At 52.6% G+C, this 57,671-nt stretch carries 50 protein-coding genes and 1 pseudogene (1 of these 51 running past the window's edge); 23 read left to right on the top strand and 28 right to left on the bottom strand.

Annotated elements, in window-relative coordinates:
- The 4 genes in view from F4Y39_22670 to F4Y39_22655 are tightly spaced (at most 14 nt apart) and all read left to right on the top strand, a layout consistent with a single transcriptional unit that may run on beyond the window.
- On the top strand, positions 1 to 702 hold the end of the coding sequence (locus tag F4Y39_22670; protein ID MYC16543.1) for a GWxTD domain-containing protein. The gene continues 1,725 nt to the left of window position 1, outside the view; 702 of the gene's 2,427 nt are visible here — the last part of the coding sequence; the start codon falls outside the window, past its left edge; it ends in the stop codon at positions 700 to 702.
- On the top strand, positions 699 to 1,580 hold the full coding sequence (locus F4Y39_22665) for a hypothetical protein (protein ID MYC16542.1): 882 nt from the start codon (positions 699 to 701) through the stop codon (positions 1,578 to 1,580). Before F4Y39_22670 ends, F4Y39_22665 begins: the two co-directional genes overlap by 4 nt.
- 14 nt (positions 1,581 to 1,594) lie before the next feature.
- A complete protein-coding gene (locus F4Y39_22660; protein ID MYC16541.1) occupies positions 1,595 to 2,554 on the top strand; it encodes a hypothetical protein in 960 nt (319 codons plus the stop codon).
- A 13-nt stretch (positions 2,555 to 2,567) separates the two neighbouring features.
- Positions 2,568 to 4,118: a tetratricopeptide repeat protein gene (locus tag F4Y39_22655; protein ID MYC16540.1), complete on the top strand. Its 1,551-nt coding sequence runs from the start codon at positions 2,568 to 2,570 to the stop codon at positions 4,116 to 4,118.
- Between the two features lies 1 nt (position 4,119).
- Here F4Y39_22655 and F4Y39_22650 read toward each other — a convergent pair whose 3' ends face one another.
- Positions 4,120 to 5,112, bottom strand: a complete 993-nt coding sequence (locus tag F4Y39_22650; protein ID MYC16539.1) for a hypothetical protein — start codon at positions 5,110 to 5,112, stop codon at positions 4,120 to 4,122.
- 101 nt (positions 5,113 to 5,213) lie between these two features.
- Between F4Y39_22650 and F4Y39_22645 the strand changes: the two genes are divergently transcribed.
- The 4 genes from F4Y39_22645 to trmB are packed head-to-tail and all read left to right on the top strand — an operon-like array spanning position 5,214 to position 10,126.
- Positions 5,214 to 6,998 (top strand): HEAT repeat domain-containing protein, encoded by a 1,785-nt coding sequence (locus tag F4Y39_22645; protein MYC16538.1) that lies wholly within the window; start codon positions 5,214 to 5,216, stop codon positions 6,996 to 6,998.
- Positions 6,999 to 7,028: 30 nt separating this feature from the next.
- Positions 7,029 to 8,237, top strand: coding sequence for a UPF0261 family protein (locus tag F4Y39_22640; protein ID MYC16537.1), 1,209 nt, complete (start codon positions 7,029 to 7,031; stop codon positions 8,235 to 8,237).
- A 17-nt stretch (positions 8,238 to 8,254) separates the two neighbouring features.
- Entirely contained in the window at positions 8,255 to 9,085 is an 831-nt protein-coding gene (locus tag F4Y39_22635) for a phosphoenolpyruvate hydrolase family protein (GenBank protein ID MYC16536.1), read from the top strand.
- A 9-nt stretch (positions 9,086 to 9,094) separates the two neighbouring features.
- Positions 9,095 to 10,126 carry a tRNA (guanosine(46)-N7)-methyltransferase TrmB gene (gene trmB, locus F4Y39_22630; protein MYC16535.1) on the top strand — a complete coding sequence of 344 codons (1,032 nt, stop codon included), beginning with the start codon at positions 9,095 to 9,097 and terminating at the stop codon, positions 10,124 to 10,126.
- Between the two features lie 66 nt (positions 10,127 to 10,192).
- On the opposite strand, the gene F4Y39_22625 is transcribed toward trmB, so the two are convergent.
- Positions 10,193 to 12,082 carry an MBL fold metallo-hydrolase gene (locus F4Y39_22625; protein ID MYC16534.1) on the bottom strand — a complete coding sequence of 630 codons (1,890 nt, stop codon included), beginning with the start codon at positions 12,080 to 12,082 and terminating at the stop codon, positions 10,193 to 10,195.
- A 96-nt stretch (positions 12,083 to 12,178) separates the two neighbouring features.
- Here F4Y39_22625 and F4Y39_22620 point away from each other — a divergent pair, with 96 nt between their 5' ends.
- The 4 genes from F4Y39_22620 to F4Y39_22605 are packed head-to-tail and all read left to right on the top strand — an operon-like array spanning position 12,179 to position 16,163.
- Positions 12,179 to 13,144, top strand: a complete 966-nt coding sequence (locus F4Y39_22620) for a DUF523 and DUF1722 domain-containing protein (GenBank protein MYC16533.1) — start codon at positions 12,179 to 12,181, stop codon at positions 13,142 to 13,144.
- Positions 13,145 to 13,155: 11 nt separating this feature from the next.
- Entirely contained in the window at positions 13,156 to 13,914 is a 759-nt protein-coding gene (locus F4Y39_22615) for an ATP-binding cassette domain-containing protein (protein ID MYC16532.1), read from the top strand.
- Complete coding sequence (locus F4Y39_22610; GenBank protein MYC16531.1) at positions 13,911 to 15,437, top strand: ABC transporter permease subunit; 1,527 nt, start codon at positions 13,911 to 13,913, stop codon at positions 15,435 to 15,437. Before F4Y39_22615 ends, F4Y39_22610 begins: the two co-directional genes overlap by 4 nt.
- Positions 15,438 to 15,467: 30 nt before the next feature.
- Complete coding sequence (locus F4Y39_22605; GenBank protein MYC16530.1) at positions 15,468 to 16,163, top strand: thermonuclease family protein; 696 nt, start codon at positions 15,468 to 15,470, stop codon at positions 16,161 to 16,163.
- A gap of 22 nt (positions 16,164 to 16,185) precedes the next feature.
- On the opposite strand, the gene F4Y39_22600 is transcribed toward F4Y39_22605, so the two are convergent.
- From F4Y39_22600 to F4Y39_22570, 7 genes and pseudogenes are all read right to left on the bottom strand, one after another.
- Positions 16,186 to 16,509, bottom strand: coding sequence for an XRE family transcriptional regulator (locus tag F4Y39_22600; protein MYC16529.1), 324 nt, complete (start codon positions 16,507 to 16,509; stop codon positions 16,186 to 16,188).
- Positions 16,493 to 16,597: pseudogene (locus F4Y39_22595) on the bottom strand (type II toxin-antitoxin system RelE/ParE family toxin). Before F4Y39_22595 ends, F4Y39_22600 begins: the two are co-directional and overlap by 17 nt.
- A 25-nt stretch (positions 16,598 to 16,622) precedes the next feature.
- The gene (locus tag F4Y39_22590; GenBank protein ID MYC16528.1) at positions 16,623 to 18,227 is read right to left on the bottom strand and encodes a hypothetical protein; all 1,605 of its coding nucleotides are present in this window, start codon (positions 18,225 to 18,227) and stop codon (positions 16,623 to 16,625) included.
- A 139-nt stretch (positions 18,228 to 18,366) separates the two neighbouring features.
- Positions 18,367 to 19,416, bottom strand: a complete 1,050-nt coding sequence (locus tag F4Y39_22585; protein ID MYC16527.1) for a D-cysteine desulfhydrase family protein — start codon at positions 19,414 to 19,416, stop codon at positions 18,367 to 18,369.
- A gap of 68 nt (positions 19,417 to 19,484) precedes the next feature.
- Complete coding sequence (locus F4Y39_22580) at positions 19,485 to 21,032, bottom strand: hypothetical protein (protein ID MYC16526.1); 1,548 nt, start codon at positions 21,030 to 21,032, stop codon at positions 19,485 to 19,487.
- 2 nt (positions 21,033 to 21,034) lie between these two features.
- A complete protein-coding gene (locus tag F4Y39_22575; GenBank protein ID MYC16525.1) occupies positions 21,035 to 22,300 on the bottom strand; it encodes a hypothetical protein in 1,266 nt (421 codons plus the stop codon).
- Positions 22,301 to 22,323: 23 nt separating this feature from the next.
- Positions 22,324 to 23,379, bottom strand: a complete 1,056-nt coding sequence (locus F4Y39_22570; protein ID MYC16524.1) for a Gfo/Idh/MocA family oxidoreductase — start codon at positions 23,377 to 23,379, stop codon at positions 22,324 to 22,326.
- 134 nt (positions 23,380 to 23,513) lie between these two features.
- Between F4Y39_22570 and F4Y39_22565 the strand changes: the two genes are divergently transcribed.
- On the top strand, positions 23,514 to 24,452 hold the full coding sequence (locus F4Y39_22565; protein MYC16523.1) for a branched-chain amino acid aminotransferase: 939 nt from the start codon (positions 23,514 to 23,516) through the stop codon (positions 24,450 to 24,452).
- A gap of 7 nt (positions 24,453 to 24,459) precedes the next feature.
- Here F4Y39_22565 and F4Y39_22560 read toward each other — a convergent pair whose 3' ends face one another.
- The 5 genes from F4Y39_22560 to F4Y39_22540 form a co-directional block, all read right to left on the bottom strand.
- The gene (locus F4Y39_22560) at positions 24,460 to 25,506 is read right to left on the bottom strand and encodes a hypothetical protein (GenBank protein MYC16522.1); all 1,047 of its coding nucleotides are present in this window, start codon (positions 25,504 to 25,506) and stop codon (positions 24,460 to 24,462) included.
- Positions 25,499 to 27,031 (bottom strand): hypothetical protein, encoded by a 1,533-nt coding sequence (locus F4Y39_22555; GenBank protein ID MYC16521.1) that lies wholly within the window; start codon positions 27,029 to 27,031, stop codon positions 25,499 to 25,501. Before F4Y39_22555 ends, F4Y39_22560 begins: the two co-directional genes overlap by 8 nt.
- Before the next feature lie 91 nt (positions 27,032 to 27,122).
- Complete coding sequence (locus F4Y39_22550) at positions 27,123 to 27,920, bottom strand: adenylyltransferase/cytidyltransferase family protein (protein ID MYC16520.1); 798 nt, start codon at positions 27,918 to 27,920, stop codon at positions 27,123 to 27,125.
- A gap of 6 nt (positions 27,921 to 27,926) precedes the next feature.
- Positions 27,927 to 28,718, bottom strand: coding sequence for a hypothetical protein (locus F4Y39_22545; protein MYC16519.1), 792 nt, complete (start codon positions 28,716 to 28,718; stop codon positions 27,927 to 27,929).
- Between the two features lie 16 nt (positions 28,719 to 28,734).
- Positions 28,735 to 29,745 (bottom strand): NAD-dependent epimerase/dehydratase family protein, encoded by a 1,011-nt coding sequence (locus tag F4Y39_22540; protein MYC16518.1) that lies wholly within the window; start codon positions 29,743 to 29,745, stop codon positions 28,735 to 28,737.
- Positions 29,746 to 29,976: 231 nt separating this feature from the next.
- On the opposite strand from F4Y39_22540, the gene F4Y39_22535 reads away from it, so the two are divergent.
- Positions 29,977 to 32,685, top strand: coding sequence for a hypothetical protein (locus F4Y39_22535; protein ID MYC16517.1), 2,709 nt, complete (start codon positions 29,977 to 29,979; stop codon positions 32,683 to 32,685).
- Here F4Y39_22535 and F4Y39_22530 read toward each other — a convergent pair.
- From F4Y39_22530 to F4Y39_22510, 5 genes are read right to left on the bottom strand one after another with little or no spacing between them, the layout of a single operon-like run.
- Positions 32,682 to 33,437 (bottom strand): type III pantothenate kinase, encoded by a 756-nt coding sequence (locus F4Y39_22530; GenBank protein ID MYC16516.1) that lies wholly within the window; start codon positions 33,435 to 33,437, stop codon positions 32,682 to 32,684. The two genes, F4Y39_22535 and F4Y39_22530, sit on opposite strands and share 4 nt — an antisense overlap.
- Before the next feature lie 21 nt (positions 33,438 to 33,458).
- Positions 33,459 to 35,621: a malate synthase G gene (locus F4Y39_22525; GenBank protein MYC16515.1), complete on the bottom strand. Its 2,163-nt coding sequence runs from the start codon at positions 35,619 to 35,621 to the stop codon at positions 33,459 to 33,461.
- A 19-nt stretch (positions 35,622 to 35,640) separates the two neighbouring features.
- Positions 35,641 to 36,480, bottom strand: a complete 840-nt coding sequence (locus tag F4Y39_22520; GenBank protein MYC16514.1) for a phytanoyl-CoA dioxygenase family protein — start codon at positions 36,478 to 36,480, stop codon at positions 35,641 to 35,643.
- A 9-nt stretch (positions 36,481 to 36,489) separates the two neighbouring features.
- Positions 36,490 to 38,094, bottom strand: a complete 1,605-nt coding sequence (locus tag F4Y39_22515) for a DUF4038 domain-containing protein (protein MYC16513.1) — start codon at positions 38,092 to 38,094, stop codon at positions 36,490 to 36,492.
- Between the two features lie 15 nt (positions 38,095 to 38,109).
- A complete protein-coding gene (locus tag F4Y39_22510) occupies positions 38,110 to 40,071 on the bottom strand; it encodes a glycogen debranching protein (GenBank protein ID MYC16512.1) in 1,962 nt (653 codons plus the stop codon).
- Positions 40,072 to 40,177: 106 nt separating this feature from the next.
- Between F4Y39_22510 and F4Y39_22505 the strand changes: the two genes are divergently transcribed.
- Positions 40,178 to 41,425: a site-specific DNA-methyltransferase gene (locus F4Y39_22505; GenBank protein MYC16511.1), complete on the top strand. Its 1,248-nt coding sequence runs from the start codon at positions 40,178 to 40,180 to the stop codon at positions 41,423 to 41,425.
- A 20-nt stretch (positions 41,426 to 41,445) separates the two neighbouring features.
- Here F4Y39_22505 and F4Y39_22500 read toward each other — a convergent pair whose 3' ends face one another.
- The 9 genes from F4Y39_22500 to pyrH form a co-directional block, all read right to left on the bottom strand.
- Positions 41,446 to 42,636, bottom strand: coding sequence for a phytanoyl-CoA dioxygenase family protein (locus F4Y39_22500; protein MYC16510.1), 1,191 nt, complete (start codon positions 42,634 to 42,636; stop codon positions 41,446 to 41,448).
- A gap of 78 nt (positions 42,637 to 42,714) precedes the next feature.
- Positions 42,715 to 43,158, bottom strand: coding sequence for an HNH endonuclease (locus tag F4Y39_22495; GenBank protein MYC16509.1), 444 nt, complete (start codon positions 43,156 to 43,158; stop codon positions 42,715 to 42,717).
- Complete coding sequence (locus tag F4Y39_22490; protein ID MYC16508.1) at positions 43,151 to 43,393, bottom strand: hypothetical protein; 243 nt, start codon at positions 43,391 to 43,393, stop codon at positions 43,151 to 43,153. The genes F4Y39_22495 and F4Y39_22490 overlap by 8 nt, the downstream gene beginning before the upstream one ends.
- Before the next feature lie 17 nt (positions 43,394 to 43,410).
- Positions 43,411 to 44,022: a thioredoxin family protein gene (locus F4Y39_22485; GenBank protein ID MYC16507.1), complete on the bottom strand. Its 612-nt coding sequence runs from the start codon at positions 44,020 to 44,022 to the stop codon at positions 43,411 to 43,413.
- A gap of 73 nt (positions 44,023 to 44,095) precedes the next feature.
- Positions 44,096 to 44,641 (bottom strand): TlpA family protein disulfide reductase, encoded by a 546-nt coding sequence (locus F4Y39_22480; GenBank protein MYC16506.1) that lies wholly within the window; start codon positions 44,639 to 44,641, stop codon positions 44,096 to 44,098.
- On the bottom strand, positions 44,638 to 45,093 hold the full coding sequence (purE, locus tag F4Y39_22475; GenBank protein MYC16505.1) for a 5-(carboxyamino)imidazole ribonucleotide mutase: 456 nt from the start codon (positions 45,091 to 45,093) through the stop codon (positions 44,638 to 44,640). Before purE ends, F4Y39_22480 begins: the two co-directional genes overlap by 4 nt.
- 28 nt (positions 45,094 to 45,121) lie before the next feature.
- Positions 45,122 to 46,219 (bottom strand): Gfo/Idh/MocA family oxidoreductase, encoded by a 1,098-nt coding sequence (locus F4Y39_22470; protein MYC16504.1) that lies wholly within the window; start codon positions 46,217 to 46,219, stop codon positions 45,122 to 45,124.
- 89 nt (positions 46,220 to 46,308) lie between these two features.
- The gene (purD, locus tag F4Y39_22465; GenBank protein MYC16503.1) at positions 46,309 to 47,583 is read right to left on the bottom strand and encodes a phosphoribosylamine--glycine ligase; all 1,275 of its coding nucleotides are present in this window, start codon (positions 47,581 to 47,583) and stop codon (positions 46,309 to 46,311) included.
- Positions 47,580 to 48,344 (bottom strand): UMP kinase, encoded by a 765-nt coding sequence (pyrH, locus tag F4Y39_22460; protein ID MYC16502.1) that lies wholly within the window; start codon positions 48,342 to 48,344, stop codon positions 47,580 to 47,582. The genes purD and pyrH overlap by 4 nt, the downstream gene beginning before the upstream one ends.
- A 178-nt stretch (positions 48,345 to 48,522) precedes the next feature.
- On the opposite strand from pyrH, the gene F4Y39_22455 reads away from it, so the two are divergent.
- From F4Y39_22455 to F4Y39_22420, 8 genes are all read left to right on the top strand, one after another.
- Positions 48,523 to 49,632 carry an ABC transporter ATP-binding protein gene (locus F4Y39_22455; GenBank protein MYC16501.1) on the top strand — a complete coding sequence of 370 codons (1,110 nt, stop codon included), beginning with the start codon at positions 48,523 to 48,525 and terminating at the stop codon, positions 49,630 to 49,632.
- Positions 49,629 to 50,729 (top strand): ABC transporter substrate-binding protein, encoded by a 1,101-nt coding sequence (locus F4Y39_22450; protein ID MYC16500.1) that lies wholly within the window; start codon positions 49,629 to 49,631, stop codon positions 50,727 to 50,729. Before F4Y39_22455 ends, F4Y39_22450 begins: the two co-directional genes overlap by 4 nt.
- A 76-nt stretch (positions 50,730 to 50,805) precedes the next feature.
- The gene (locus F4Y39_22445) at positions 50,806 to 51,873 is read left to right on the top strand and encodes an ABC transporter substrate-binding protein (GenBank protein ID MYC16499.1); all 1,068 of its coding nucleotides are present in this window, start codon (positions 50,806 to 50,808) and stop codon (positions 51,871 to 51,873) included.
- 25 nt (positions 51,874 to 51,898) lie between these two features.
- On the top strand, positions 51,899 to 53,113 hold the full coding sequence (locus F4Y39_22440) for an ABC transporter permease (protein MYC16498.1): 1,215 nt from the start codon (positions 51,899 to 51,901) through the stop codon (positions 53,111 to 53,113).
- Position 53,114: 1 nt separating this feature from the next.
- Positions 53,115 to 53,942, top strand: coding sequence for an ABC transporter permease (locus F4Y39_22435; protein MYC16497.1), 828 nt, complete (start codon positions 53,115 to 53,117; stop codon positions 53,940 to 53,942).
- 7 nt (positions 53,943 to 53,949) lie between these two features.
- Positions 53,950 to 55,272, top strand: a complete 1,323-nt coding sequence (locus tag F4Y39_22430; GenBank protein MYC16496.1) for an AAA domain-containing protein — start codon at positions 53,950 to 53,952, stop codon at positions 55,270 to 55,272.
- Positions 55,273 to 55,292: 20 nt separating this feature from the next.
- Positions 55,293 to 56,069, top strand: coding sequence for a hypothetical protein (locus F4Y39_22425; protein ID MYC16495.1), 777 nt, complete (start codon positions 55,293 to 55,295; stop codon positions 56,067 to 56,069).
- Positions 56,066 to 57,586, top strand: coding sequence for a hypothetical protein (locus F4Y39_22420; GenBank protein ID MYC16494.1), 1,521 nt, complete (start codon positions 56,066 to 56,068; stop codon positions 57,584 to 57,586). Before F4Y39_22425 ends, F4Y39_22420 begins: the two co-directional genes overlap by 4 nt.
- Positions 57,587 to 57,671: the final 85 nt, after the last annotated feature.

Here is a 57,671-nt window from a genome sequence, read left to right as displayed (position 1 = left end):
GTAGCCCTGATCAACGAGCGCTCTGGAAAAGTCTATCGCGTACAGGGCGATGTTGAAGTCATGGCACCACGGGGCAGCAGATCCGTACTGGTGGAAGAATTTCCAATGGACGTGCCCCCGGGCGATTATATGCTCGCCGTTCAAGTCTGGCGCCCAGAAGTGGACTTGATGGGCGTTTATCAAAAAGCTGTACCGGTAGATTCATACAACCGGGATACACTGATGGTCAGCGGCATCCAGGTAGCCCGTGCAGTAGCTCAGGTAGATTCGGGAACCACGGGCCAGTTTGTGAGATCGGGCTTCCGGGTCGATCCCTCGCCAGGTCGGATATTCTACCAGGAAACATCGTTTTTTATTTATTTTGAAATCTACAATTTGCTGCGCGATTCATTTGGACAGACGCGCTACGAAGTCGCCTATACAGTGCGAGACGCCAACCATACGCCGCTGCTGATCCGCGCGCTATCGGGGCTGGGCCGGATGCTATCGGGCGGTAGCAGAGAGGAAGTGACGATTCGGTATGAGCAAACGGGCACGCAAACAAAAAGCGAAAACTTTGTAGAACTGGATTTGGGAGATATCGCACCCGGTCAACACGAAGTAGTCGTCTCCGTAAAAGATCTAAACCGCGACATTGAAGTGTTCAAAACAGCCCGTTTTTACGTGGTGGATAAGCAGGGAACAAAGGCCCAAAGCGAATGAGCAATTCTATGGAACAAAATGGATTCCGCGCCTTTGTGGTACTCGCGCGACCCTTCACACTACTGGCACCTGCCGTCGGATTTCTCGCGGGATCGGCAATGGCTACCGGCGGAGAAATCCCAACAGCGGGCCTGGTAGGCACGCTGGCTGTCACAATCCTGAATGCGGGATCGAACATCATCAACCAGTGCTGCGATCTGGAAATTGATCGGATCAACAAACCCACCCGCCCCATGCCCTCGGGAAGCGTATCCATGCGCGGGGCGGCACTGCTGGGAACCGCGTGTTATATCATCGCCCTCGGTCTCGCCTATCTGGTACATCCCCGACTGCTGGGCATCTTCGCGGTGGGTGCATTGCTCACGCTTGCCTATTCAGCACCGCCCTTGCGGCTGAAACGACACGCACTCTCTTCAAGTCTGGCACTGGGATTCGGACGGGGGTGTTTGCTACCCATAGGGGGATGGGCAGTTGTGGAACCTATATGGCACCCGGCACCCTGGTTTGTGGGCCTGGTATTCGGCCTCTACGTGTTTGGAGCCAGCAACACCAAAGATTTCGCAGATGTGGAAGGAGACCGCGCCTTCGGCATGAAGACATTACCCGTACTATTGGGACCCCGGCGAGCAGCGTGGATGATACTGCCTTTTCTGGTATTGCCCTTTGCGCTCATTCCCATTGGTGCGATGTGGGAATGGGTGCCGTCGAGCGCGCAGTGGCTTGGCTCTCTGGCATTTTGGGGCGGGTATGTCGGGTGGTTGATGTTGAAGCGCCCCGAGGCATTAACATTTGAATCCAATCACATTTCTTGGAAACACATGTATTTGCTATTGATGGCGGGACATGTGGGGTTTGTGTACGTATTTGCAATCGGCTAACGCGGAGGTTTGCCATGGCGGCGGAACTGACATATCACGACCATGCGCGAGACTTAAACCGGGAACTGCGGGCGGCAATTTCAAAGGAACGGCTGACAGACCTGCACCAGCGGCGGCCCTGGCGACATTTTTGGATCGCCTTCCGGCAGATAGCACTGCTGGTGGGACTACCCGTCTGGATTTACCACGTCGATTCATTCTGGGCCTGGTTTCCCGCAAGCGTACTCCTGGGATTCGTAATTTTCAGCTTCTCCGTTTTGCTACACGAATCCGTACATCGGTGCATTTTCCGCAAGAAGCACCGCCTCAACGACCTCCTGGGGCTTGTGTACGGGTGGATTTCCGGGCTGGCATCTTCACAGTTCAAGCGGTGGCATCTGGACCATCACGATCACCTGGGTTCCTTGCAGGCCGACCCCAAACGCGCGCACCTGTCACCCCGCATCAATTCACCTTGGTTCAAGCTACTTTACTGCACGCCAATGCTATTCCCCATTTATTTTCGGGCAGTAGCCGAAACCTTCAAAGGCTATCCAGAACAACTGTGCCGTCAGATCAAACGAGAACGCACGTTGGGAATCATCCTGCACCTGGGAATCCTGACGTGGTTCTGGACGCTGGACCCGTGGTTTGCTTTTAAAGCGCATCTTTTTCCGGTATTTTTTATTTTTCCCATTGCTTTTACTGTCAACCGGTTGGGGCAGCACTATGTGATAAATCCAGATGAAATCGCCAACTGGACAACCCTCATGCGATCCAATTGGATATGGAATTTTCTATATCTGTTTTCGACATATCACCTGGAACACCACTATTTCCCGGGCGTGCCGTTTTACAACCTGCGGAAATTGCAAAAAGAACTGGAACCCTTTTTCCAACGGAAACAGATGGTATTTTTTTCCTACAGTCAGGTGCTCTATCTCTGGTTTATCAAAAACCACGCACCCCATACGCAGTCAGACATCATAATATAAAACAAGAGGAGCCATGAAAACGCTTCTGCTTTTTGTGCCCTCTGCTGCGGCGATAGCCCTGCTGATGTGGCACGCCTGGTCCCATCGGGGCCGCCGCATTGCGCTGAGTTTTTTCATCTCGGCATTTCTATTTGGTGTCGTGCGGGGAAATGTGATTCACTGGATCACAGTGGAATCGCAGGGGGGCGTGATGCCCTATGTATTCACGCAGCCGGTAGTACAAATTTTTTCAGCGTCTCTACAAGCGGTAATCGGATGGATTTTTGCCCTCTATGTGAGTTGGTGGCTCGCTGAGCGGGTGCTGGCGCGGATACCCGCACTTAAAGGCGATTTAATGGCCACTGTAGGGATGACTTGCGTGGGAATGGCAGCCGTGGGATATGGGGTAGAAGGCGGAGCGGCAGCCGCGGGCTGGTGGCTGTGGAGCATACCGACGCACAATCGTTTCTTTGCAGGTGTGCCAACTGTGGGAATAGCGGAGTGGTTTGCGGTGGGATTCGAGTTCTTTATCCCCTATTTTCTGGTATTCTGTACGCCCCATCGGCGCAGAGTCTGGGCGCACGCGCTGTGGGGCGTATTTCTTTTACATCTGTTTTTACACCTGTTTTCCGAGCCGATTTCACGCGCAGTACCCACGCAACCCTTTGTAATCTGGCACTGGATAAGCATCCTGACTCTGGGCGTTCTGGCACTGACCGGCGCAGGCTCCACAACCGTGGAAACAGCCGAAAGCAAGCAAAGGTCTCGGCATGAATTGATGTGGGTGTGCATAGGGCTGTTCACAGCGGTAATGATCGTAGCGCAGGTGGGCATTGGCGGACGACCAGACCTGCTAATTTCGCTGATTCCCCTCGCCCTGCTATGTCTCATGGCATTGCCAAAAGTATCCATGCCCTATATTCTGGCCTCTGCGGTTATCGCCTGGGTAGCTGAGGGATTCGGTACAGGTTTTGTCACATCACCGGTAGCCGCGGTCTTATTCCTGCAGGGCCGCGCCTGGTGGGGCAGACAATGGCTTTTCCGCATCGGCGTGGTCGCATTATTTGTGGGCATCGGATTGGGTGTTTATCGCTCGGGAGTGGCATTGAGCCGGCAGTGCGAAGTCTATATGATGCACCTGGAGCGGGCGGCGCGCCACGCGGGAAATGGTCGGATGGACCTGGCCGCGCGAGAGCAAGCAGCAGCCGATGCGCTGGCTCCCGGAGATGTAGAAGCCTATTTGCAAATCGGATATGCACTGGACCGGCGGGGATTTCTCGGCCTCGCCATTGCCCAATTTCGAAAAGCCCTCGACCTGGAACCCACGCTTTTCACAGCGCATTACGATCTGGGAATGGCCCTGGAAAGATTCCGAGATACGGCGGGTGCAGAAGCGTCATTTCTCCGCTCAATCGAGCTTGCACCCCGGTTCTACGATGGCCATGTGAAGTTGGGAACGCTATTGCTCAATCAGGGCCGCACGGACTCGGCACAGGTATATTTCGAACGCGCGGTTCAAATCGACCCAACCCATCCGGACGCACGACAGGGCCTGCAAATGATTCGGAACAAAAAGGTCAGATAAATCAATTCTTAATCACAAAAATATCATCCGCCACCAGAAAAGGTTCGCCCTGACCAATAATCGGCGCCGAGATAACAGTACGATCGCCAGTATCGATATCCACGCGGTAGATAACGGTGCGATCTGCCACCAGGAGTTGATCAAGCGTATTAAAAGCGAGGCCAGAGGGAATATCGGGCAATTCACCCCCACCCATAAAAGGGCTTGAAATAATGGTGCGGTCTCCACTGCGAGGATCAACTCGGATAACAGCGGCCTGACCGATATCCGTGACAAAAATGGTGTTAAGGGTGCTCAGAACAATCCCTTCCGGATCCATCAATCGGGGTCCCTCACCCATTTCTGGACCAGAGACGACCGTGCGGTCACCACTATTGGGATCAATGCGGAAAATACGTCCCTCACCCCCCTGTGAAACTGAGCCGACCACCAATAGGAGATTGCCATCGGCCTCCAGGGCAAACTGCTTGATACCACCAGTAAAGGGCGGTCCATCACCTCGACCGGGACCAGAGACAACTGTGCGATCTCCACTATTGGGATCAACGCGGAAAATAGTAGCAGATGGCTGATCGCCAACTATGAGTTGTCCAGATGATTCTCGCACTAAGCCGACCGGTCCCAAAAACGCGGGACCTGAACCGATAATCGGGACATTGGGATCTATGGGGCTACCGCCTGAAGACACAATAAAAAGATCGCCCGTTCGGACATCGAACCGCAGGACAATGGGCAGACCGCTTCCAGAGAGAGTCATCAGAAGGTCGCCATTGGCATCCCGGGCGATCTGCCGGGGAACACCGCCGATGCGGTCATTGACAACAGTGCGGTCTCCCGTACCGGGATGGATGCGAAACAGCGCGCGCTGGGCGGCATCTGTGAGCAAAATATCGCCTTCGGAAAAAGTGGGAACTTCTTCGGGATCGAGACCCTTATCGGACGAACCACAGGCGACCGCGAAACAGACCAACCAAACCAGTAAGAATCGATTCATGAACGCATTCCCCATCGACAAACAGTTTGTGAATACCCAATGATACCGCAGCGGGTATTCGCTGTCAACATAAGACACAAAGCCTTTCTCAGGAGACGTATGTGATCACTAAAAGTGGTTTATGGCTAATTATTTTGGGCTTTTTGGGCTGCGCGTCCAAAGCCGACGACTGGATACAAATTTTGGAGCATCCCAATGCTGCAGAGCGCGCCCGCGCAGCAATACAACTGGGGGAAATGGGTGACCGGCGTGCGGTTCTGGCACTCATCCAAACTCTGAAAGACCGAGAACCACAGGTAAGATTGGCCGCAAGCGAAGCCCTGGGTAAATTGGGAGATCGGCAGGCAGTAGATTCTCTGATTGCGATTGTTCGCGACCCAAATGTCATGGTAGGTCTGAGCGCAGTCGAAGCCCTGGGCAATATCGGAGGCGAAAAGGCTGTAGAAACCTTGCTGCGGATCGCGCAAGAGCGAGAAGGTCCCCTGAGCCTGGGAGCAATTCAAAGTCTGGGTACCGCAGGTGGCGACCGATCCATTCAGGCACTGACCACCGCGCTGACCGATAGGGCACGCGATGTGCGGTGGGTCGCCGCGTTGACCCTTGCCCGCATAAAAAGTCAACAGGCCCTGGCACCCCTGATTGAGGCACTGCCACAGACGGACAGAGAACTGCGCCGGGTAATGGTATGGGCACTCAACACCATCGATCCATCGTGGCGTACTTCTGCACCTGCTGAAGAAGCGATCAATCGCCTGATTGACGAACTGAAGCTGCCAAACCAATCGCGCTACCAGGTAGTTCAGGTACTATCGGAAATGGATGCCGAGTGGAAAACGCGTGCGGGTGCTACCATGGACTTTTTTGTCGCACAACTGGCGAACGGAGACCTGATCGCACGGATGCAGGCTGTCGAGGCCCTGGGGCAGATCGGAGACGCCCGGGTCGTTCCGTCTCTCCTTAAGGCACTAAAAGATCCAAATATCCAGGTGCAGTACATCGCTATAAAAGCCCTGGGTGAACTGCGCGATACACGCGCCGTCGAACCACTGGTAGAAGCCCTCGAACATCGAGATCCCGGCATCGTTTCAACCGCTGCACTGGCACTGGGCGAACTGCGCGATACGCGAGCCGTCGAACCACTCATGACCATCCTGTCCAATACAGAACACGGCGTATTTCGCCTGGGAACAATACAAACTCTGGGAGTGCTGAAGGACCCCCGTGCAACAGCTTTGCTAACTGAGCAGTTGGACGACACATCGGTACAGGTCCGGCGCATTGCGACCGAGGCTTTGGGAGAAATTGGGGACCGCGGTGCCATCGCTCCCCTGTTGAAAACGCTGAACGATCAGTCAGCCGAAGTGCGCTGGGCAGCGGCCGACGCCCTGGGATCAATCGGCGATGCGTCTGTGGCGGATTCCCTCATCTCAATTATCGGAAAAGGACGAATATGGGCGCGACGAATGGTACGGGTGCTGGACCGCCTGGATGCCAACTGGCGGGAACGAGAAGCGACTCTCCAGATAGAAACCTATTTTCTGGAACATATTGACCATCCCGAACCAGAAGTACAATGGCGCTCTGCCGAAGCCCTGGGAGAGATTGCCACACTGAGAGCACGCCATAAACTCCTGCAAACAATGGAACAGAAACGCACTATGATTATAGCAGCCGCGCACGCCTTCTTCATCCGAAACGGGATATTTGAAGCAGAACCCCTGCTCGTCCAGGCCTTGCATCAGTATGGCACCGAGGAAATGGCTCTAACATATCTAAATGCTGGCCACCCCGTGCTCGCCAGAGCCGCCCACAATTGGGCGCGCAGACAGGGAATGATATTGCTATCTTCTCCCGAACCGGGTAATATTCGATGGAACAGCGGCTAAAAATCAACTTATCAAATCGAGGAGAGTATAATGGGCAGTATTTACGCAATAGCGACAATGGATACCAAAGGTGAAGAAATCGGATATGTCGCCGAATGTATTCGAAACGCGGGCACAGATGTGACAGTCGTAGATGTAGGCACACAGAGCGACGCGCAGGGCGGCGTGCCGGATGTATCGCGGGAAACCATAGCCGCCTGTCACGCGGGCGGAACAGACGCCGTAATCGGGCACACGGACCGGGGCGAAGCCGTAACAGCGATGGGAGAAGCACTGTGCGCCTACTTGCTGCAAGAATACGCCAAAGGCGACGTGGCGGGTATTATTGGCATTGGAGGCAGCGGGGGCACAGCACTCATCACGCCGGCAATGCAGGCATTGCCCATTGGCGTACCCAAAGTCATGGTATCCACCGTCGCCAGTGGCAACACCGAGCCTTATGTGGGGTGTTGTGACATAGCGATGATGTACTCCGTGGTAGATGTAGCCGGAATCAACCGCGTATCGCGGCAAGTACTGGGCAATGCAGCGCATGCGATAGCGGGAATGGTCGTAAACACCGTCGCAGAGGCCGAAGACAAACCCACGCTTGGAATGACCATGTTTGGCGTAACAACGCCGTGTGTAACCATGGTCCGCGAGGCACTGGAAAAAGACGGATATGACTGCCTGGTATTTCACGCCACAGGAACGGGTGGACAGGCAATGGAAAAACTGGTCGAAAGTGGAATGATAGACGGCGTTCTGGATATTACCACAACCGAAGTAGCCGATGAAGTAGTAGGCGGCGTATTTCCCGCCGGACCTGAGCGAATGGATTGCATTCTCGCGCGTGAAATACCTTATATCGTAAGCCTTGGCGCGCTCGACATGGTAAATTTTGGCGCGGTGGAAACCGTCCCCGAACAATTTAAAAACCGCACACTTCACGTACACAACGCCCAGGTCACATTGATGCGGACGACAGCGGACGAAAACCGCCAATTTGCCGAATGGATAGCGAACAAATTGAACCGATCAAAGGTACCAATTCAAATACTAATTCCGGAAAACGGCGTATCGTTAATCGATGATGAAGGACAACCCTTTCACGACCCAGATGCAGATCAGGCATTATTTGAAACCCTGGAAGCACAAATCGAACAAACGGAAAATCGCCAGATCAAGCGGCTGGCGAACAATATCAACGACCCGGAATTTGCAGCAGCACTGGTGGCGAGTTTCCAGGAAATACGATAAACCACAAGGAGACAACAATGGCAGCAGAGAGCCGAACATCAATATTAGAACGTCTGCGAAAAAAAATCGCAGACGGACTGCCGATCATCGGCGGTGGTGCTGGCACGGGAATCTCGGCAAAATGCGAAGAAGCGGGCGGCATTGATCTAATCGTAATTTACAACTCGGGACGCTATCGCATGGCGGGGCGGGGATCGCTCTCGGGCGTCCTGGCCTATGGCAATGCCAACGAAATAGTAAAAGAAATGGCTTATGAAGTCATCACAGCAGTAGAACACACACCCGTACTCGCCGGGGTGAATGGAACAGACCCATTCATGTTGCGGGATCACTTCTTGCGAGAATTGAGAGACCTCGGCTTCGCGGGAATCCAAAATTTTCCAACCGTGGGACTCATTGACGGATTATTTCGCGCCAATCTGGAAGAGACGGGAATGGGCTATCACCTCGAAGTGGAAATGATTGCAGCAGCCCATGAAATGGACATTCTGACAACGCCCTATGCGTTCAATGTCGAAGAAGGACAACTCATGACAGAAGCAGGTGCCGATATTGTAGTGGCACACATGGGATTGACAACCAAGGGCACAATTGGCGCGCACACGGCAAAAACGCTCGATGACTGCGTGGAAGAAGTAAAGGCGATTTGCAACGCCTGCAAGTCCATCCGGGACGATGTGATCACACTTTGCCACGGCGGGCCTATTGCCGAACCAGAAGACGCCTCTTATATCCTCGAACGGGTTCCAGAAGTCGATGGCTTTTACGGCGCCAGCTCAATGGAACGCCTGCCGACGGAAGTGGCTATGACGGCTCAGGTCAAACGCTTTACCGAAATCCGGAGATGAGCTAAACGCATGATGTCTCTACCGCTAAGCGAGGAAATACAAAAATACACAGTCCCATGGCTGCAACTGGATTGGCCGATAGACTGGCCGCAAATTTTTGATCGGCCAGGCGACCTCGTCCTCGAAATCGGATTTGGCAATGGACATTTTCTATCCGATATGGCAACAGCGCGTCCCGATGCGTGTTTTGTCGGAATCGAACGCGCCTGGGGATCCATGCGCCGATTGTTCAGGCGATTAAACGCCCTGAAATTAAATCATGTGCGCGCAATAGAGGGCGACGCCGCATTTTTATTACAACATGTATTTGCCCCGCAATCTCTATCGGAAATATGGATCAATTTTTCAGATCCCTGGCCCAAAGAACGACACCACAATCGGCGCCTGATTCAAGATACATTTGTAAAAATACTGGCAGAGCGATTAAAACCGGACGGCGGAGTAACCATAGCGACAGATCACGCAGATTACGCAACGTGGATCACCGATATATTGACGCGACAATCGGACCTGCAATCCATTTACGCAACCCCATCTGTGCGCCAGTTACCCGGACGCACCCCAACCAAATACGAACAAAAAGCAATAGATGCAGGTGTACCCATTCACTATTTTGCCTGGCGTCGGAAATCGGAACTATCAGTCGAAACGCACATTCAAAAGGTCGGGAATATGCCAAATATCGTTTTAGAAGGCGCATACCAACGCGAAGATATTCTGACACTTATCGAACAGGCCGCAGATCAAGTGTGGCGCGAAAACCATCGGGATATGCAGGTCGTGATCAAAATGACAGACATCTACTGCCAATTGCCCGACAATCACGGCCTCATCTCAGTCATGGTCCGCGAAGGAGAACTCGCCCAGTACTTCGGCATATCCCTCTTATTTCGCAAAAACAATCAGCTATTGGTCAAACTGGCGCCAATGGGTCAGCCGCGCCCCACCTGGGGCGTAAAAAAAGCGGTACAAAAGGTGGCAGATTTGATTTTGGAAACACATCCCCATTTGTGGCTCGCATCGAGCACAGTGGGTCTGTGAGGAGAATGGTAGCGCAACAGAAACATCGATACTTTTCGCACGGCGTGATGGTCTGATATTGGAAGACTAAAAAACCAGAACCGCTTCGCGAAATTGCCCGAGTGAACGCCCATCATAGGTCACTTCTATCGGAATGATCAGACGTTGGGACCGGGCGTGATTTCCCTCCGGAATGGGTATGGTGAAATTGATATGCCCCTCTTGTTTGGCGGGAATTGTTATCTCTTGTTGCGGCAGGCGGATATCCCACGATTCCGGCAGGACGAGGCAACAACCCGCTCGCCGCGCCTCTTCGGAGTGGTTGGTGAAATAGATGTGCAAATTGACAGAGTGCTTTGACCCGACTTCCTGCTCGTAGGGATCAGCCCGAATCCAATGTTCGTCGAGTCCGTAATTCGCGTGGTCCCAGGCGCACAAATCGGTGTAGAGTGTTTCCCGTTCGGCGAGATTTTCCCGCATCAGTCGAATCTCTTCAGGGATAAAATCGAAGGCACAGTTAACGTGGCAGTTAAAGATATGCGTCGGTTTCAACTCTTCAATGAGAGCGAGACATCGGTCATAGCCAACGGCGCTGCCGAGCAGGTTGCGATTCCCAGTGCAGTAGTCATCAATTCCCGCCATTGTAAACGAATCTCCTGCGAAGAACAAGCGCACCCCGTTCCCTTCGACCAGTAATCCGCCGTGATAATACGTCTGACCGGGGAAGTGGTAGGCGGTCATCTGGAACTCGTTCCATTGCCACGATTCGCCATCACGCGTCCGCAGGTGAATGCGTGCAACAGAAGGGGAAATACACGGAATGCGGAATCGCTGCGGTTTTTCAATGACCTGGGCAACGACGCGGTCTGTCAGTGTCTTACACGGATAAACCGCTTGAAATTGGGGGACAGCATCTACATGGTCGTCGTGGTAATGTGTAAGCCAAAATTGTGTCACATCTGAGATTTCACCATCAGCTTGAAGTTGCTGAATCTGTTGCAGGATACGGGTACTGCCGCAATCCATTACGAACGCTTCCTTCGTCTCTGAGATAATGAGCCATGTTGTCCCGTAATGGCGCAGGAATGCTGGCACGTCCTTTCCCTCGCGGATGGACATGTGTCCTTCTCGCCCCTCAAATTCGGTGAACAGGTTGGGAAAATAATGCCGCAGAGCAGAGATGGCGACGTACTTATCGTAGCACGTATCCATGCGTTCGAGCAGTGTGTCAATCGCATCTGCTGGCCGGGGCATCACTTTTCCGTGCGCAGGGATGAGCGCATTTGCCTCCACCTGACGCAACTTCTGGAGGCTTGGCGCCAACGCCTTTCTCGCACCGAAGAAGCCGTGATAATCCCGCGTCTGTTCCCCCTTTTGGAGGCTATACACATCCCAAATCTGCCCTTTGTCGTAGATGGTATCACCACAGAACGCAAAGCGTTTGCCATCAACCGAAACGATATAAGAGACACTCCCGTCCGTATGTCCGGGCGTATTGAGGACTGTAATTTGGGCATTCCCCCACTGAATCAAATCATTTTCAGCGTAGGTGTCGGTCACGGCGAGCGATTCTGTAAGCATCAGATTGTGCGGACGATAGTCGTAAAGATGCCACCGGTTTTTCGGCTCATTCCAGAACGTCTCGACCGAGTCGAACCACGGGCGTTCTCCTGCGGGAACACCGACGCGCGTCTCCGGCGAAAGGCGTGTTCTCAGATGTCGAAAACCAGAGGCTCCATCGCGGTGATGATGCGTGAAAAGGACGGTATCGAGAGTCGTTATTCCGAGCGCATTGAGCGTTTCTTTGACATCGCCGTTGCCGCAATCAATTAAGAGGGCACGCTCGCCGTCGCACAAAATACCAACGTTGATACAATCGCGGTGGACGAACAGGTGCTCCGTGAGTTGAAAGTATTGAAGGGGCATGTGGTCTCCTCGTGTTTGACTTGTAGATCTGTAAATGCTTTCTTGACGCATTTGACGTATCAATTGGACCTGACTCAAGAATAAGCGAATACTGTCGCAAGGTGCTAATCGCGTCGAGTACAGTCAACAATTGGAGATAATAGTAACATGGCAGAAACGCAAGCGGCAACATCAAAACTGAGGCTCGGCGTAAGCGCGTGTTTGCTCGGCGAAGAAGTGCGGTATAATGGCGGGCACAAACACATGCCATTTTTGACAACCGTATTGGGCAATTACGTCGAATGGGTGCCAGTATGTCCAGAAGTAGAAATGGGGATGGGCGTTCCGCGCGAGACCATCCGGCTCGAGGGCGACGCGGAAACACCGCGACTCATTGCACCAAAATCGGGCACAGATCACACCCCTGGCATGCAGGCCTGGGCAGAAAAACGGCTCAACGAACTAACAGACCTGAACTTACATGGGTATATACTGAAAAAAGACTCGCCGAGTTGTGGATTATTTCGCGTACGAGTATTTAATACAAAAACGCAGATACCCGCGCGCAATGGGCGCGGGCTATTTGCAAAAGCATTGACAGCGCGATTCCCTTTATTGCCCATCGAAGAAGAAGGTCGGCTAAATGATCTGCCCTTGCGGGAAAATTTTATCGAACGCGTATTTGTCTATTACCGATGGCAGCAAATGTTGACCCATAATCCAGCACCCGGTAGCCTGGTAAAATTTCACACCGGAATCAAAATGAGTCTTCTATCACACAGCCCAAAACACTACAGCGAGTTGGGCCAACTGGTCGCTCAGTCTTCCCGCGAAGATATAGCGCTTCAATACGGCAAATTGCTAATGGATGGCCTGAAAGTAATGAGCACACCGGGCAAACACGTAAACGTATTGATGCACCTGATGGGATTTATAAAAAACGAACTGACAACCGCGGACAAAAAAGAACTGCTCGATGTATTTGAATCCTATCGCCAGCGACTGCTGCCTCTCATCGTTCCTATCACATTATTAAAACACCATCTCAACCGCAACCGCGTACCAGACTGGGTACACGAGCAAACCTACTTAAACCCATACCCCATGGAATTGATGTTGAGAAATCACGTGTGAATGGAGACGTTATGTTTGAGGTGACAGGTGTCTCGAAAACATTTGGCGTTTTGCAGGCGCTGCGCGAAGTTGACCTGAGCGTGCATCCTGAGCAGACGACGGTGTTAATTGGGCCGAGTGGATGTGGCAAATCAACCTTAATTCGATTAATGGTGGGACTGATCTGGCCCGACGAGGGCACGGTGACTTATGAAAGACAAGTTCTGACGCCAGCAAATGTGTTGTCGCTGCGGCAGAAGATGGGTTATGTGATCCAAGAGGGGGGCTTATTTCCGCATTTAACAGCGCGCAAAAATGTAGCGTTGATGGCAAATTATCTGGGTTGGGCGGAGGATCGAATCGATTCCCGGATCGAGACATTGGCAACTTTAACGCATTTCCCAGCAGATGGATTGGACCGATTTCCAGGAGAATTGTCAGGTGGCCAGCAACAGCGCGTGGGATTGATGCGTGCATTGATGCTGGACCCCGACGTATTGCTATTAGACGAACCACTCGGTGCCCTGGACCCGATGATTCGGGCGGATTTGCAATCGGATTTGCGTTCGATTTTTCAGACATTGGGCAAAACAGTAGTGATGGTGACACACGACATGGGCGAAGCGGGATTTTTCGGGGATCAAATTGTGTTGATACGGGAAGGGGAGATCGTCCAGATCGGAAGCTTGAAAAATTTGATGCAAAACCCGGCGCATGAATTTGTGACGCAGTTTATTCATGCGCAGAGAAGTCCGTTGGAAAGTATGGCGCCGGGAGAGATAGCGAAATGACGCGCACGCACTACACCACAACGTCAGCGAAATTCACCGCCCTGTGTATTCTATTTTCCTTTTTGTTCAGCACCTCAACCCAGGCACAAGAGATTGTCGTGGGATCAAAGAAGTTTACCGAGTCGGTCATTTTGGGTGAAGTACTATCTCATATCGGCCGCAGTGTAAACGCACCGGTTACACATCGGCGCGAGTTGGGGGGAACGCGGGTATTGTGGAATGCATTGATTGCGGGCGATATTGATCTTTATCCAGATTACACAGGTACCCTGAGTCGGGAAATTTTGGCAGAAGAAAATTTGCGTAATGAAGCAGATATTCGCGCTCGGTTGGCAGAGATGGGCCTTGTGATGAGTCGGCCTCTGGGATTCAACAATACATACGTACTGGGCATGGTGGAAACAAGAGCTGAAGCGCTGGGGATTCGGACGATTTCGGATTTAAAGAAGTACCCAGACTTGAAGTTGGGATTTGGCAATGAGTTTATGGACAGAGGAGATGGGTGGCCGAGTTTGCGGAACCGATATGTACTCCCACATCAGAATGTGAGCGGATTGGATCACGATTTGGCCTACCGCGGGTTGGAGAGCGGTACAATTGACGTAATGGATATGTATTCGACAGATGCCGAGATTCAGTATTACGGGTTGCGGTCGCTGGTGGATGACTTGCAGCATTTCCCCATTTACAATGCCGTCATTGTCTATCGGGTAGATTTGATAGATCGAGCACCTCAAGTGGTGAGGGAAATTTTAAAATTAGAGGGGCTGATTTCGGAAAAAAAAATGATGGTCATGAATGCACAGGTCAAATTGGAAAAAAAGTCAGAAGCCCAGGTTGCGGCTGATTTTTTAGCTCAGAACCTCAATGTACAGGTCAAAATAAAAAAAGAAACTGCTGGCGCTCGATTCTGGCGGCACACATGGGATCATTTGACACTGGTGGGAATTTCTCTTTTCGGGGCGATTGTGGTGTCAATTCCCCTGGGAATCGTGGCATTCCGATGGGCAAGAGGTGGACAACTTATTTTGGGATTGGTGGGCATCATTCAGACCATTCCATCCCTGGCACTGCTGGTATTTATGATTCCGTTATTGGGTATTGGCGGAGCGCCAGCGATTGTGGCGCTGTTTTTGTACAGTTTGCTGCCCATAGTGCGAAACACATACGCGGGACTGCACGATATTCCAGTGGGGATACGAGAATCAGCAACAGCATTGGGTTTATCCGACTGGGCACAACTTCGATTGGTGACATTACCGATAGCCTCACGGTCGATTCTGGCGGGCATCAAAACATCGGCTGTGATCAATGTGGGCACGGCGACTTTGGGGGCGCTAATTGGCGCCGGGGGATATGGACAACCCATTCTAACGGGGATTCGATTAGATGATATCGGTCTGATTTTACAAGGAGCCGTACCCGCGGCATTGCTGGCACTCATTGTACAGGGACTATTTGAATTATTTGAGCGCGTGTTCGTATCCCGCGGCCTGCGGTTAAAAGGCGAGATAAACGCTTAGAATTGCTATTTTTGAGAGGCGAGTAGAAACATGAAAAAGATTTTGATATTTGGCTATTTGTTTTGTTCTTTTTCATTAGCGATTGCCCACGGAGGCGGGCAAGATTCACAGGGCGGTCACTTTGACACATCGGATAACACCTACCATTGCCATGCGCCTTCTGGATGCGTTGACCTTGACGACGTGTATTTTACAGTAACCGATGTGAAAGACGGCGATACAATAGACGTTACGCATTTAGAATACACAGTGACCGTGCGCTTGTTAGGCGTAGATACGCCAGAGACAAATCACCCATTTGAACCCGTTGGTTTTTACGGCCCCGAAGCGAAAGAATACACACGACAAAGACTGTACGGAAAAAAAGTACACTTATCTTTTGACCACCAGCAAAAAGACGCTTTTGACAGGTTGCTCGTTTATGTGTATTTGGACGGCGTCTTGTTTAACCTTGAATTGGTAAGGCAGGGATATGGAGTAGCAGACGTTGAACACGAATACGAAAAGCGAAATGAGTTTGTATCAGCGCAAGAGGAAGCAAAGGCCCAAAACAAGGGCGTGTGGAGTGACCCGAACCGCACAGCTCCTATTTTTACCGCGATACAAGACTCTCTTTTCAGGGCGAGACATGGCGATTTAGATTTTGACGGCACAATAAGTATTAGCGATTTTCTTTTGTTTGTCGCAGAATTTGGAAAGACGCTTATCGATGGTATCTACCAATAAGAAACAGACAAACAGAAAGGGACTAAACAGCAACAACCCGCTGTTGCCCCTGTCTATCTTTTGAAGGAATAATCCGGATCTCAATATCGCGATTTAGTCGGTTGAGAAATGTCATTAATCGCGCAACGCTGTAATGATTAAACTTCCCATTCTTTAACCGGGATATTTCAGGTTGTTTCACACCTAAAATGTCCGCTGCCTCTGTCTGCGTCAGCTTCCGCTCTTCTATAATCTGAAACACTTCAAATCCAAGCGTTGCCTTGATAAATAATTCTTCCGCATCTGGCAAGTCCAGATCCCTGAATACATTGCCCGAGCTTTTCTCAAATTTAATTTTCCTGTTCATAATTCGCCTCCAGTTCCTGTGCCAATCTCAAACGTCTCTTGATAAGTGCGACATCCCTCTTGGAAGTTTTAATCCCACGTCTTGATTTCTAAGGAAATTATAACCAAACTCGTTTAACGCGATTCGTCAAAATGGGAAACAAAAATGAGAAAATCGCGAAAATCAACAGGGCCATCCCCGTTGAAATCCAATTTTGGATCGTACTTATCATCCGTATGCAAGCGCTTAAAACCATTCCCAAAGCGCAGAAAGTCGGAAAATGCAACGCGCCCATCTCCATCCACATCGCACACGAGATCCGTCGCCGTACTCCCGCCAGTTGAAAATGTGTAATTCACGCGCCGCCTATCGCCCGAAAGCGATGTCTCCATCACAATAAATACCACCTCGTCAAAACGATTGGCTCTTGGAATCACCACCGTTGTCCCGCGCGGGTACAATAGCTCAACACCAGACGGAGAAATCAGCATAACCAGCAACTTCCACTGTCCCTGGTTGTCCAGTGCAAACGTCCCCCGAAGCCCACCAGCGATATTCGAAGTTGCCACGCGCAAATATGTCGTCCCCAAATGATCAACCGTTTTAGACTCTTCAAAAGAGCCACCTGTGCCGAGGAATATATTGGCATGCTTTATCGAGGGCAAATCGCGCGCTTCAACATAATACCCGGGGCGCGTACGCATATCAGTCAAATAATTCCACGCGGCAAACCGCGGCATCACCTGGGCAAATCCTCCCAGAGGCATCCCATCATCAATAAGCGACAAACTATAATTGCTCGGATCGCGTCTTTTGAGCAACTCCCAAACACCTTTGATCACATCTGCCCCGTAAACCTGCTCAATGTGATGGGCAAAAATCGATGCGCCAAAAGGACGATAACTAAGGCCTGAGTATTTGTCCAATGAGGCTTCGGGATCGTCGAGAAAACACGAAAAATTGCGCGGGCAATTTATGATGTACTGATAAAAATCATTTACGTCGGGATAGGCCACATCCTCCATCCAGGTCGCCGTAAGTTCCTGCCACCACGCAGCATCATAGTCGGCATAATACCCAAATTGAATCGCGTGAAAAAACTCGTGTGCAGCCGTCACGCGCAAACCATTGAATCCGCGTGAATTTACGGGGTAAATACTATCCGTAAAATTATTGTCAATTTCTATATAACTCGGCGTCGTCAATTCCGTATATGCAATCGGATGTGCATAGCCATAAACCGATCGAAGAGCGAGATTTTTGATATACACATCGTAAACACCATCGCCATCGGATGGAGGAGGATTGTAGCCCAATCGATTGATCTGCAGATCCCAAACTGCCTCAAAAATGCGTGCAGCTTCATCGACATAATCCGGCACACCATTGGCATTTGCGTCTGTTGGAGCAACAGCGTGTGTCCCCACAGTATTGTAGTGAATTTTGAAATGCCCCCCCGAAGACAGAACCGAATAACTCAAAATGGGACGTTGCTGGAGAAACGCAAATGCCTCTTTTGCTGCGGGAGGCAAACGATCCCAATTCGCGGTCAAACCCCTTATCGCCGATGTCCCACAAATAGCTCTATCCAGCCGAAACTCGCTGTCAACGGGCAAAACCTCGGGGAAAAAATGGGCACATGCGCGGCAATAAATATCGTGCAATTCAGTCCCGGGTGTAAAAATGGGCGGAACTTGTGCATGCGCGGATCTACCCGCGAATAAAATAATTGCCAACAAAACAGCAAGTCTCCCCATCTCAATCCCTTATCCAATGATGAAACATAAAAATGTTTTACAAACAGCAACGACTTGCTGTTGTCCCTGTCTATCTTTTGGAGGAATAATGATAAGCCGCGTTATACGGGCACTACCCGCCTCAACTCGTCACAAGATTTTGCCGATAATCTCCATTAGAAATCAACTCTGGCGCATACGCGAACAGCGCTGGATTCCCACCCGTATGTACGTAAACCACCGTGGATCCCTCCGGAATCTCTCCCGTCTGAATGCGGTCAATCACCCCTGACATCGCCTTACTCGTATATACTGGATCGAGTAAAATCCCCTCTGTCCGCGCCAGCAAATGCAATGCATTTAATCCCGCCTCCGTCACAATTCCGTAATTCTCACCCACATACGCATCCGTATTCTCCAACTCCTCTGTCCGCAATCGAACATCCAGCCCCAAAAGCTCTGCCGCCTCGTTGCCCACCTCCGCCAGCCTCGCCCTCCGCTGTGCCTCATCCCCCTTGCTCGGCGAAAACCCCAGCGTCCTGATCGGCAAACCCAGCGCCTTCACCCCCAAAGCCAGCCCCGCATGTGTCCCGTGCCCGGACGCAGTACAAATAAAATCCGCCCGTGCATCCATCGCTTCAAGCTGTGCCACAATCTCCAGCACACAGCACACATAAGCCACCGTACCCAGCACCACCGCACGCTGCCCGATCAGATAGGGCTTCTCTCCCTGCGCCGTCAGTTCCGCCACAACCCGCTCCTTCACTTCATTCTGATTCACGCCATCCACAACCAGCCGCACATCCGCCCCCAGAATATTATCCAGCAACTGATTGCCCTGAATACCCATCTGGCTGCGGTGATCGTGCCGGTTCACCAGCACGCACTTCATCCCCAGCCTGGCAGCCGCTGCCGCTGCCTGCCGCGCGTGGTTCGACTGTGACGCCGCGCCCGTTATCAACGCCGTAGCCCCTTGCGCCACCGCATCTCCCAGAGCCAGATCAAATTTTCGCGTCTTATTCCCTCCAAAAGCCAACCCCGTCAAATCATCTCGCTTCACCATCACCCGCACCTTCCCACCCAGCGCCTCTGAAAATCGCGGACAATCGTCCAACCGCGTCGGCAAATCCGCCAGTTCCGTACGCGGAAACCGATCAATAGCAGCCTGTAAATCCTCCCGTGTAACAGCCATGCGTCTCCTCCAAAACTAAAATGTGGTAACGCAAAACAGCCCGCAGATCCTGACCATTCTCGCACGAACTACCGTTCCACGCCCTTTGACAGCAACCCCGCTTGTAGCGGTCCATACATCCCGTATTCCCACTGAAACTCGGCATCCTTCACCACCCGCCCCACCTGTTCCCGTCGAACTGGCGCCGTCCCCAGAAGTTTCCCATCCTGCCTGATACTGATCTCCACCTCGCCAACCGTGAACAACAGCGTCGTCGGTCCGTCGCGCCACACAACCGGCACAGAAACATGACCCGGCTTTTTCAACCGATGCACCACGCGGTACTCGTTCCACACCTCGTCATCGTGCAAAAACGCAAGCCGCATATCTCGCTCGGGGCAACCCTTAGCACTCACAGAAAGATAGAGCGCGTCCCCCATCGGAGATAGTCCCGTAACGCGCTGCCCCCACTCATTGATCACGATATCACCATCGTATTCTTCATTATACGCCACAACCCGATCTTCCCACGGATGATTCATCTCATCCGTAATTGGCGGACGCCGGAACATCCGCTTCACAAACTGCCAGTGATCCCTGTGTGCATCGTACCGCCACAACTCGGACCACGGCCAAACGCCTACATAGAGATCCCCGCCGTAAAACCCCGTAGTTTGCGCCTCTCGCACCCTATCCGACACACCCGGCATCACAGGCGGCCAATCCTCTATATGGCGAACCTCCGCCCCATCGTAAATAAACAAATTACCCGTTGGATACTGCGCCATCAACAGCTTATCATACCAATTCAGCATCGAATAAAGCTGAAAACTCACCCCCTCCAATGATGCGCGCAACACCTTCCACCTCACCCCATCAAACGCATATATCCCGCCCATATTGGACGAATTTACAATCTCATTCCCAAGCTGCCCAATGGCAAACGGCGTCTCCCGATCGTACTTCAGATCGAGCACCACCGCCTTCTCCAGATCAACCGTCCCATCTCCCGGCACCCAGGGCACTGCGTACAATTTCGTGTACGGCTGTTCCACCTCTTCATTCTTATAGAAAAACGTCAAATACCCCAGCGCGTAATAAAAATGATGATAATATCCGGACACCGGTCTTGCGAGAACCCGCTCCCCATCATACCACGCCTCACCCCCCTTAAACTGAAGCACCTTCCCGCCAACCCGCATCTTGCCCTCCCCGCTCACCGTCTCACCCGCGCCAAAACTCTCATCCACCTGCCAGGCACCTGCTACATCATCCCACGCTCTCGCAGTCCGATCCTGATGGTAGCTACACGCGTACACCCAGCCATCCAGATCGAACAAATAACTCCCCCCATCCTCCGTCGAAGGCGGCAACGTCTCAAAATTTATCTCCGCTTCATCGTCCCGCACAAAAAACTGCAACGTATATCGATCCATGCGAAACGCCGTATTATAAACACCTGTAAACCCCGCGCCCAAAATTGTGCGACCCTCTGCATCTCGCGCCTCAAACAGCGTACCCCAGTTCTGCCCCACATCTTTGCCAAAATCAATCGTCGTCGCAATCTGCATCAATATTCTCTCCTCAGCCTGCCCACACAGGGGCCACAGCAACAATACTATTAAAAACCATCTCATCTTCACCCATCCCAAATCGGTGCATCTTGCGCCTGCAACTGGGTCCAAAGCCTGTCAAATTCCTCGCTCCCATCGTCCTCCCACTCACCCAGACGCACGCCCGGCGCAAACGACTCATCCACCCCCTTTTTCATCAGCCGCTCTGCCTGTTGCAAATTTTTATAAAAATGTTTGATACCCCCCGGCAGCGTCACCACCGAAACATGCCGGGGCCATTCCACAGCAGGTGTATCCAGGTACTTCGCCACGGCATCCTCATCCAGCACCACACCCAGGCCAGGTCCCTCTGGAACCTTCATAAACCCGCGCTGCACCGAATGTGCATCCACAATCAAATCGTCCTCATAAGAATGACTCGCCGTCACCCCCGGCAGCGTCGCTGTCGGCATCACTGCGCCCAACTGAAGCGCAAACGCCGTCGTAATTCCCGTTCCCACATACTGCAACAAAATCGGCGTATTCGCCGCTGCAAAAGTCCAGGCCGACGCCAGTGCATCCCGCACACACTCGTGGCTGCAAAGCGCCCCATCAAAATCGCCCGCTCGAAGACCTATCCACGGTCCCGACGGCTGCCGCGACGCCGCCTCACACAGCACCCGCACCCCGTGCAGATAGAACGGTATTCGAATCGCCTCATGTAGCCTGCGCCACCCTTCAACATCATACGCAAAAATTGGCTCCTCAACCCCCTTCACCACCGGAATCTTCTCCAGCTCCCGCAACACTGGCAACGCTTTCTCCACACAAATCAGCGCCCCGTTAAAATCGAACTCCACCCGAAAATCTACCGGCGCAACATCCTGGATCGCCTGCGCGCATGCCACCACATCGTAAAACGCCCGCGCCTTGCACTTCAACCCCCGGAATCCCCGCTCTGCCGCCACCTGCACCTCCGCCGCTGTATCCTCCACCGACATACACGGCATCCACCACCCCATAGACACCCACTGACGCACCTGCTGCCCCATCAGCTTCCACGCCGGCAATCCCAGGTGCTTGCCCATCAAATCATAGCACGCCATATCCAGATTAAACCGCCCCTGCCCCATCACCTGGTCAAATGGATCCGTCCCGATATAGGCATCCAGCATCTCCTGACCGAACGGCGAACCCACATTCTCCCCCAACCCTATCAACCCCGTATCCGTATGAAACTTATACACCGTCACCTCTTCCCGCATCGCAAAATGATAATACGCCTTCCGGATACGCGCCTCATACGGGACCCGAAGCGGAATCACCTCGATCTCTGTAATCTTCATCGCCATCCTCCTTAATCAATGACGCGCACTCACCAACCCTCCCGTCCCACGTACAGTTCTCGGTTCTCCATCGGCAAACTTACCCGCACGCCGCCCAACCTATGCGACTCAATAAACCCCATCACCATCTCCTGGCTCCGTCGCGCCAGATGAACCGGACCCTTTGTCTCCCGCCCTGTATCCAGCGCCTCCGCGATATCCCGAATCCCATTCACCGTACCACTCTCGCACGGAACCTCTGGAAATGCCTGCTCCTCCAGCACATACCGCACGTCGCTTGCCTTTCGAAACTGATAGGCAAGCGCATTATTAAACGTTCTCAACTTTCCCTCCGAGCCACAAATCTCAAACTCTGAGCCACTGCCCGCCGTTGTATATCCGTGAACCCCATTGGCAAACCGAACGTACCCGCTGGCTATGCCCGGATCCACATTCAGGCGGTTGCCCTCCCAATCCTCATCCTCACACACAATGGTTCCCTGCACGTACTCAACCTCGGCATCTCCGGCTAATAACAACATCATATCCGCCCCATGGGTTAACCCCCACAACGCCGCTGTCACCCCATCTTGCACAATGACAGCCTGCACCGTACCCAATTCCCCGGCATCCGCCAGTTCCCGCATCTTTCGATAAACCGGAATATATCGCCGCTGCGTACCGTAATTGAACTTCACGCCGTACTTCTCAACCGCTGCTACCATCGCGTCTGCCTCTGCCATCGAACAGCACAACGGCTTCTCGCAATAAATCCCCTTCACCCCATGTTCGGCTGCAAAAACCGTTATCTCTGAATGGGTCGCTGGACGAGTCGCGATACACACGATATCCGGCTTCTCTTCCTCAATCATCTCCCGATAATCCGTATAACAAACCGCAACCTCGTACCGCTGGCGAATCGCCTCTGCCTTGTCTGCTATCACATCCGAAACCGCTACGAGCTCCGTCCGCTCACACGCCACAGCCGCTGCTGCATGTGAATACGGGAGCCACAGATGACGGTCGGGACGATCCTGCACCTCATCATCAATCGTCGCCCCCATCCTGCCGCATCCGATTAACACCGCTCTATATCGCTCCGCCATTGTCTCAATCCTCTCTTTCGGTTTATAGTTCGACCTCCGTGACCTCCATCGCCATCCTCACTTGAATTTCAAAAAAATTGTCGTATATATAACAACCCATTTCCCAATCTTCGACTCTCACGAAAGGCCTCCCCATGCCCCAGCGCCTCGTCTATTTCAACGGAACCTTCGTTCCCGAACGCGAAGCCCGTATCTCCATCTTCGACTCCGCCCTGATGTTTGGAGACATGGTATTTGAAATGACCCGCTCCTTCAAGCAAAAACCCTACTGCCTCCGCAACCACCTGAAACGCCTGTACGCCTCCATGAAATACGCAGAAATCGACTGCGGCCTCAGCATTGACCAGATGGAAGACGTCACGCACAAAACTATAAAAAAAAATCTGCCCGCCCTGGAAAATCTGGACTTTCAGATCATGCACAACGTCACCCGGGGTGCCCTGGGTTTTTACGACACCCTCGTCACAGAAGGTGCCAGTCCCATCGTCACCATCAACGTCATCCCGCTCGTGCGCCACATTGGAGGCAGTGCCCACTATTACGAACAGGGCACTCACTTTGTCATCACGCCCCAGCAATCCGTACCCGCCCGGTACATCGACCCCAAAGCCAAAAATCGCAGCCGCATCTACTACCAGATTGCCAATCTCCAGGCTCAACGCATGGAAAAAGGTGCCAACGCCCTCCTCACCGACGAACGCGGCTTTATAACCGAAGGCACTGGCACCAATTTCTTCATCGCCCGCAATGGCGAAATCCACACACCCAAACCACACGATATCCTGCGCGGCGTCTCCCGGCAGGCCTGCATGGACCTCGCCGCAAGACTGAACATCCCCGTCTATGAGACCGATATCGAACCCTACGATGTGCGAGAAGCCGACGAAGCCTGGTACACTTCAACCACCATCTGTATGGTACCCATCACTCGCTTTAACTTCCAACCTGTCGGCACCGGCAAACCCGGCCCCATCTATCAACAGCTTCTCGCAGCCTGGTCCGCAGAAGTCGGCGTAGATATCCCCGCCCAGGCCCGGGACTACGCCGAACGCGCCAAAACCTGGACCCCCTGAAAAAACACTACACCGCATAAGCCGTCCACGTTCCCGTGCAACCCAATCCCCGCCGAACGTGAAGCAATCCCTTTGCGGGTTCGGCGATATAACCCGAAATAGAAAACATATCTACAGCACCGTGACGGCATATCGCCGCGGGATCGCCATCGTGATCCGAGAGAATAGCCTTCATCGTATCCACCGTGATATCGCCCCAGTGTTCTTTAACCAAATCGCGCATCCTATCGCGTCGGGGGCAGGAATCGGCGAGACTATTGGTCTCACAGGATGCAAATTCGGGGGTGAGATAGTGATTGGCGTGAACAATCGCATCGGGATGTGTATCGGTAAATTGCATCACGCCTTCGGGACGGATTTCGAGATCGGCAATCTGCCCATCGCCAAAACAAAAAACCATATTTCCAGCCGAACAGGTAGTATGCTGTCTGAGAATCCGAAGACAGGTATCCAGACCCTTCTGCTCGAGCATAATGCGTTTGAGCGGATAGTGAGGCAAGCCCATCTGCCAGGGACAATCGTAGAGCGCATTGGCAAAATGAGCCAGACCGTACTGATTCATACCCGAATAACCCAATTGTCCAGCAAAAGTGAAAAGCAATGCCCTGGGCCGACCATCAGAAGGACAGACATGCAAAAGAATGGCGACATCGGCGTATTCGACCGCGAGATCCTGATTTTGACCGGCCAGGGGATACCCATCGGCAGTCGCAGAGCCAGTAAGCGCGAACGCCGTACACCCCTCGGGCGGAACACTGGCGGCCTCGCCCCGCGCCTGACACAAGAGAGCTTCATCAAAAGAAATATCCGCACCATCGGCAAGCCCGCGAATCTCTTCCATAAGCAGCGGACTCAGCTTTTCAATTAAGGGATAAAAAGCACGCGCATTCTGGCAGAGTTCATCGCGAGATTTGCCTGTAAGTTTATCAATCCACACGAGATATTTGTGAACGAGATCCGCGGCCTGTTTGCCGTGTTGATAACCCATATCGTACGCCGTACCAGAAACTTCGATAAAGGGAAACGCATGACCGGTTATCGCAGTATTATCCATGGGACAACCCTTCGCGGTTCATCCACAGGCGCATAACCGTCGGCGCCTCGCGGAGAAGATGGAGGTAAATATTCCCCGTTTTGCGTTGCTTGGCGAGATGTTTTTTGCCAAAGGGTTTGAGATTGAATTTGCCGGCGTTTTGAACGACGGATTTTTTCTTATTATCGACCTCAATGGTAAGCACGTGCTCCTGCACCTGATTTTCTTCGGCAGCGTCGAGATCGAGCGCGCGCAAAGACCAGAGAGATCTCTCACCCGCGGCACAGCGTTTGGCATAAGACCCCGCGCAGTGATGCATAATGCGCCCCTCGGCGTAGAGTTGTTGCGAAGTAATGAGTTCGTGAACCGTCCACTGAATATTGCGTTTTAGCCTGGGGTCCAGTGTCACATGTTCAAACTCCCTAAAGCCAGAGGACGCCCAAATTTCCAACTCGACATCTTCCAAACCCGTAAGTTCTTGATGCCACACATCGACCTGGCGGAGAAGCTTGTTAATACTGCGACCCTTCATACAAAAATTGGGATGTAGCGGCGGACCTTCGATCTCCGTACCGTCGGGTTGCGGCATGCGCTGAGGCGTGAATTTTTGATTGCGGATATAGTCGATAATGGGATTGATATAACTGCGTTCGAGAAAAGCCTGATTGGCGAGGAAATGGACAACAGTCTCCCAAAAATCTTCGTTCTCGAATCCTTCCCCCAGAGGTCCATGGGCAATTTCCCAGGCACTTTTCGGGTTGCCGCCATAAGCTACGTACTGAACCTTGCGAAGGCACTGAACAACGGTGTGATAACTGCGTTTTTCTTGCAAAAGCAAATGCGCCATGCGCTTTGTAATCCGCATAGGCACACCGGCTGTGCGGATATTTTGCCCCATGCCAACGTGAATGAACCACGCTTGTTCCTGTCGCGCCTTTGGTGTATTGCCCTGTAAAAATGCCGTATCAAAAAATGCGGGCACATCGTATTGTGCCAGAAGATGACGCGCAAGGCTATAGAATTGGTGCGCTGGTTTATAGCTATTAGGTCGCCAATCCTCAACGGGCCGAATCCAATCTGTGTGATTGCGAGCGAGTTGTTCAAGAGCGGCAATATAGGTATTGACAACCGTATGACCAAAACGCTTGCAGGCGCGTGCGGGCCGCATCAAATCGCCGTATTTTTCAACGTGCAGAACGAGGCACCCCAGTGCTTGTTGCGCGTTGGGATCACCGTCGAGATTATTGTAAATCGCGCGAATGCGAAAGAGCAAATCAGAGACAGTCTCATCCTGAAGCTCGCCTTTAAAGATACGAGCGATAAATTTGGCGCGGTGGGCATTGTGTCTCGGGCTAACATCGGGATCGCGCTGCTCAACCTCGCGTTGGAGAAGATCAATCTCTGCCTGACGCTGAGCAGCAGATTTATCCAGACCAGTATCCAGCCCATTGCGGTAACACCAGAGCTTATAAGCGAGCACCCTGTCGAAGCCAAGCGTCTTAAGATGCAATTCGGTATCGGGTTTATCGAGAAGAATATTTGACATCGCACAATCCTGTTATTTAGAGCTATAGAGGTCTTAATTTACTCTACATAAAAAGACAAAACGCTCCGCAATGAGGTTTCATCGTAAAAAATCAAAACCCCCTTAAAACCGTACTCTCTCTACGCGGCAATCCATCCTTCGGCGCGCGTTTTAACACGACGTATTCCAGGCCGTGTTCCTCGCAAAAAACTCTCTTCTCCAGCTTATCGCCATCTTCATTCACCGCATAAATATCCGGTTTAATAACCTCAATCTCAGGCGCGGCATCCATCCATCCATCGCCAGAGGAAATGATCCCCTGTTTGACAAAACGGACGGATTGCACCACATACCGGCGTTCGTCTTCACCGAACATCGGATGATGTTCGCCCTTGAGCAGACGGACATTGGCATCGTGCCCCACAACAACGTACAAATCGCCCAACTCCGACACCTCTTCAAAAAATCGGACATGCCCGGAGTGAAACCAGTCAAAACACCCCGTAACAATCACTTTTTTATTTTTCGCATCCCCATCCGCTGTCTCCCCTATCGGAAACCCCCTCACATCGTCTGACGTCAAAACGCGATATGCGATATTATGCACATCGCAAAAATGTCGTCTCTGCGGCGTATCGTCTCGTTCATCCACCACCCACATATCGGCCTGGACCGCATCGGGAAGACCGTCTTTATCCACCAACTCCGTAATAAGCGTGGCGCAATCCACATAGCGAATCGCATCCATCATATACATGCGTTCTTCTTCCGGAAATTTGGGTCGCCCCTCAATGGCATCATCCCCCCATACCAGCGCGTGAAGATAGCCATATCGGGAAGCCTCCTGCAAAAAACGGATATCTCGCGCCCTCATATCGTCAAAACTGCCTGAAACAATGACCGTCTTCATAATCACTTACCCTTTGTCATATCGGACATCCACGCGAAGAGCGCCCGGCACGGGCTCTTCAGACACAACGTAAATATACCCACCGCCACACCCCGAAAACATCGCCCCGACATATCTCGACTGATAATATTCCAAAATACCCATCAAATCAATCCGAATAGTCGGATGACGTACCGTATGAGGCAAAAGAGTCTCCCAACACACCATACACTCATTCAACGACGCGCCCAATCCACGCGCATCCCTGGCAATAATCGCATCATAACAATCCTTGCCCGACTGACTCAATCTCTCAATCCATATCGGATCTAAATTCTTCTCACCCAACGGCTCATAGCCATCGGGACGCGGCGCAACCGGAACCATATAGACCACATCCTCGAGCCAACGCGCGACAGCAGAATCGTTATTCGACTCGATATGAACCGGAAAATACCCCCCCTCGTACTCGCAATCGTAGTCGAGCCTGCTCACGCCCGGATAAAGCAACCCGACCATATCCTGTGACCCCGACGGCTCGGCCTTGCCCTCATTTTCCACCGTGTACAATTCCTTCACCAGATCAGACGGCGCGTGATCGGGAAACGTAGAACCCCAGAGCTTCATCGCAACATCTCGCGTACTCGTCGCCATACCGCAGCGATTCATAAAACGACTGGTCGGCTCGAGCGAAACCACAACCATAGACCCGGGAGGCGATGGATTGTACTGAGACAAAAAAGGCTGATCAATCCACCCACCGGCAAAAGCCATGCGAAAGGGAATACTGCCAATAACGCTCGTAATATCTTTGCCCATATAATAAATACCCTGCTTAACTCACCGTCCACTTACCCGCCTTGCGGTCCGCATATTGCTGTGCAATCCAGGCATAAGTCTTAGCCATACCGTCGCGCAAAGAGGTATCTGGCTCCCAGTCGAGAATCTCTTTAATCATCGCATTGTCACTATTGCGCCCAGCAACGCCCTGAGGTGCCGTGAGATCATACGTACGCTTGAGTTTAATACTACCGATCTCCTCAATAACACTGACCAGTTCATTGATAGAAACCAGTTCACTCGAACCGAGATTAATAGGCGTTGCAACCAGGTCCTCACTGTGCATAATCATATCGACGCCTTTAATACAATCGTCAACGTACATAAAACTGCGCGTCTGATTGCCATCGCCCCAAATATCAATCTCGAGTTTGCCGTTATCTTTGGCTTCAATCGCCTTGCGGCAAAGCGCGGCGGGTGCCTTCTCTCGCCCGCCATCCCACGTCCCATAAGGACCATACACATTGTGAAACCGCGCAATCGCCGTCTTCATGCCGCGCTCTGACCAGTACTCCTCGCAAAACATCTCCGAAACCAACTTCTCCCAACCGTATCCGCGCTCTGCCATAGCCGGATACGCATCTGATTCTTTCAGAGCGCGCACATTGGGATCCTCCTGTAATTCGGTATTATACGCACAGGCAGAAGAAGAAAAGAAATACCGATCAACACCCGCCCAATAAGCCGCTTCAATCAGATGGGTATTGATCAGAATACTCCGCAAACAGTCGATCCTGAACCGCTCGATAAACCCCATCCCACCCATATCTGCCGCGAGATTGTACACTTCAGCAGCACCCTCAACGGCGCGTTTGCAATTATCTTCATCGCTCAAATCCAAACACAGATTCTCCACCCCCGGCACGCGCTGGTACCATTCGGGCAAAGGCTTCTTATCAACGGCGCGAAGCCGCACAAACCCCTGATCGTGAAAATATCGCGTCAGCGCACCAGCAATAAAGCCGCCCGCCCCACAGATGACGATCAAATCGTCTTTGTTGAGCATTGTTGCTGCTATTTGCTGCTTTCCCATCGTATTCCTCCAAAGTAAATAGCCCGTATTCTGGTATTATGCATCTGGTCAGTGGAGATATTACAAAAGAGAGACACAAGACGCAAGAAATGAGATACAAACAGCTATATTGTGCGTCCATTCTTTGGTTAGACACAAAGTCTATTTCTCAATATATTGCAAAAAGTAAAAACCATAAGATCAACGCGTTCCACAGGAGCACCCATGCCGCTACTCAACGTCGAAAACGCCCGTAAAAACCTCAGACGCTACCCCTGGGCGCAGGCCATCCTCGAAAGCTGGAAACAACAGGTCGCCTACCTCATGGACCAGAACCGCGACTTTATCGACGCCATGATGCCCGAACTCACCCCCTGGCCCGAATACGGTCAGAACTGTCCCGCCTGCGTCAACCGCCTCTCCTCCATGGGTGAAACCGGCCTGTACGAATGGGATCCCACTGATCCGGATAAACTCATCTGCAAATACTGCAAAACCGAGTACCCCAACGCCAACTATCCCGAAACCGGCAGCATCACCGCGCCCAGAATGAACCAGACCTTCACCTTCTACCTCACCGACGAAGAACGCGCCCACCCCGAAGACAAATCCGGCAAACACGCCTTCAAATGGGTCCGGTGGCCCGTACACACGAGTTGGTCCGGCATCATCCGCACAAAAAAAAGCCGCTGGTGCTTCGAACAAATGCTACCGCTTGCCAAATTATACGCCCTCACCGATGACGTATTATACGCCCAGTGGTGCGCCTATATCATGGACTGCATGGCGCGGCGATATCCCAACTGGCTCTTCCACTCCTACGACGGCACCATAGCGGATTCTCCACCAGCCGAAGTCGCCATCTCCCTCGGCAAATATCCCCGCGCCGGGCGTTTTCCCGTCGAAACCATCATCACCGCCTTTGAAGGCCGCCATCGAGAAGGAGACCATGCGGTCCTCAACAACGGCTTCTGGGGCGCCGGACGCTTTGGTTGCAGTGGCTCCGATGGCGGAAGCATTCTCCAGATCACCCTCGCCTACGACCTTATCCGAACAGCCCAATATCAGGATGGCTCCCCCGTCCTCACACCCGAAATGAATCAACGCATCGTCAACGACCTCATCCTGGCTGGCTGTGCAGACACCGAAAACTGGAGCGAAATCAACAACAAATGCGGTCCTGGCCGCGCACTAAGCGCCGCCGTCGGCATACTCTTTAACAAACCGCAAAGCGTGCGCCGCGCCATCGAAGGCCTTGAAACCCTCCTCGAAGATGCCTTCCACTTCGACGGCTTTTGCACCGAATCTCCCTCCTATTCCGCCATGCACCTCAACCTATTGCGCGACATCCCAGAACTGCTCGTCGGATACTCCGATCCCGACGGCTACGAACCCGAAATCGGTCCAGCCCTCAAAAACCTGGACCCCTTTCAGCACTTCGACCGCTACCGCCTGGCTCTGGAAAGCATGGCCCGCATGCTCGATCCGAACCTGCAAGACCCCGTCATCGGAGACTCTCGAGAAGGCCGAGGCATTGACCCCATCTACGCCGAAATCCTATCCGCCCATTACGGCAATCGCTACGCTGGCCTGCTGGAAAAATCGCAGAACGCTCCACTCTCGCAAAAAGGCGACGAATACGCCCTCTGGCACCGGGATCCCGATATAGTATCCGAACAAAACACCGACCTGCCCCACCACACCGAATGGTTCCCCGGCTGGCACGTCGCCGTCCTGCGCGGCGGAAACCCAAAAGGTCACACAGCCTTCTACCTCAACGGTTATGGCTTTGGCGGCCATCGCCACTACGACAGCCTCGGCATCATCTACATCGCCCAGGGGCGAGAAATGGCCGCAGACAGGGGTTATATATGGGACGACCCCAGAAATGCCTGGACCAAAAGCACCCTCTCCCACAACATCGTCACCGTTGATGCCCAAAACCAAAGCGGCAACCCAAAACCCGCCACCCTGGAACTCTTTGGCACGGGTACAGGCGTCGAAATCATCCAAGCATCCGCCACCCCGTACGAGCAATGCGACCGCTACCAGCGCACCTGTGCGCTCATCCAGATCCCCGGCGAACAGACCTACGCCATCGACTTCTTCCGAATAAACGGCGGCAAGCTCCACCAGTATGGCTTCCACTGCAACGGGAATCTCACGGACATTCGCGGTGCCGATCCCCAACCCATAAACGAACAAATCGAATGGCTCGACAACATCCGCGCCGACCATCCCCAAGCCCCCTTCACCGCCACATGGCAAAACCAGGACCTGCGAATGGACCTCACCCTGCTCAACCCCATCCATCGCCTCCTGCTCGCAGACGCGCCCGGCTGGCGCTCGGACCTGGGCGACCAGCTCAACGCCCCACCCGTTCAGCAAATCCTGGCCGAACGCAAAAACGACGCGAACACAAATAGTCAGTACGCCGCCGTCATCACACCCTACACCGACAAATCACCCATCCAATCCGCACACCTGATCCTGAACGACCCCGACACCAGCGCCATGGCAATAGCCGTAAAACGCGACGGCTGTACCGACTACATCCTCTCAGCCCCAGAAGGTACAACCCATGACCTCGGACCCGTCTCCATCACAGGCCAATTCGCATATGCATCCATCGACAACCAGGGCAATCTCAAACGGGCTTATCTGCTCTGCGGCACCGAACTCCGCTGCGGCAGTCACACCCTCACACTCTCGCAGGCACAAACCCCGCTCAATGTCACCTCAGTTGACAACCGCACCTATCACATATCGCAAACCGTGCCCGACCCCAACGCTCTCCCCGGAACCTATCTATTAGCCGCAGACACCGGCTACGAAATCGAATCCGCCTCGGAAAAAACCATCACCGTGCGGGATTACCCCGCCATCGCGTGCGACCGCATTGTTCTCCTCAACGCCGCTACTTTTGCCCCTTAATGGTCAAAAATCCTGCGATCTAACGAAATTAGCGCACGCATAACCAGATCTGGCTCCACCCGATGGGGGAATTTTATAAACGGCGCAATCAACTCGGCATCCCCCCCGGTCAAAACAAGCGTCGCCCGCCCATCGGGAACCAATTCACCAAACAGTCGCTCAACAGCGCCAGCAGCCCCGTAAACAATACCTGCCCGGATACAAGAAGCCGTATCCGTCCCAACAGCCGAATCAGGTGGTTGAAGCGCCACATGGGGAAGCAAACTCGTCTCATCGTGCAGCGCGCGCAACCCCATACCCAAACCGGGCGCAATCGTCCCCCCGCGAAAAACACCATCTGCTGTCACCAGATCCACAGTCAGCGCAGAGCCAAAAGCGGCGACAACCACACGCCCCGCGCAAACGCGAAACGCCTCACTCGCTTGCAATAGCCGATCAATGCCAACATGGTCGGGACGAGACACAGCGACATCAATCCCCAGATCCATTTCTGTATCGACTACCTGTGGCATTAACCCCCATACAGTCTGGACCGCCTTGTGAATCACCTCATCTGCGCCGCGCACCACAGAAGCAATCAAGCAGTGATCGGGTGTCTCTTTCGGGGCAAAACGCGATTTGAGCACATTCACGACCTGTGTCGAATCTTGAACTCCGCTAAGAGATGCACGCGCAATCAGGCGATCGCCATCGTATAACGCCGCCTTCAAACGCGAATTGCCCACATCAAAAACCAGCAACTTTCGCCCCATTATTCACTTCCTATTTAGCGATTAGCCTTTCACCTCTCGCCGCCGCGCGTGTAAAACCAGCTCAGTATATCCATTGGGCACTTCGCGACCCTTGAAAACCAGATCGAGCGCCGCTTGAAACGCAGTACTCTCATCAAAATTTGGAGCCATATTGCGATATTTCGGATCGCCCGCATTCTGCCGATCCACAACCGCGGCCATCTTCTCAAACGTCTCGCGGACTTGCTCTGCACTCACAATCCCGTGATGCAGCCAATTGGCGATATGCTGGCTCGAAATACGCAAAGTCGCGCGATCTTCCATCAGACCCACATCGTGAATATCGGGCACCTTGGAACAGCCAACACCCTGATCAACCCAGCGCACCACATAGCCCAAAATACCCTGCGCGTTATTGTCCAATTCGTTCGCAATCTCCTCAGCCGTCAGATCTCTATCCAGCAAAGGCGGCGTCAAAATCGCATCCAGACTCGCGCGTTCTCGCCTCGCGAGTTCTGCTTGCCGCGCCGAAACATTCACCTGATGGTAGTGCATCGCATGCAATGTCGCAGCAGTTGGCGAAGGAACCCACGCAGTAGTCGCCCCGGCTTCCGGGTGATTCATCTTCGTCTCCACCATCTCCCGCATCGCATCGGGCATCGCCCACATCCCCTTGCCAATTTGCCCCTTGCCGATCAACCCCGTCTCAATACCCACATCCACATTCCAATCCTCATAAGCCGTCAACCACGGTTGCGCCTTAATTTCATTCTTGGGAAGCATAGCACCGGCTTCCATACTCGTGTGCATCTCATCACCCGTGCGATCCAAAAATCCCGTATTGATGAAAATGACGCGTTCACGGGCTTCCCACATAGCGCGTTTCAAATTGACAGTCGTGCGCCGTTCCTCATCCATAATCCCGATCTTCAGCGTATTTCGCGCAAGTCCAAGCACATCTTCCACGCGCCCGAATAATTCTACTGTCGCCGCCACCTCTTCAGGCCCGTGCATCTTGGGCTTTACGATATACACACTGCCCGAGCGGCTATTTTGAAACACGCCATTGCCCTTCAAATCGTGAATAGCCGCCAGCGACGTCACCATCGCATCCAAAAACCCCTCGGGAATCTCCTCTCCATCTCCAGTCGTCACTGCATCGGTGTACATGTGAATACCCACATTTCGCACCAGCAGCGTGCTTCGCCCCGGCAATGTCAACGCACCGCCATCTGGACGGATATAATTCCTATCGGGATTCAATTTGCGATTCAGGGATTGTCCATTCTTTTCAAAAGTCGTCTCCAGCGTCCCCTTCATCAAACCGCACCAGTTGCGATACACGAGCACCTTGTCCGCGGCATCCACAGCCGATACGGAATCCTCACAATCCTGAATCGTGGTAATTGCTGATTCCAGCACCACATCTTTCACCCCTGCCGGATGCTCTTTCCCAATGGGATGGTCCGAATCGATCTGAATCTCAACATGCAATCCATTGTGCGCCAACAGCACACTGGACAGTGCCCCATCTCGCTCCGCATAGCCCACAAACTGATGCGAATCTGATAACCCTGTATCCCGACCATCAACCTCTGCCACAAGCACCTTCTGTCCACTCTCTTCACCCAGAGCAAACGCCGTGACTGATGCGTAAGACCCAGTGGACAGCGGCACAGTCGCATCCAAAAATTCATTCGCACTGGCAATCACCTTCTCGCCGCGCACAGGATTATAAGCCGTACTCTTATCTGCGCCATCATCCTCTGGAATCACATCTGTCCCATACAGCGCATCGTACAAACTACCCCAGCGCGCATTGGCCGCATTCAAACAATAACGCGCATTATCCACCGGCACGACCAATTGCGGTCCAGCCACTGTCGCAACCTCTGGATCAACCCCATTTGTCAACACCTGAAAATGATCTCCTTCGGGCAATAAATACCCGATCTCCTGCAAAAATGCCCTGTACGCTTCCCCATCAATAGATTCGCGCCCCTCGTGCCAGGCATCGATCTTCGCCTGTAAGACATCGCGCCTTTCCAATAAACGCCGATTCTCCGGTCCCAAATCTCTTACAATCTCTTCCAACCCCTGCCAAAAAGCCTCTGCATCCACGCCCGTATCGGGCGCAATTTCATCTTTAACCAATGCGTAAAGCGCGGCATCTACATTCAATTCTCCAACGGCTACCATACTCATATATCGCTCCTTTAGAAATTCAAGTATATCCACCTTTACCCAACAAAATACGCGCCTCTTCGTCATCGCCTTCTAAAATCGCCTGCGTCAACCCGTCACCGGGAGGCGGTCCCCCATGAGGTGATCGGCGCAGCCAGGTCGGCGTATAACTCAAAATCAACATCCTGCGCTTTGTCCTCAACGTCGGCAATCCGCGATGCCAGAGATTGCTGTGAATCAACACGCCGCCCCCGGCCTTCACGCGAACCACAAGCTCACCTTCAACCGGCTCATAAGTATCGGGAGGCGGTGCTCTATCCAACCAATTGTGCGACCCCGGCACAATTCCCACGGGTCCCGTATCCTCATTCAAATCATCCAGATAAATCAGAGCATCTATCCCATGTGGTCTGGAAAACCACGGCGGCAAAGGATTGGAAACCACGCGCAAATGCTGGTGCCAGGGGGTCTGATGAGGCGTTTCAGCCGGATAACTGATCCGCGCGCTCAATCCCCGAAGCCTGACCAGTGGCCCCATCATCGCCCGCGCAATAGATAACACAGGCGGAAATTTCAACAAATCCAAAAACACCGGATCTTTATCCATCAAATGTCGCGGGATACGTCCCCAGGACCGCTTTCCCGTATCTCGAAACGCGCCCGATTCCCGATCCTCCAACCGATCCAGCGCATCTTGCAATGCTTTCAAGTCCCCGCCCGCAAACAATCCCTCGCGCACCAGATATCCCTCTCGGTCAAATTGCTGCAACTCCTCTAGCGAAGCACAGACATCTACTTCGTAATGGTGATCTGATCCGCGGGTATTGGGACCGAGAACCTTATAAGACACCGTGCAATTCTGTTCAAAAGTGTGATCCATATCATCTCCTCATGCCAAAACCAGAAGCCAATCGCCACCTCCCGGTGCTTCGTAAATGCGCTTGCCATTACCCTCGCGCACTTCTGCTGCATCGACATCGCCATCGCGCGGATTGTACCAAATACCCCGCAGATGTGGTGACAACCCCACCATCTTCACCACCACCGCCTCGCCCTGTGGTGTATAGGCAACCACAAGATCGTTTGCCACAGATTTAGAAATCAAAATGTGATTGTGTACATCTCGCCCGCCGGGCTGCGTGCCCAACAACTCTGGCGCCGGGCGCAAATTCCACCACCCGATAGAATCGAATGCATCGACGAGATGCCGCACTTGCTCTGCCCCATCCATCATCAGCGCGTCATGCCAGGGCAATGGCGTTCCCGAATTGGGATGGTCAACAGGCGGCCCGCTACCATCGTCCCACCCCCACACGCCGTGTCCCCCATAAGTCACGCCAGCGGTTGGCGCGTTGAGCAGGCTCCAGTACATCGCCCTTCTAACCGACGCTGCATCGTGTGGCCGCTTTGAATGATAGGCCACGTGATTTTCATAAGCAGGCTCCATGTTAATATAAAATTGGCGCGGCGTCTTTTTCCAATCTTCCGAAGGCGGCCCCGTCACAATCCACTGCAAAGTCTCGTCGCTGTCGCCGTGACCACTTTGATAACCCACCACATCGAGCCAATTTTCAGACCGAAATTCATCAGTCGGGAATCGCCGCCCCGAACTGTGCATCGCCACAGGCGCGTGGGGACCTTTCCCGAAAACCGCGCGCCCAACGCGCTGCCATCGCTCGGCATTCTCGCCATCGTAATTGCCATCCCCACCCAAAATCCACACCACGGGATAACACGCCCATCGCGCGACCATATATTCAGCCAGCAGGATCATTTGGTCCTCTGACAACGAGACGCCCGGACTCTTTTCCGGATGACTGCGCCCTCCCAGAGCCCACAACATCACGGGCGCATTGACCAGGCCTGCCTGAAAAGTCATCTCCACCCAGTCATCCAAACGCTGAAAAAAAGCCGGATTTATTGCAATCTTTTCCACACCGGAAAACGCCTGATTGCCCTCGATATCGCCATCTGGAGCCGCACGCCACTGCGTAGCCACCCATTGCACGGTATTAAATCCCTGCCGCACGCGCTCGCTGAGATAATAGCGCCATTCATCCCGCGTCGCCCGCAAACAGCCATTCCACGCCGTATCTGCCATATAGAAAAACGGCTTCTCATCCGCATAAACAAAATGCCGCCTGTTTGCAGACAGCGCGATAGGACCGTGTACATCAAATTCACTGCTCGTCTGAGATGACCCGCACGTAAAACGCCCCTCGCGATTGTGCAAACCCGTGTTTTCCGCATCTGAAAAAAACGTCGCATACGACCACTCGCCATCTTCATCTGGACAAAAACGCACGCGCCATTGCCGTCCGCCATCCCAGAATCCCATCACATTATAGACCGATCCAAAAGGCGATGTAAACACCACCTGCAATGCCGCTTCTTGAATGGGATTTCCGTAATCTTTATCACTCTCGAAATCGATCTCAATGCGTCCCCATTTTGTCACAACCGGCTCACGGCCATTTTGATCTATTTCGCTCATATTTACACCTCTATTTCATTTTTCAGGTCCCTGATCCAGCACATCTTCTACAAAAGCGCGCAAGACTTCGGCAGTACTCCACGCCTGGGCAAAACAACCGCGAGATGCATGGGGCGGATCGCCATCGAAAATCTCAGAAATATGTCCCAGACCCGACGCTTCAACATGGCGCAACAAAGGGCGCAACATATCTCTTGCAGAAGTACGAACATCTGCCTCCTTGCCGCGAATGCGAACCCATGAAGTAATAAACGGACCCATAAGCCATGCCCAAACCGTTCCCTGGTGATACGCGCTATCGCGACTATACGGATCGCCGCCATAAGTGCCCCTGTATGCCGCGTCGGAAGGCGACAGGCTTCTCAAACCATAAGACGTGAGCAACTCGCGTTCGACCACATTGAGAATACTGCGTTCACGCGCGACATCGAGCATGCGATGCGGCAGGCTGAGGGCAAAAATCTGATTCGGGCGAATAGCAGCATCCGGCTCCTCATCTGTCAGGCAATCGTACAAACATCCGGCATCGGAGTTCCAGAATGCCTCGGCAAAGCGCGCGGCTGTTCTTTCCGCAAGGCCGGCGTATTCGGCACTGAGACCGGATTCGCCATATCTATCAGCCAAATTCCGCATCACACACAGCGTATTGTACCACAGCGCATTGACCTCAACGGGTTTGCACTGCCGCGGGGTAACGACCCAATCTCCCACCTTAGCATCCATCCATGTCAGTTGCACACCGGGTTCCCCAGCATAGAGCAACCCATCGCAATCCACATGGATATTATAGCGCGTTCCCGAAACAAAATAACGGATAATCTCCTGTAGCACGGACCAAAGGGACTCACGCACAAACGCATAATCATCTGTGTACGCCAAAAAGCGATCCACTGCATAGACGTACCACAGGGTTGCATCCACGCTATTGTACTCGGGTATATCACCGCAATCGGGAAATCGATTTGGAATCATCCCCTTGTCGCAAAAATGTGCATAAGCAGCGAGAATATCGCGGGCTTCGTCAAATCGTCCGGTCACCAGTGCGAGACCGGGCAGCGCGATCATCGTATCGCGCCCCCAATCCGTAAACCAGGGATAACCCGCGATAATGGTAGCGCGTGCGTCGCTGCGTTTGACGAGAAAGGCATCTGCACTCAAACTGAGACCCGTGCATTTGGGAACTGATTGAACAATTTTATTTTTCCGATCTATCTCAGCCTGCCGAAGCGCATTCACCTGATCGCAGGTGCCGCGTTCAAGGCTGACGAGCAAATGCGCGGATTCGCCCGCTGCGAGATCAAAGATAAATTCTCCGGGACAATACAGATCTTCACGATTGTCCAGACCGCGGTACGCTTCAACGGCATATTCAAAATTGTAATACCAATCGCCACGCGATTGAAATTCTCCATTGTGCGCGATATGCAAAGGCGGGTATTTCGAATAAGGCTGAAAACTCACCAGACCATCACAAATATCGACATCGCCATTGAGCATATCATTCCGACGTGCCAGGTGATGATAATCTCGGCAAGCCGCGAGCGGACGCAACGTAAGCATAACAGGGCGATCAAAGGGACCGTAAGTAATCACAGTGGTATTTTGACCATAGACCATAAAAATTTGCTTTTCAAAACACAAATCGTCAGTACAATAGGTAAAGGTAGGAAAGGGATCCAGTCGGACGTGTTCGAGATGGGTATAACCGTGTGGATGAATAGCACCAGCGTAGCAATTACTGCCCAGTTCAAAAGTCCCCATATCGGGCGCAATAAGCGTCTCCTCAAATTTGGACAGCGCGACAAATCGACCGTGCGACTCATTTTGTGCGGGAATGAGCAAACCGTGGTACCGCCGCGTATTCATTCCAATAATCGTAGAACACGCAAATCCACCCAGACCATTGGTCTCAAGCCACTCCCGTCCCATCGCCTGATCGGGGTCTCGGCATATTTCTTTTTTAACGAAAATATCCATGAACCTTTTCCATTCACCGAATGGAATATTCCCTCCCATCCTTGACACCAGGCAGTTTTGTATCTATAAATATTTGCGACAAACGCCTCTAACACGAACACATATTATGACCGCGAAGCAACTGACACTATCGATAGAATCCCCTGCATCTGACCAGCTCAGAAGGGAACTGGCGGACTTCAACGCATTTGGCAAAAATACGATTGTGACCTCTACGGAAACAGAGCCGATTCGCCTTGAAACTTACGTAAACGAATTTTGGACCGCCAAACAAAGAGCAGCCAATGCACTCCACGAAATATCATATCGAGCGTGCTTCAAACCCCAACTTCCCAGATTCTTTATCGAACGACTAACCACACCGGGCGACGTGGTTTATGATCCTTTTGCCGGACGGGGTACTACACTCATTGAATCTGCTCTTTGGGGACGCGTTCCCATAGGATGCGATATTAATCCGTTGAGTTCCATTATGACGCTTCCTCGCCTGAATCCACCTACAACCGAACAAGTCGCCGACAGGCTATCGCGTATAGAACTCAAAGATGTCGATGAATATCCGGAAGAATTACTGGTCTTTTATCACCCGGAAACCCTGAAGCAGATTTGTTCCCTAAAAAAATATCTAAACGAAAAAATCGACAACCTTGATCAAGTCGATCAATGGATTTGCCTGGTCGCACTGAGTAGATTGACGGGACACTCATCCGGCTTTTTCTCTGTTTATACCCTGCCACCCAATCAGGCTGTCTCTGTTGATTCACAAAAAAAAATCAATGAAAAAAGAAATCAAGAACCACCATTAAGAGATGTCAAAAACCTCATTTTAAAAAAAACGCATGCCCTTTTGAAACACTGCGACAATCAAACTCGGCATACCCTGACAAGCGTCTTTCCCCAAGCAAAGTTCCTCACACAACCCTCAGATAGCATTCCCGAAATCGCGTCCAACTCCGTCTCCCTCGTCGTAACCTCCCCACCGTTTCTCGATGTCGTCAACTATGCACAGGACAACTGGTTGCGATGCTGGTTTTGCGGCATAGACCCTGCAACTGTTCCCATCACCATGGCGAGGAAAGTCGAACAGTGGCAACGCGAAATGACAAAGGTCTTTTTGGAATTAGAGCGCGTTTTAAAACCCGGCGGACATATCGCCTTTGAAGTCGGCGAAGTCAGACACGGCAAAGTAAAACTCGAAGAAGCGGTTATCCCGTGCGGCATCGAAGCGGGACTCACGCCATTGCTCGTCTTAATCAACGACCAAAAATTCACCAAAACCGCAAATGTTTGGGGCGTCGATAACCGAAAAAAAGGTACAAACACCAACCGAGTCGTCGTATTCAAAAAAGAATAATTGAACGATCTATATCCAACTCATTCAAACTGTTTTTTGCTCTGATTACACGCCTTGCCTTTGCCGCGGATAATATCTGCTCGCTGCCACAGCTCAACAGTGCGACTAATCGCATCGCTCTCGCCGAGATGTTGTTGTATCTGTGTTTTAGTGAACCAGTCGCAGTGCCCATTTGCCAACGCATCGGCGTCTATATTCTCATCCGAGAAACCATAAACGCGACAAATACCCTCTTCCTCTTCCACATCTTCGATATAGGACATCCACGGCACCTCCAGCTCGAGTTGCGTCCTGGTAAGTTCTTGCAAAGACCCGACCCGCGCGCCGACATCCCAGCCCACCAACTTTTCCTCTTCCCATCCCTCGCCACCCGGCAACTCCCAACAATTCGTCTCATCATCGCGCAGCAGCAAGAACCTCGATTCCCCACCATCCGGACACTCGATAAGCAAACGGGTCGTCTCAATCGGCTTGTCAAAACACACGGGAATAAGCCGTTTTCCATCATCGCTCAAAGCCTCAAGGGCGGCGGGATTGTAAGGATAATATCCCGCGGCAGGAGGCGCATTTACCGCACAATACTTATTGAAAATACCGCAACGGTCTTCTTTACTCGTACCCGCAGGAGCTTCATGCCAGACATGCTCATTAACAACCAGCAAATCCCCCGCTTTAAGCTCTGGATCGATAAAATCCGGCAATTGGCTCCTATCGGGACGATTGACATCTAAAATATGTGCCTCCTCGTCAATTACCCGCGTCAGTTTGTGCGATTTGGGCGACACCAGAAAGGGACCATACACCGGATCGAAATCAGTCAGAGGAATAATGGCAAACACCCAGTTCATCGACGAACCCACGGGGCGCCACCGTTTGTAATCGCAGTGGGCACCACCCCCCTTATCGCCCGGCGTCCTCAGATACGCCACAAAAGCCGTCAAATGCGCGGGTTGACCCAGCACGGACTCTACCGCTCCAATAACCGTCGGATGCTCGGAAATCGAGTTAAGCCCTGGTTCTGCCAGCCTATTGCCACTAACTGTGTACTTCGCAGGCTCGGGATACGAAAGCTTTGGTGGATACGCACCGCGTTTGACCTTTTCTTGCACGGTACGACGAAGGTCATTCGCTTCATTCTTAGATAACACATTGCGAATAATCAAATAACCATCCTCATGATAGTCCGCGATCTGTTGCTCACTAAGGGTCATAATAAGAACTCCTTTCAAAATGCACGCGACTCTTTTCAGTCTGGATAAAATCCGATAAAACTCGGGCGATCTGCTATGCTACCTTGAAATTAATACAAGAGCGTCAGGGGGAGGATAATAGCCAAAAGTCTCCAATTCCTGACGCTCAATTAAACGGTCTATATGATTGAAATCTAAAATACGAGCAGTCACTTCACCTATTTCTGTAAGAGTATCAATTCTCACGCCATCCAAAGCGAAATGGTCTGCCCAATGATCAATACGAGGATTAAAAAAACGATAAAATTGTCCCGTTTGTCTCACTATAGACCCAATATCACTACCCTTGTTGCGATTGCAAAACAAACACGCATAGGCCAAATTGCTATCTTCTGTTGGTCCGCCATGTTTCACACTAATGATGTGATCAATTTCGCATCCAAAATAGGCATCATCTTCGTGAATCAGGCAGTACTCGCACAGCCTCCTGGCGCGTGTTATCACAAGTTGTCGCAAGGCAACACTGATATAGGTTTTACTCATCTTTCAAATAATGGCGGGTACGGGCTTTAGCAAGACGCATCAGATGCTCAAGTTCCAAATAGTGATTGAGTTCAGCCGTCTCTTCTACAGTAAGTCCTGTTGTTTTCTCGCGATAGACCAGATCTGAAACTTGCTTTTTGGCAGTTTCAGATGGATGAAAAGCTACCAAATCTTCGGGGGTTATCCCCTCTGCAATAAAATCAATGATTTCTCTATAAGCGGATGATACACTCATCTTCTCATCCTCCTTCCCTACGAATCTTCGCTAAATTTAATACTACAACCGAGGGCTTTGGTCTCGGATACTGAAATCGCTTCTCCGGCCAACAATGCATCGAGCGCGTCTTTGAGATAGGCCGCTTCCACGGCATTGGCATCCGAAGCATTATCGTCAATCGCGCCGTGATACGCCAGCTTGCCTTTGGCGCTAAAAAGAAAAACTTCGGGTGTACGGCTGGCGCCAAATGCGCGGGCGACCTGGGATGCGGAATCGACCACATAGGGAAATTCGTAAGATAGCGCTTTGGCACGAGTGACCATCTCGTCAAAACCATCTTCTGCAGCACGCCTGGGATCATTGGGATTAATCACAATCACACCAAAACCCTTGCCGCGATACGCATTGCCAATACTGGCTACGCGGCTTTCCCATTTGACGGCCCACGGGCAGGAATTGCACGAAAAAATTACCAGAGTGCCCTTCTCGCCCTGCACACTATCCAGAGTGTACATCTTACCATCCGTGCCCTTCATCTCCAGGTCGGTTGCCGGTGCTTCCGCGCCCAATGCGAGAGTTTCGCTTTTGCCCGCCTCGGCATTGAAACCCATCGCTGCGACAAGTGCAATCGCTAATAATTTACGCATAGGATCCTCCTGTATTTGGTGGTATGAGAGTATCTATAGTCTTAATGTCGGATAGACACGCCCCAAGTATCCCTTAACCGCCCTCCATCAATACATCGCGTATTTTCTTCTCAAATTGCTCGCGCGAGGTCTTCCCGAGCCAAAAATGGCGTTTATTGCCCGCGCTGTCGTATAGCCAGGTAGCGGGTATTGCGCCCCACCAGTCGGGGTCTAATGTATTGATAAACGCCCCATCGCTCTTCAACTTGATATAGCTTGGAAAATCAACACCATGCGCTTTCAGAAAGGCAATTGCCCCATCGGCCTGACCTTCGGAATCAGCAGAAATAAAGACGAGCTTTAACCCCTGGTCTTTGTACTGATTATAAACAGCCATCAAATCGGGAAACTCTTCAACACATGGTGGACACCACGTTGCCCAGACATTGACAAGAACGACCCTGGCATCGGCTTCTTTAACATTTTTGAGAATCTCCTCTGCCGTCGCGGGAATGAGAAACTGGTCGGTACTCGATGCGCGATCTGTTTCGGGTGCGTCGCAACTTACAAAAAGAAGAGCAATGAAAACAAATATATGACGTTCCAAAAAGACCTCCGTGTTAAAACGCAAAGGTATTATCCCCCCAGAGCATCTTTATAGGCTTGCAGGCGCTCTTGTATGCCCTCGTCTGAAAGCGCGAGAATTTGCGCCGCCAGCACAGCGGCATTGCGCGCATTGTCAATACCCACAGTCGCAACGGGAACTCCCGGCGGCATCTGGACAATAGCGTATAAAGCATCAACGCCGTTAAGCGCACCCGAAGCGCATGGAACGCCAATAACCGGCAAAGTAGTATGCGCTGCCACCACACCGGGCAGTGCTGCGGCCAAACCAGCACCTGCAATGATCACCTTCAAACCACGCGCCTTTGCCGTACTGGCGTATTCAGCGGTACGCTCGGGATTGCGATGGGCGGAACATACGATCATATCGTAGGGAATCTGGAGTTCGTCGAGAATGGCGCAGCCTTTTTCCATCGTGGGTTCATCCGAAGAACTGCCCATAATAATGCCAACAACTGGATCTGCCATAAAAATCTCCTTTGGTATTTAGATTTTTCTACTGATTCAACCGGCGCACTCGCGCAGGTGTGTGGTCTGCTTGTGTCTCACTGGAAAAAATTTTGAGCGACCTATCTTCAATAGGCAGGTCAATGCGGACGCCATCACGGCGATGGGATTCCCGAAGAGCAATCGCAACCTCCAGAGCAGCGCGACCATCGGCTCCCGAGCAACGCGGCGGTCGGTTGTTCTCCATAGCATCAATCAGATCATCCACAGTGGTAATACCCTGACCCACGGGACGCGCTGGCTGCGGGAAAGGAGACCGCGCAGGGACGCCCCGGTTCCCCAGGCCGCCTGAAACTCTTTGAAAAAACTCAAACTCAAGCGCATCCGATAAGGTGCGAACCCTGCCCTCTGTCCCAATAATATCAAATTCCCACGAAGCAACACCTGTCGATGTACCGCGAAGATACGCCCGAACGCCATTGTCAAAAGCGAGATATCCATTGCCCATCAGATCGTCATCAGATGCGGCTTCCTCATCCGACGCCATTTCGCCAAAAACCCAGGAAACATCGCCACCAGCGAGATAGCGAATCGTATCAATCGCATGACTGCCATTGTGCGACAAACCACACTGGGCATAAGCCGTGATCTGGAGAATATCGCCAAGCTCCCCCGCTTCGATCATGCGACGAGCTTCACTGAAATAGGGATTGTAACGGCGCGAGCAATACACGGCGATGGGAACGCCATTTTCCCTACAAGCATTGACCATAGCATCGGCTTCTTCAAGACTAAAGGCAATGGGTTTTTCCACCCACAAGGCTTTCACACCAGCATCAACAGCATCCATTACAATTTGTGGACGATAACGCGCTGTGGTAGTCACACTGACGATATCGGGTTTTGCGTCTTCGAGCAAATCGCGATGATTGGCATACAAATGATCGCTATCAATACCCCACCGCTCGCCAAACAGAGCGCGTTGCTCATCGTGGGGATCAGCTCCCGCAATGAGATCAGTCTGCGGATGCGCGCAATAGGTAGGACCATGGCAATAGGGCAAGAAAATAGACCCGCCCTGAGTAATTTCATCGTCAAATGTACTGCCCATACGCCCCAGACCAATAACCGCTGCTTTGTAAGACATCGTATGCCTCCAGAAATATACACGTTATAACGCTTAGTCGTCAAATTGGTTGACAAAGATCAGAAAATCAGCATCGCAAGATCGGTAGCTCAAACATTTGTCAAAGCGCGATGCCCAATATCCCTTCGGAAATAGGCCCTGTCAAAATCAATTTTGCCCACGGCTTCGTAAGTGCGATCAATAGAAGACTTGATCGTATCGCCCATTGCAGTAACACCGAGAACCCGTCCGCCATTGGTGACGAGTTGACCGTCTTCGCGTCCCGTACCAGCGTGAAACACCATCACATTGCCCGGTGCCTCGGCGAGATCAATCCCGGAAATGGGAAAGCCGGTATCATAGTGTTCGGGATAGCCCCCCGATGCCATAACCACGCAGGTCGCCGCCCGGTTGTCGAGTTCGATATCGAGATCCGCCACCGAACCATTGCACACAGCCTCAATGATATCGACGAAATCGGTTTTGATCAACGGGAGAACCACCTGCGTTTCCGGATCGCCCATGCGGCAATTAAATTCGATCACCTTTGGACCATCAGCCGTGACAATAATACCACCGTAGAGAATGCCTTTGTACGGACGGCCTTCTTGTGCCAGAGCGTGTACCGTGCGTTTCATAATGCGCTGAACAATATCGTCAAAAAGCTCCGGCGTAATAACCGGGGCAGGAGCATACGCACCCATACCACCCGTATTGAGCCCCACATCGCCCTCACCAATCGTCTTATGGTCTTGCGAAGGCACAACACAAACAACATTTTCCCCGTCTGAAAATCCAAATATCGACGCTTCTTCCCCCTCGAGCAACTCCATTGCAACCAGCTTATCACCCGAATCGCCGAAGGCGCGTTGCACCATCACCTCATCCACAGTTTTGTAGGAATCTTGCAGCGTCTCACAATAAATCGCCCCTTTGCCCGCAGCGAGACCGCTCACTTTGAGATAGAGCGGGTGTTGCCACTCCCCGAGCCGTTCTCTGGCTATTTCCGCATCCACAAAAGTTTCGTAAGCCCCGGTTGGAATATCGTATTTGTGCATAAGTTCAAGCGCAAAGTCTTTATCCGCTTCAATTTGCGCCGCTGCCTGTGTGGGGCCAAAAACAGCGAGACCCCGTTCCGCGAAAACATCGACAATACCATCAGCAAGAGGGGCTTCGGGACCAATAACCGAAATATCAATACCCTCCCGTTGTGCAAAATCTGCCAGACCATTGAGATCGCTATCCGAAATATCGACACATTCGGCATATTGCGCCATACCCGGGCTTCCGGGCGCTGCGTATAACCCCGTAATCTTATTGCTCTGGGCGAGCTTCCAGACAAAGGCGTGTTCGCGCCCGCCTCTACCAACGACGAGGAGTTTCATGTGGCGTTCTCCTGGGTGACTGTTTCTTCCTCAAGCACATCTTCCAGTGTTTGGGTAATCAGGGTACCGACATCCTCGCCCTCTACAATGCGGCGCATCATGCCTTTTTGTTCAAAGTCGAAAACGTGAATCGGCAAATGATGGTCACGTGCGAGAATCACTGCGGACTGATCCAGAGCACCCAGATTCTTTTGAATAATTGTATCGTGACTGATGCAGCGATAGAGTTTGGCATCGGGGTTTTTGTTCGGATCATCTGTATAAATGCCATTGGTTTTGTGCTTGGCAAACAAAATGGCTTCTGCGCGAACCTCGAGCGCGCGCTGTACACCGGGATAGTCAGTCGTGAGAAAGGGATTGCCAATACCACCGGCAAAAATGACAATATACCCCTTATCGAGATGCCGAGCAGCAACCAGGCGAATAAAGGGTTCTGCAACTGCGTTAATGGGAATCGCGGTCATCACGCGCACCTCGGCATCACTTTTGGCATTGAGCACACCGCGCAGCATCAGGCTGTTGATAATGGTGCCGAGCATGCCGATATTATCGGCTTCGGAGCGTTCAATGCCCCACCTCACACTCTGTTCGCCCCGAAAAATATTGCCCCCGCCAATAACAATACCGATTTCAATACCCCGGCTGTGAATATCGAGAATTTCGTCGGCAATATGTTCGAGGGCCTCCGGGTCAAATCCCGATTCCAAAGCACCTGAAACAGCACCACCACTGAGTTTGAGAACAACGCGTTTGTACCGCATACAATCTGACTCCTCTAAAAAAATAATAAATGTTGATGATAGCTTCTAAAATATATAGCGAAGCGAGATATGGCGAAAGAGGAAAGACGTTGACATTTGAGTAATTTTGAATTTACTTCACACCACGATCCGCCAGCTTGTCAATCTGTGTTTTCTGGACCCTGGATAGGACAAACTAATGCTCTCAAAAGATAAAGCCTACGTCGAATTTGAGAATGTCTGCAAAAGTTACGACGGACGCACACTAATTGTCCAAAACGTCAACTTCAGCGTCCACAAGGGCGAATTTCTGACCCTGCTCGGCCCATCCGGATCGGGGAAAACGACCTGCCTGATGATGCTCGCTGGCTTCGAGACACCCACATCGGGCGACATCCGCATTGACGGGCGTTCTGTACACGCACTGCCCCCGCGCAAGCGAGGCATTGGCATGGTATTTCAGAACTACGCGCTCTTCCCACACATGACAGTGGGCGGCAACCTGGCTTTTCCCCTTGAAGTACGTGGTTTTGACCACGAGCAGTGTCGCGAACGCGTGGCGCGTGCCCTGGACCTGGTTCGCCTCAGCGGCATGGAAGACCGGCGTCCCAACCAGCTCTCTGGCGGTCAGCAGCAGCGCGTGGCAATCGCCCGCGCGCTGGTATTTGAACCCGACCTGGTGCTGATGGACGAACCCCTCGGCGCACTTGACCGGCGCCTGCGCGAAGAGATGCAATACGAGATCCGCCGTATCCATCAGAGCCTCGGCGTAACCGTCGTTTACGTCACGCACGACCAGCAAGAGGCCATGGTAATGTCGAACCGCATCGCTGTCCTGCGCGGAGGAGACATCCAGCAAATTGCCGAACCCGAGGCTCTCTACGAAGAACCAGAGCGTTCATTTGTAGCGCGTTTCATCGGCGAAAACAATCGCCTGAAAGGCCGCGTAACAAAAGTAAATGGGGACATCTGCGAAGTGGAAACCGGTGGCCAAATCATCCAGGCGTTGCGCATTGCACCCTGCCAGAGCGGCGACGCCACCACGCTATCGATTCGCCCAGAGCGCGTCGCCATTGAACCCGAACCGGGCCTGTACACCAATGAACTCGAAGCAAAAGTCGAGGACATCACCTTTTTAGGCGACCATCTGCGCCTTCGCCTGAACGTGTGCGAGTCCTTGGAATTCATCGCAAAAATACCCAATACTGTGGGACACGGAGCCGTGCTGAAAGGCGATAAAATTCGCATCGGCTGGACACCAACAGACTGCCGGGTACTCGACCCGGACGACGAGGAGGAAATGACATGAATACCAAACAGAGAAAGACATTATGCACCGCGATAATAACCGCGCTGGCGATGTTGACTCTGGGCTGTGATTTTTCGGAAGACCGACCGCTGACTGTGGTCTCCTGGGGCGGATCTTATGCGCGCGCATGCGTCAAAGGCTACCACGAGGCATTCACCGCTGAAACAGGCATTAAAATCAACCTCGAAGACTACAACGGCGGGCTGGCACAAATCCGCGCACAGATTCAGGCGGGCAATGTGCATTGGGACGTCGTCGATTTGAGATTCCCGACATGGGCGCAAGGCTGCGATGAGGGTCTGCTCGAACACGTTGAGATCGACTCGCTGCCACCGGGAGCCGACGGAACGCCTGCGGAAGAGGATTTTCTGTTCGGGACATCGACAGACTGTGGCGTAGCAACACTGTTTTACTCCACCATATACGCGTACAACAAGGAGAATATCCCGGGCGAAAAACCCACCACAATAGCCGATTTCTTTGACCTCGAAAAATTCCCCGGACGACGGGGCATGCGCCGCTCTCCCCAGGAGAACCTGGAATTCGCACTGATCGCCGACGGCGTACCACTCAACAAGGTATATACCACCCTCGACACGCCCGAAGGCGTGGATCGCGCCTTCCGCAAGTTAGACACCATCAAAGACCACATCGTATGGTGGGAAGCCGGGGCACAGCCACCGCAGATGCTCGCCGATGGCGAGGTGGTCATGACCACGGCTTACAACGGGCGCATCTTCAATGCTCAGGTATTGGAAGATCAGCCCTTTGTCATCGTGTGGGACGGACAAATACTGGATCTATCTGGTCTCGCCATTGTCGCGGGAACGCCGAATCTCGAAGCCGCAAAGAAATTTCTCAATTTCGCCTCAACAGCGAGGGCCATGGCCGGTGTCGGTAGCTACATTGCCTACAGCCCCACGCGCCACTCTGCGGAGGCATTGATATCGAAACACGCCGAAAAGGACATCGATATGAAATCCCACATGCCCAACAGTCCGCAAAATTCTAAGCGCGCCCTGCGAAATGCCTGGGAATGGTGGAGCGTTCACATCGACGAAATGAACGAACGCTTCAGCACCTGGCTGGCGCAGTAAAGGATATTCTATTCATACCGTACAAGGAGGAAATAACTTGAAGTGGAAAAACAAGTGTAAAACGGCGTTTTATTTAATTGTATTGATCGCATTGGCCACATTGACCTCAGGTCTTGCAGTTGCCAATGACCGACCCCTAACCGTGGTTTCCTGGGGCGGATCTTATGCGCGCGCATGCGTCAAAGGCTACCACGAGGCATTCACCGCTGAAACAGGCATTAAAATCAACCTCGAAGACTACAATGGCGGGCTGGCACAAATCCGCGCACAGGTCGAATCGGGCAATGTGCATTGGGACATTGTCGATATGGAAATTCCCGACATGGTGCGAGGCTGTGACGAGGGCCTGCTCGAACCCATCCCGGTAAACTCGCTGCCAGCGGGAGCCGATGGAACACCTGCGTCACAGGATTTTCCGCTCGGTACGATGACGGATTGCGGTCCGGCAACGATATTTTACTCCACCGTATATGCGTACAACGAAGAGAATATCCCGGGTGAAAAACCCACCACAATGGCCGATTTTTTTGACCTCGAAAAATTCCCCGGACGACGAGGCATGCGCCGCACACCTCTGGCAAACCTGGAATTCGCTCTAATCGCCGACGGCGTACCGCTCAACAAAGTATATCCCACCCTCAATACACCCGAAGGCGTGGACCGCGCCTTTCGCAAGTTAGACACCATCAAAGACCACATCGTATGGTGGGAAGCCGGGGCACAGCCACCGCAGATGCTCGCCGATGGCGAAGTCGTGATGTCCACAGCCTACAACGGACGCATCTTCAATGCCCAGGTATTGGAAGATCAGCCCTTTGTCATCGTGTGGGACGGACAAATACTGGACACAGGCGGGCTTGTCATTGTCGCTGGAACGCGGAATCTCGAAGCTGCGAAGAAATTTCTCAATTTCGCCGCAACAGCGAAAGCCATAGCTGGCGTCGGCCGTTACATCGCCTACAGCCCCACGCGCATCTCTGCGGAGGCACTGATATCGACGCACGCCGAGAAAGGCGTGGAAATGAACCCCCACATGCCCAACAGCCCGCAAAATTCTAAGCGCGCCCTGCGAAATTCCTGGGAATGGTGGAGCGATCACATCGACGAAATGAACGAGCGATTCAGTGCCTGGTTGGCGCAGTGAGAGAGGTATCGCGGTGTACTAAAAAATGAAACCAAATATAGACATCAAAACCACCATCCTTCGTCCGCGGCTGCGCGCTACAGGACTGGTGTTGCCACTGCTGGCATTCATTGGCGTCACCTTTATTGCGCCGCTGGCGACAATGCTCGTACACAGTGTGTACGATCCCACAGTAGGCGATGCCCTGCCCGAAACCCTCGACCTGCTGAGAGAGTGGGACGGAAAGAGCGCGCCCGATGAAGCAGTGTATGCAGCGGCTGCACGCGAACTATTAAAGGCGCGCCAGGACCGCTCGCTGGGCCGGGTTGCCACCCGAGTCAACCGCGTGCATCCGGGCCTGCGCAGTGTTTTCACGCGCAGCGCGAGATCGTTGCAAAACGTCCGCGAAGGCCCCTATCGCGATGCCATGATCGGCCTTAATACCGCATGGGGCGATATACAAACCTGGCACGCGATCCGCAGTGCCGGGGATCGTTACACCACGCGGCACTATCTCAATGCCATTGACCTGAAACCCCTGCCCGACGGATCCATCGCTCGCCAGTCTCCAGAACGCCGCATCTACCTGTCCCTCTTGTGGCGCACCTTTATCGTAAGCCTCGGCATTACCGCGATCTGCCTGCTGCTCGGCTATCCCATCGCCCACCTGATCGCGCATTCGCCTCCGCGCATTGCAAACCTGCTCCTCATCCTCGTACTCGTACCCTTCTGGACATCGCTCCTCGTGAGAACCACATCCTGGATCGTACTGCTCCAGACCCAGGGCGTACTCAACGACTTGCTCGTCACAATTGGGCTGATCGGCGACGACGGCCGCCTCGCCATGATATACAACATGACTGGCACACTGGTGGCAATGACCCATGTGCTCCTGCCCTTTATGATCCTGCCTCTTTATTCGATCATGCGCGCCATCCCACCGAGCCAGATGAGTGCCGCTGCATCGCTGGGTGCAAACTCCTTTCAGTCATTTTGGCGCGTGTACTGGCCACAGACTCTCCCCGGCGTAGGTGCCGGATCGCTGCTGGTATTCATCCTCGCCATCGGCTACTACATCACCCCCGCGCTGGTAGGCGGCAGCACTGGGCAACTCATCTCCAACATGATCGCCTACCACATGCAGACCTCCCTCAACTGGAGCCTGGCCGGGGCACTTGGCGGCATCTTGCTGGTATGCGTGATCGCGCTCTATCTGCTCTACGACCGCATAGTCGGCATTGACCGCATGAAATTGGGCTAACATGATCTCGACACAACACATTGGCCGGGTCGCGTACCTGGCCTCATGTACCCTGATCTTCGCATTCTTAATCGCACCAATTCTGGTGATCGTACCCCTGAGCTTCAATGCCGAACCCTACTTCACCTTCACCGAAGGCATGCTGCGCCTGGACGCCGAAGCGTATTCTCTGCGCTGGTATCGACAAATCATCGAAAACGAACTGTGGACGCGCGGGCTGATCAACAGCCTGATCATCGGCATCGCTTCCACTGCACTGGCAACTGCGCTGGGCACACTCGCTGCGCTGGGTCTATCCAGCCCCGCCATGCCCGGTCGTCGCATCGCAATGGCGCTATTGATCTCGCCGATGGTCACGCCAGTGATCATCTCCGCGGCGGGCATGTTCTTTTTTTACTCAACCCTGGGCCTCGCACAAACCCACATCGGATTGATCCTATCCCACGCCGCACTGGGCACGCCATTTGTCGTAATCACTGTAACCGCTACCCTATCCGCCTTTGATACAAACCTGACGCGCGCTGCCGCAAGCCTTGGTGCCTCACCGATCCTCACGTTTCGCAGAGTACAACTGCCGCTAATCGCACCGGGCGTTATTTCTGGCGCGCTCTTCGCATTTGCAACATCTTTTGACGAAGTAGTAGTCGTCCTTTTCATGGGCGGTATAGAACAGCGCACCATTCCGCGCCAGATGTGGGCGGGCATCCGCGAGCAAATCAGCCCGACCATCCTCGCCGTCGCAACATTCTTGATCGCCTTCGCCGTGTTGCTACTGCTCACCGTCGAATGGCTGCGCCGACGCTCTGCCACCTCTTCTCAAGCAGACTGAGGTCAAAATGGCCGATTTACAGACAACAGTACGCGATATTTTGATCTTTATCCAGGATCGGTTGTATTTTAACCGGGCAGACCTGGAGATCGAAGGACAAAAACACAATGCCGCTTTGCTGCTCAGCGCCCTGACGGGATTATTAGGAGGCAAAATTCTGATCGTGGGCGAACCCGGCCTGGGCAAAACAACATCGGCTGAATATATCGGAGCGCTACTATATCGCATGCCATTGGGGGCTGTGTGGGAAGCCGAAGTAAGTGGCCATCCCGAACAGACCGAAGAAAAAATTGTCGGGCGCCCAAACCTCGGCGCACTCAACCGCGGCGAAGAAGATGTGGTGTGGTCGGCATTTTCCGTCCTACCCGTCAAAGTCGTAGATGAAATCAACCGCCTGCCGGAAACCAAGCAGAGCTTGATCCTCAATGGCGTGGATCGCGGCAACTGGTCCTACTTGAACCAGATGCAAATCAACGATGAATACTGTTTGTTCGCAACGGCCAACTATCAGGACCGCGGAACAAATACCATCGTTGTCCCCCTTTTGGATCGCTTTGACGTAATGGTGGAATCCAAATATCCGGGCGCGAATTTGTCCTGGATGATCGGCACCGAATCCTCTCCTGCACATCTCCTGCGAGATCCCCAACGCGAGCAAGCACTCCAGGCCTGTCTGGTCAACCCCAACGCCGAAGCAGAGATAGAAGAGATTTGCGAAGATTATGGAAAAGCGATCTCTGAGCGTTTGTCCGTACCAACCCTGGGAAGAACTGAACGCGAAACGATTCGCAGTGAAATGAGCGCATTGCCTTTCCAGGCCGATGCCAGTGCCTATATTCGAACTTTTTTGGCCGAACTGTCTTTCTGCTGCAAATACGGACAAAAACGCACAAATGAAGTCTGTGGCGAAGGCTGTCATTACACGGGCTACCTGTGTTATGAAGTACAAACATGCCCGTCCAATCGCCTGCCCATCTCCATCCGGCGCTACGCACAGGCACTCGCCTGGGTGCTACGCGACAAAGAAGTGGATATCGAACATATCCGCACGATATTGCCATACACCTGTGCTCACCGCATCCAATGGCGAGATGAGGAAGAAACGCAAGACCACCGGGATGATGTATTGCCCATTCACAGAGCGCGAGAAGCGGTGCGACAAGTCTTTCGGCGCTACACCGAGCAAAGCGAGCGCATTCAAACAGCTCTGGTAACTGCCAATCGCATCTTGAGTGGTGCCGACGAGAAACCCATTCAGGGCGAACACCCCATTTACATGGAAATTATGCGAGATCTGGGACAAGAGCCTGTACGTCCAGAATTTTCGTAACTCTAATTACAGAGCCAGACATGCGACAAAACCCATTTCGAGAATTTGACCGGATTACACCATCCGATTTGAACCCTGAAAACGCAGAACGCGTCAACGGCTTACTATCTCCAAAGCGCAATCCCTTCGCCGAATTTGTCGAAGATACACACAAAAAGCGCGCCCTGCCCATGGATGAAATTCTCGCATCTCACACCGAGACAATGGATCGGTTAACAGCAGCTTATCGCTCACTGATCGACGAATGCGTCGGCGAGGGACTCTGGCAAGCCGACCGCAAAACCATTGAATCGACCTATGCTGCGGCATCGCAGATGGTAGGACAAATCGATTGGGAAATGACCGATATCGAAGCGTTTTGCGCGCACGCCTTGCAAAGCAATGACACGGCTTTCTTTGTCATGGAACCCCTCGGCTTGTTCTTATCGGCCTTTTGCAACGCATCGTCCCAGTCGGATATTCATCTCGATCTCACGGGTCACGACTTGCGCCTATCCCTTATGGGATATCGCCTTCGCAAAGGCATCACACTGACAATTGTGGGAGACCTGGGCGACCTCACGGGCATTTCGCTCATGGGAGGCTGTCTGAAGATCGAGGGAAATGTCCGACATTATCTGGGCGCGGGTATGATCGACGGACGGATTGAAGTCTCGGGAGACGCTGGCAGATCCATCGGCGAACAAATGCGAGCCGGCGAAATCCATATTGGCGGACGCATGGGAGGTGTGGGCAATACCGAAGGCGGCGCGATTTATCACCGCGAACAAATGCTCAGAGGAACAAAAACAAAATGAACTTCAACGACATCATCCAGCGCGTTTGGCCCGCTGTTCGCAAGCGCCATCTATTTCCCGAATTGCCGACGCCAGAAGTCATCGAAACAGGCGACGAAGCCGCGAGCATTCAAATGACGGACAAAGTAATCCAATTGAATGCCAATCGACTAACCGCCCTCGCGCAAGTAATGGACATAGAAGACGCCACCTCTGCACTACTGGATCACGGCGTGGGGCATCACACCGTTTGTCCCTGGGATTTTGAGACGCATTTAAAGCTATATGCCGCGCTCAAACCCGTGTTATTGGATGGAGCACTGGTCAAGCAGGTAGTCGAATATTTCTCGGACGTGGTGGTCGATACCCATGCCGTGCGCGAGCGCGAATCGAAATTGCCCGAAGTGTATCGCCAGGCTGAATCGAGTGAAGTGACAGACGTAATTCGGGCATTGTATCAGCGTCTCTGGGGAGAAAATTTGGGCGTGGAAGATCGCGGCGAAGTAGATCGGCTCGCCCGCATACCCTATCTGGACGCCTCACAGTGGGGCGATAGCCTTCGATCATTTGCACAGGTAATTGCCCCGTTGATCCAAAAAGAAATGGACGATGGGAATGGACAGGGTGGCATGATGGGCGATACCCAGCAGTATTCCGCAGGCGAACTCGCGGAGGGAATGGCGCAATTTGCCGAGCAGGGATTTTACGCCTTTCGAGAAATGGTGCGCGATTTTGCCGACGAGCTACAAGACGCCAACATGATGCCCGATATGGGCCGGGGCAAAGGCACGCCCTCGGATGCCGACCTCTTGTTTTACATGGCACGCGCATCCGCATTTCGCCTGCCCGTGCAAACCATGCCCCTGGAAAAAGTGGGCGGATTACATCCGCATTCTCATTCGCCCTGGGAAATTGGCAAACCCGTTCAGCACATCGATGTGTGGACGAGTTTTGGGCGCGTCATGCCGGGCATTTCCCAGATGTGGAACTGGCGAGATGGCGAAACCCACGGGGACGGCGATGGCATACCCGATTGTGTGGTCATCGTCGATTCCTCGGGCAGTATGGTCGATCCGTGTCGGAAAATATCCCACGCCGTCTTAGGCGCCGGATGCGCCGCCGATGCGTATTTGCGACGGGGCAAGCGCGTGGCTGTTTACAATTTTAGCGATGCACAGGCTGGCGGGAAAGAAGTGCTGGATTTCTCAAGAGATCGCAAGCGCGTATTTTTCGCACTGTGCCGCTACTTCGGTGGTGGAACAGCCTTGCATCTGCCCGATTTGGAACCCCTTCTCAAAAATCATGTGGATATTTTTCTCATAACAGATATGCAGATCACCAACCTCGATGCACTGATGCAATTTCTGATCCAAAAAGAAAACCGGGTAACCGCTGTTCATGTAGCGCAAAACCGGGATGTCCAACGATTTCGCCAGCGGGCTGCTACTGCGGATCACATCTGTGTTTATGCAGTTGAACGCACAGAGGATATACCAGATATTGTAATATCTGAAGTAAAAACGCGATTTGGCGAATAGACGAATAGACGAATAGACGAATCCCACCCCACCACCCAAAACCTCTGGATTGCGGCTAAAACCATGCCGCAATGACGGCTTTCAT

The sequence above is a fragment of the Gemmatimonadota bacterium genome (assembly GCA_009838845.1).
Lineage (GTDB): Bacteria > Latescibacterota > UBA2968 > UBA2968 > UBA2968 > VXRD01.
Note: the sequence above shows the minus strand (reverse complement) of the source record. Positions and strands in the feature narration are given on the sequence as shown.

Excerpts from the sequence above, each read along its gene's own strand:
- F4Y39_22665 (MYC16542.1), top strand. The coding sequence starts at position 699 with ATGAGCAATTCTATGGAACAAAATGGATTCCGCGCCTTTGTGGTACTC.
- F4Y39_22660 (MYC16541.1), top strand. The coding sequence starts at position 1,595 with ATGGCGGCGGAACTGACATATCACGACCATGCGCGAGACTTAAACCGG.
- F4Y39_22655 (MYC16540.1), top strand. The coding sequence starts at position 2,568 with ATGAAAACGCTTCTGCTTTTTGTGCCCTCTGCTGCGGCGATAGCCCTG.
- F4Y39_22650 (MYC16539.1), bottom strand. The coding sequence starts at position 5,112 with ATGAATCGATTCTTACTGGTTTGGTTGGTCTGTTTCGCGGTCGCCTGT.
- F4Y39_22640 (MYC16537.1), top strand. The coding sequence starts at position 7,029 with ATGGGCAGTATTTACGCAATAGCGACAATGGATACCAAAGGTGAAGAA.
- F4Y39_22635 (MYC16536.1), top strand. The coding sequence starts at position 8,255 with ATGGCAGCAGAGAGCCGAACATCAATATTAGAACGTCTGCGAAAAAAA.
- trmB (MYC16535.1), top strand. The coding sequence starts at position 9,095 with ATGATGTCTCTACCGCTAAGCGAGGAAATACAAAAATACACAGTCCCA.
- F4Y39_22625 (MYC16534.1), bottom strand. The coding sequence starts at position 12,082 with ATGCGTCAAGAAAGCATTTACAGATCTACAAGTCAAACACGAGGAGAC.
- F4Y39_22620 (MYC16533.1), top strand. The coding sequence starts at position 12,179 with ATGGCAGAAACGCAAGCGGCAACATCAAAACTGAGGCTCGGCGTAAGC.
- F4Y39_22615 (MYC16532.1), top strand. The coding sequence starts at position 13,156 with ATGTTTGAGGTGACAGGTGTCTCGAAAACATTTGGCGTTTTGCAGGCG.
- F4Y39_22610 (MYC16531.1), top strand. The coding sequence starts at position 13,911 with ATGACGCGCACGCACTACACCACAACGTCAGCGAAATTCACCGCCCTG.
- F4Y39_22605 (MYC16530.1), top strand. The coding sequence starts at position 15,468 with ATGAAAAAGATTTTGATATTTGGCTATTTGTTTTGTTCTTTTTCATTA.
- F4Y39_22600 (MYC16529.1), bottom strand. The coding sequence starts at position 16,509 with ATGAACAGGAAAATTAAATTTGAGAAAAGCTCGGGCAATGTATTCAGG.
- F4Y39_22585 (MYC16527.1), bottom strand. The coding sequence starts at position 19,416 with ATGGCTGTTACACGGGAGGATTTACAGGCTGCTATTGATCGGTTTCCG.
- F4Y39_22580 (MYC16526.1), bottom strand. The coding sequence starts at position 21,032 with ATGAGATGGTTTTTAATAGTATTGTTGCTGTGGCCCCTGTGTGGGCAG.
- F4Y39_22575 (MYC16525.1), bottom strand. The coding sequence starts at position 22,300 with ATGGCGATGAAGATTACAGAGATCGAGGTGATTCCGCTTCGGGTCCCG.
- F4Y39_22570 (MYC16524.1), bottom strand. The coding sequence starts at position 23,379 with ATGGCGGAGCGATATAGAGCGGTGTTAATCGGATGCGGCAGGATGGGG.
- F4Y39_22565 (MYC16523.1), top strand. The coding sequence starts at position 23,514 with ATGCCCCAGCGCCTCGTCTATTTCAACGGAACCTTCGTTCCCGAACGC.
- F4Y39_22560 (MYC16522.1), bottom strand. The coding sequence starts at position 25,506 with ATGGATAATACTGCGATAACCGGTCATGCGTTTCCCTTTATCGAAGTT.
- F4Y39_22555 (MYC16521.1), bottom strand. The coding sequence starts at position 27,031 with ATGTCAAATATTCTTCTCGATAAACCCGATACCGAATTGCATCTTAAG.
- F4Y39_22550 (MYC16520.1), bottom strand. The coding sequence starts at position 27,920 with ATGAAGACGGTCATTGTTTCAGGCAGTTTTGACGATATGAGGGCGCGA.
- F4Y39_22545 (MYC16519.1), bottom strand. The coding sequence starts at position 28,718 with ATGGGCAAAGATATTACGAGCGTTATTGGCAGTATTCCCTTTCGCATG.
- F4Y39_22540 (MYC16518.1), bottom strand. The coding sequence starts at position 29,745 with ATGCTCAACAAAGACGATTTGATCGTCATCTGTGGGGCGGGCGGCTTT.
- F4Y39_22535 (MYC16517.1), top strand. The coding sequence starts at position 29,977 with ATGCCGCTACTCAACGTCGAAAACGCCCGTAAAAACCTCAGACGCTAC.
- F4Y39_22530 (MYC16516.1), bottom strand. The coding sequence starts at position 33,437 with ATGGGGCGAAAGTTGCTGGTTTTTGATGTGGGCAATTCGCGTTTGAAG.
- F4Y39_22525 (MYC16515.1), bottom strand. The coding sequence starts at position 35,621 with ATGAGTATGGTAGCCGTTGGAGAATTGAATGTAGATGCCGCGCTTTAC.
- F4Y39_22520 (MYC16514.1), bottom strand. The coding sequence starts at position 36,480 with ATGGATCACACTTTTGAACAGAATTGCACGGTGTCTTATAAGGTTCTC.
- F4Y39_22515 (MYC16513.1), bottom strand. The coding sequence starts at position 38,094 with ATGAGCGAAATAGATCAAAATGGCCGTGAGCCGGTTGTGACAAAATGG.
- F4Y39_22510 (MYC16512.1), bottom strand. The coding sequence starts at position 40,071 with ATGGATATTTTCGTTAAAAAAGAAATATGCCGAGACCCCGATCAGGCG.
- F4Y39_22505 (MYC16511.1), top strand. The coding sequence starts at position 40,178 with ATGACCGCGAAGCAACTGACACTATCGATAGAATCCCCTGCATCTGAC.
- F4Y39_22500 (MYC16510.1), bottom strand. The coding sequence starts at position 42,636 with ATGACCCTTAGTGAGCAACAGATCGCGGACTATCATGAGGATGGTTAT.
- F4Y39_22495 (MYC16509.1), bottom strand. The coding sequence starts at position 43,158 with ATGAGTAAAACCTATATCAGTGTTGCCTTGCGACAACTTGTGATAACA.
- F4Y39_22490 (MYC16508.1), bottom strand. The coding sequence starts at position 43,393 with ATGAGTGTATCATCCGCTTATAGAGAAATCATTGATTTTATTGCAGAG.
- F4Y39_22485 (MYC16507.1), bottom strand. The coding sequence starts at position 44,022 with ATGCGTAAATTATTAGCGATTGCACTTGTCGCAGCGATGGGTTTCAAT.
- purE (MYC16505.1), bottom strand. The coding sequence starts at position 45,093 with ATGGCAGATCCAGTTGTTGGCATTATTATGGGCAGTTCTTCGGATGAA.
- F4Y39_22470 (MYC16504.1), bottom strand. The coding sequence starts at position 46,219 with ATGTCTTACAAAGCAGCGGTTATTGGTCTGGGGCGTATGGGCAGTACA.
- purD (MYC16503.1), bottom strand. The coding sequence starts at position 47,583 with ATGAAACTCCTCGTCGTTGGTAGAGGCGGGCGCGAACACGCCTTTGTC.
- pyrH (MYC16502.1), bottom strand. The coding sequence starts at position 48,344 with ATGCGGTACAAACGCGTTGTTCTCAAACTCAGTGGTGGTGCTGTTTCA.
- F4Y39_22455 (MYC16501.1), top strand. The coding sequence starts at position 48,523 with ATGCTCTCAAAAGATAAAGCCTACGTCGAATTTGAGAATGTCTGCAAA.
- F4Y39_22450 (MYC16500.1), top strand. The coding sequence starts at position 49,629 with ATGAATACCAAACAGAGAAAGACATTATGCACCGCGATAATAACCGCG.
- F4Y39_22440 (MYC16498.1), top strand. The coding sequence starts at position 51,899 with ATGAAACCAAATATAGACATCAAAACCACCATCCTTCGTCCGCGGCTG.
- F4Y39_22435 (MYC16497.1), top strand. The coding sequence starts at position 53,115 with ATGATCTCGACACAACACATTGGCCGGGTCGCGTACCTGGCCTCATGT.
- F4Y39_22430 (MYC16496.1), top strand. The coding sequence starts at position 53,950 with ATGGCCGATTTACAGACAACAGTACGCGATATTTTGATCTTTATCCAG.
- F4Y39_22425 (MYC16495.1), top strand. The coding sequence starts at position 55,293 with ATGCGACAAAACCCATTTCGAGAATTTGACCGGATTACACCATCCGAT.
- F4Y39_22420 (MYC16494.1), top strand. The coding sequence starts at position 56,066 with ATGAACTTCAACGACATCATCCAGCGCGTTTGGCCCGCTGTTCGCAAG.